This window comes from Parabacteroides sp. CH2-D42-20, assembly GCF_003670185.1.
Classification (GTDB): Bacteria; Bacteroidota; Bacteroidia; order Bacteroidales; family Tannerellaceae; genus Parabacteroides; species Parabacteroides distasonis.
Window position 1 is genome coordinate 1 of sequence record NZ_RAYG01000035.1, and the last position, 57195, is coordinate 57195.

Sequence of the window (57195 nt, forward strand, 5' to 3'; positions counted from 1 at the left end):
AGCAGCAATCCAGCAAGATAATACCCCAATAGGGTAAGGATTTCTTGGAAAAGTACCAGGTAGATAGTCGAGAAAAAAGACTCATAATAATCTCAATATATTTTTCTTTAAACAATTAACGATATAGGCCATATCCTTAGCACATAAGGATCAGGGGGGTATCACTCATGTAAGCAAGTAAAATCCACATAAAAACCATAACTTAATTCTCTTTTATAATCGAAGCTAAATATTCTTCATGCAAACAATAGTATTTTTTCATAAATACCACATACAACAACGCCACCACCACTACTACCGCCAACAAATACAACCAATGTGCCGTTACGGTATCAGGTATCACATAGATAAATGCCAAAGAAACCGCCAACTGTAAACACATATATACCAACGACACTTTAACGTGACCAATCTTAAGCTCATTCGCCATCAACTGATAAGCATGTTTACGATGCGCTTGACCTAGATTCTCATGCAGTAGAATGCGATGTATTATCGTCAAACAACCATCCACACCATAAACCAATAAAAAGACCAAGTAAGTCACGTCCGTTGTCTTAATAATCAGACTGCCTATCATAAACAGCAAAATATAGCCTATACTTATAGAACCTACATCTCCGGCGAAGCACTTAGCCTTTCCCTTGGGACGAAAGTTAAAAAGACAGAACACCAAAACACTAAGTGCCGAAACGTAGATCAAAGACGGATCAACAAAACCGGACTTCTCGTTTACCAGCATCAATGGAAGCAATACTGATAGAGAATAACCAGCCGTAATGCCATTTATGCCATCCATGAAATTAATGACATTCGAAGCTCCCACACAAACGATAAGCGCCAACAACAACACCCACCACATATTCAAGCGCAATATATCCAATTGATAAAACATCATCACCATGGCAATGAATTGGGCCACCAAACGCACAGAATCAGGCAAGCTACGTACATCATCTATAAAACTTACGCCCCCAATTAAGGTAACGGCCATAAGAAACCACGGCGCAGAAAATCCAAAAAAGAAAGCCCATGTCCATAAACCCAGTAAAAAGATAACGCCACCACCTCTCAAGACAATAGAGGCATGGGAACTGCGCTCGTTGGGTTTATCAATGATATTAAACTTATCCGCTATATGGAAATAAAAAAGCTCCGCAAAAAATAGCAAAGCGAAAATCAGCACATAAAGCAAGCCGTTCATATCTTATCACTTCTTAAAGCTAAGAATAGTACAAGCCAATCCCTCTTTTGCGGATACGGGCATCTTTTGTAACCCCAAAGCCTCTTTTATTTTAGCATTACTTACCACATAATTCTCTGTCAGCTTCTGCATACGAAACGGATTGAGTGGAAGATGTAGCCATCCACCTATCTCTGCCATCACGTTCATTACCCCTTTAGGGATATACAAAATTCTCGCCTTCTTACCCAACGCCTCACAAATCACCTCGATTAATTCATTGGTAGACAACGGATCGTCATCAGCCATATGATAGATGCCGCTCTCTACCTTTTGAGTCAAGAAACCCTCTATCACTGTACAGAGGTTCTGTGCGCTAGTGAATGAACGACGATTCTCAAATGCCCCAAGCGGCCAAGGAATCCCCTTACTCACTACATTATATAACAGATTCAAATTCCCCTTATTTCCCGGGCCATGAATCATACAAGGACGCATGATATATACCTGTTTGCCGGGATAGATAGAACTATCTCCAAACGCATGATACAAATTGCCTAACGCTTCAGGCGCAAACCTCTCGATGATATAGTTCTCAGCCTTGATTTTACTTTCACCGTACGGTCCTATGGGAACAGGTACACATTCTTCGGTTAGTATATCTCCTTGTACAGAATCAGCCGCACTTTTTACCGTAGAAAAAAAGATAAATTTCTTGATAGAAGGCCGAGCCAAAAACCAATCAAAAATTCGTTGGGTCAATCCCGTATTAATCTTAAAATAAGTATCTGCGGCACTCCTATTTTTAGTATCATGCGCTTTCCCCGCCAAATGGATCACTGCGTCAAATTCCGGCATCTCCTTATCTAAGTCATCCCAAGAAAAAGTCTTTATCACACCGTCCTTTTCCGGGGTAACAATATCCAAACCATAGAGGCCATGACGCTCCTTCAAGGTAACAACCAGATTGGAACCCACAAAACCGTGGATCCCTGTTATTAATATATTCATCGTGAATTTATTTACGGCATGTCATTTCAAGTCTTCCAACTTGACCAACGGAGTCTTATCCCATTCTATGATAGAGTCAGCCTGTTTTACACTCATAAAGTCATAATGGCTCAACAAGCGTTGGAATTTACCAAAAGCACCTTTAATACCCACATAACTTTTAAATCGTCTCATAACAGGCAAGGATCGGATAATCGGTTGCCCCGTGTCAAAATCACGAGGATGGAAATAAGTCATCATATAGGTACAATCCTTAGCCCAATAATCAATCAGCCAATAAGGAAATAAACGGAAAAATCCTCCTCCCGAGAAAACGATATATTTTCCACATATTGCTTGTATATTAATAGGGAACTCCTTGATAAACCCACCGAAACCCAAGTCTATCCGTTTCGGAACACCCATTCCATAACTAGGCATTCCACCATAATCATGGGGGGCAGGGAACATAGAACAATCATACTCGAACCCCAACTCTCCCAAACAACGAAGTGCCCACGTATTATTTTTAGTAATCGAGAACCCCGGAGCACGAAAGGCGTTCACTTCTTCCCCTATTAGATCTTCTATCAACGATTTAGCCATAGCAGTATCCCTTTTGAAGTCTTTTTCATTGAAGCGAAAAGATAACTCATGCTGATACGAATGACAACCAATATGATGCCCTTGCTTTTGGATAGAACGAATCACACCAGGATGCCTTTCGGCTATCCAACCTAAACAGAAAAACGTCCCTTTCAAGTTTCGTTTATCCAACTCCTCCAAAATGCGATCCACCCCTTGATATATGCGAACCTCGTGTCTATCCCAGTCAAAATCCTCTGATATAAAATCACAATTATACCAGTCTTCGATGTCGAAAGTCAAGATATTCATCCTTTATCAAACTAAATCATAACTTGACAAATTCACGTCCCAATTCTTTATATCATATAGAGTATCATCAAAATATGATTTGTCAATCAAATTACAAGTAAAATGAAAATGTTTAGGTTCAAATCTATGAGGTATCTTAATCAATGAAACCGGAACAAAATCTAAATCCCCCACATACATGATCAAATCAATATCCTTTGATCGCTCTTGGTATATGGATCGTACCGCAAACTCAAAATTTGAGCGGTTCATAGGATATACATCTAAAAGAAAAGCGGTCTTAACTGGATTAAAATTTTGATGGCGATCTTTATGATCCTCTATTCGATAAACATACTTACAGCCTTTTATATCCCGTATTTCATATTGCCCCTTATTCCATCTATAACGGACTTTATCGAAAGACTCACGATCCTTCTCAAAAACAAAGGAACGAATCTTTTTCCCTTTGGATAAATGAGACATCTTGATCAAAGACCAAGAAAAAAGTCTAAAGAAAGGATCAAGCCATCTCATCCTCGGAATGATCGGACCAATCTTGATCGGAAGGATATAAGTGGTCAAACGGCCTATATCCTTTACCTTAAACCCTTTTATCATCACCGGATAAGACTCGTCATTCGGGAAACCAAACAACAATTTGCACCCTATGCCTCGGAGACAAGGCCAACAAGCCCTTTCCGTCTCATAAAAAGTAAAGAAATCCCGGTATTCCTTCTTTACCATTGAATCAAAACCTAGAGCCGCAATGAATTTCTCACCCTTCTTCTTATAATAAAAAGGCATATATACATAATAAGCGACTAAGAGACCCTTGTCATACATCAAACTATGTACGGAATATCCCAATGGAGCATTAAAACACTCCTCACGAACCGTAAGGATATCTCTTTGCAAGCCAAATACCTCGAAAAAGAGTGTATTTATGGACTCTATCTCCGCATCGGATAACTCTCCGGTTTTTTTCACGACCGAATCCATATCACAGTTTTTGCGTTAATACCCTTTCTATATCCTCGAAACACTTCATCCCGGAGATCTCCTCCGGATCGAACTCGACACCAAACTCGGATTCCAACTCCACGATCAAATTCAAATGGCGCAAGGAATCCCATTTATCACAGTTCTGTTGGGATAACGCTTTTGTCGCACTCTCCAATCCTAGCACGTTCTTTAATACGAACAATATCTTTTCTTCCATAATATCAATATGTTATTTTATAATAGGATGGGATTTTTATCTCCGCACCCATGTTCAAATGGTAGAACTTGCTTCCGTCCTTATCCTGGCTATCCAAGACAAAATCGGTTCGCTCATAGAAGCCTGATACTTGCATATTCTTAGCTGTCGGAATATAAGACGCTTTTACGAGCTTAACACCTCTATTCCTCAGTATATTAAGAATACCGGACAAGAAAGCCTCCTCTATCCCTTTCCCCAGAATCCGGCAACTGAGCAAGAAACTATCGATCTCATACCCCCCATCGATAGGTCTCAACAATACCGCTCCGGTTATCCCATTATCCCCGAAACGATCCTTGACGGAAAGACAATAGATCAACCAGCCCTCGGAGGAAAATCCCATGAGATCCGACTCCGAATACCTTCGGGTCGTCAGATTGAACTGGTTCGTCTTATGGGTCATCTGGGCGATACGGGATACATTGAACGAGCTTATCGGTTCGATCCTCATCTCGATCTCCAGACTCTGTAGATACTGATCGAAATCCACAAATTTCTTTCGCTCCTGTGTACGGCTCGCATTCGCCTTGTACTGCTCGGTCTTCCGCCGATCCTCCTCCGTCACCGAATAGACACGGAAATAACGATCCGACAAGGAGATCAAGAAATCGGGTAGCATATAGGACTGTTTTGGGAACTCGGGAACCTCCACCATCGGAAGCATTTGACGGACCAACTCACGCTCCGTTGGGTTATCATCCACGAAGACGAGACTGTCCAGCCCTATGTTCAGCTCCTCCGAAAGCTCCCTTATGTTATCCGCCTTGTTCTGCCAATTAATTCGCCATGCGGAGAAATGCTCTTTCCGTAACAACACGAAAGGATTCTTCTCCCACACATCCAACACGTCCCGCTCGTTGTTCTTGCTACAGATCGTCAATATGACACCTCTCTTGGCCAGTTCCAACAAGCCTTCCTGAAAATACAGGAAGGCCTTACCCGGATAATCACCTCCTATCTTTATTCCATCTATACCGTCCTCCCCGAGGACTCCCCCCCAAAGCGTATTGTCCAGATCCAATACCAGACACTTCTTCCGGCAGAGGCTTATCTCCCTCAGGCGATCCTCAAACCAGCAAAAAAAGTCGGAAGCCAGCTTAGGGTTAATGCCCATTTGGGAAATAAAATAGAAACGCCAGTCAAATAATTGGCTGGAAGAATAACGGCGAGTGAAATCTGGCAGATCCACATACCGGACATTACTCCTCTCCGAGGCAAGCGAGCGTAGATACTTGTTATAGGTCTCTATGCTCTCCTGTACCTCCCATTCTGAACCGACCCATTGAAACGGACAAAGATCAACCAAGGAGAAGACCAGCACGCTCTTATGTGCCGGTATCTTTTCTATTACCCACCTCAACTTATCGATATAGGATAACACCTCCTCCGCCACACGGCACCTATCAAACCCGAAAGGGACTTGGTAGAACCAGATATAGCGATCCGCTCCCTCTTCCAGCGAGGAAATATCCCCATAGCCGGAGTAACGAGCATCCAGATTCCCGAACAAAGGCTCAAGCGTGTTGTTCCGAAATATATAATATCTCATCTTAATATTCTATCAGCTTTGAGATTCTTAGATTTTCCAAGGAGAGATAAGCCGTTCCCCAGGCCAAGCCCGCCCCAAAACCGGCCATAAGCACATGCCGCCGTCTCGGGAAACTGCCGTCATACATGGTATGGACCATGTTCAAGGGAATGGAGGCGGCACTGGTATTGCCAAAATACCCCAAGCTATACGGCACCCTATCCAACGGGAACCTCAATTTCTTGGCGAAGAAATCCGTCATGAAACGGTTGGCCTGGTGGAAATGGATTATATCCACATCTTCGATCCCCATACCTAATACTTTCAATATCTCCTTTATACCCGAGGGAACAACCCGCAAACCAAAATTGAAGACATCCATTCCACGCATGTGCAACTGCTCACCGCTCAGGATATTCCCCTCCTCATCCACTTTTCGCTCAAATCCCTCCGTGCTACTAGGATTCCGGTATCCCCCGTACGGCACGCGAAGTATATCCGAGCCACCCCCATCAGAATGAAGCACGAAACAGGAGGGGCCATACCCATCTCCTTTTTCTATCAACGTGGCGGTACCGGCATCGCCGAACAACGGTGTCGTCACCTTGTCATGATCCGATACGGTCTTGGACATGGTCTCTCCCACCAGCAAAAGGATACGTCCTATCCCATCCTGCGAGGCCAAGGAATAAGCGATGGATAATCCATACACATATCCGGAACAAGCCATGTTGATATCAAACGCCATCACCGTTTTTGGCAAGCCCAAACGATCCTGCAAGGAAGGCGCAGTGGACGGTTGACGGTAATCCGGAGTCTGGGAGATAAAGATCAGAGCACCGATAGAGTCCCTGTCAATGCCATGCTCCGAGAGCAACCGCTCCGCGGCCTTGCTGCAAAGATCGGAGGAACAGACATCCCGCTCCGCTATTCTCCTCTCACGAATACCAATGGAATGGATGGTCTTTTCCAAATCCGCCTTGGGGATCAAATTATCCAGTTCGGAATTCCGTACAACCTTTTTGGGGACACAAGCTGAGACCGAATGAATCCCCACATCTGTATATTTCAGTATCGCCATAGCCTATAAAACCGTAAATCCTCCATCGACAACAAGGTTGGCCCCTATAGTAAATGTACTTGCATCTGACAATAAATAGATTATTGCCCACGCTATCTCCCGGGGATCCGCATAACGTTTCAAAGGATAAAGCTCCATATCTTTATTCAGTTGTTCTTGAGTAATATCATCATTATGTATCAAAGGTGTTTCAGTCATTCCCGGTAAGACAGCATTAACCCGAATTCCTTTAGAAGCCAACTCTATAGACATGTTTCGCATCATCGCAGAAAGAGCTCCTTTTGTTGCTGAATACATAGAGTTTCCAATATGCGCAGTAATCGGGCCATCTATCGAGGACAAAAAAACAATAGATCCCCCTTTCCGTAATAATTTTTTCTTTAATAATAATTGAGATAATACTACTGGTGCAAAAAAGTTTATGTTGAATATATTCTCCAATCGCTCTTTCTTTAAGAATTGAAATAAAACCGTATCACTGATACCTGCCGCATGTACAATACCGTTTAAAACTGGAACTCGCTCTACCAAGAATCGTATCCCATCATCTTCTCCCAAACCAGCCGCAATCACAACGTGCCCCTCTCCTTCTAGTGAACTTAAAGTCTGTTGTAACCGAGCCTCATCACGTCCCGTAATTATAACTCTAGCTCCTAATTTCGAACATTCAATGGCCGTAGCTTTTCCTATACCAGAAGACGCTCCCGTTACCAATATTGTCTTTCCTTCTAATGAATATGGATTATAACTCATAATTATTTATATTTCGACCAAATCACTTATCATTACATTCTCATCCAACTCGAAATAACCGGTTCCCCAAGACAGGCCAACCCCGAAACCACAAACCGCGATCTTACTCCTCCGTGTTCTCAACGAACAGGCTGTCACCAGCGTCAAAGGTATGGAGGCACTACTCGTATTGCCAAAAAGAGGCATGGAGTAAGGCACCTTCTCCTCCGGTAATTTTAATTTCTTCCGGATCTTATTATTCATGAAATAATTAGCTTGGTGCATCACGAAATAATCCAAGGACTCCCAATCCAATGAGAAGCGCTCCATCAACAGGTTGAAACTCTGAGGAGCCTTCGTTATCCCGAACGAGAAAACGCTCATGCCATCCATCTCCGTGTTCAAACGTGTCCTTCGTAAACCTTCCGGAGTCGTATAAACATCCAATGATTGGTTATCAAAAGGATGTCTATAACCCCCATCACGGATAATGATAGCCTCATACCCACTTCCATCTGTAGAAAAATGAAAACGGACAGGCTCATATCCTTCTTGATACTCTAAAGCCGTGGCGGTTCCGGCATCACCAAACAAGGGATAGGCGCTCTTATCCAACGGTGAGGATTGCAAATGGCAGATCTCCCCGGAAAGAAGCAAGCCCTTCTTTATCTGCCCGGAGGACAGCAGGGAAGTGATCACGCTCAAACCATAAACCCAACCCGAGCAGCCCAAGGATATATCCATGGCGTAACAACTCTCAGGTAATCCCAAACGTTCCTGCAAGATGCAAGCCGTAGCCGGCAAGATATAATCCGCTGTTTGAGACACAAACAACAAACACTCGATCTCTGATTTATCCCAACCTAAATCCTTAATAAGGCGTTCAGCCGCTGAGAGGCAAAGATCAGAGGAACAGACCCCGGGATCAGCGATACGCCTCTCCCTAACGGAGGTGGAGGCGATATATTTCTCCGCCTCACCCTCCTCAAAATAGGGATAATCCTGATTGTACTCCACATGTTTCGGAACTCCGGCTGAGATGCCGGAAATCCGTACATTCTTGAATTCCAGAAAAGCCATCAGAGACGGGATTTAACGATTTCGTAAAGATCATTGATCGTTTGCGAATTACGCACATCGTCACCCTTGATCTTCACGTCATACTCCTCATCTATCATGGCGATCACGGACAAGGCCGTCAACGAGGACCACTCTTCCAACTCCTTGAACTTTGTTTCCGGAGTAAACACGCTTGCGTCAGTGTCATCGAACTGATCGGCGAAATTTTGAATAAAATCTTTTAATTCCATAAACTTTTAATTTATACTTTTTGAAGATAATTCTGATAGAAAAAATACATTCATCGCAAATAAAGTGGGCGTTCCCATCATATAATAAGGTTGAAACAATGATATAATTATCAGATAAACGAATAAAGTTTTTGCCTTATTCGAGATACTAACAAAATGACATACCAAGTATAATAAAAAGAAAACTAAGCTTAAAATTCCATAATCAGCAACACTTTGTAAAACAAAATTATGAGCATAATTTGGCAACAAGGAATAAGAGTCAACATATAATAAAGGCTTTCCATTCCCCCAAAAAAAATGATCCTTAATAAAACTCCAATAATAGTTCCAAATCTCACTACGCCCATCATCACCACTAGAAGCATAACCTCTTAAAGAATATTCATCAAAATACACATACAAAAAAAATGAAACGACAGAAAGCACTAATAACAAGAACAAAAATCGACCATTTAATTTGTACTTAAAAAAACAATATACTAAGATAGAACACACTACTGAGACAAATACACTCCTACTTTCAGACATTACAAGCCCAATCAACAACAACAATCCTAAAATACATTTGACACTCCACTTAAAGTTAGAAAATAAAAGCAACAAAATAGTCATTCCGACATATATAGCATACCAATTTCTATGAAAAGCATATCCAGAAAAAGTTGATATCGAACCTTCTAAATTCGTATAAAACAGCAATTGAGTATCCCTAGATGAAAAGAAAAAATGCACAAGAGGCAGTATACACCACAACAAAAGTATATATGTACATAAATTTAGTAGATTGTCACTCACACAATAATTTGGATACAATGTAAATATCACATAATAAAACAACAATCCTGTCAACACAGTAAAACTAAAACCATCTAAGCCATTTACCAAAGCTGACAATAAAATAGACACAAAAGATAGCAATAAAAAAAAATCAGACACTACAATCTTAATTTTTTTTTGAAAAAACATCACAAGCAATAACAAAAATCCAACTAAAAATTTTGTACAAACAACTTGAAAATGAGAAAAACTCTCAAATGAAGAAAAATAATTCCAAATTAAGCTACCCGGCCACAAAGGCATTAAAGCCATGATAAGAGTAAACAATATAATAATTACAAACAATCGACTAACAAAACGATCCCTCATACCTATTTTCTAAAATGATATATATAATCTTCTTCATATATTACTCTTCTACATTTATGATCTTGCCCAAAATAGGCAGAAGTAGAACCAACACTAATAATTGTTTTAATACTAATTTCATAAATCAAAACACACAATTCAAAAGGGATATCTTTTTCCATTATTAAAGCACCTTTAAAAACTTGTCTATAATCTGTCATTTCTCTCGGGTGAGGCTTTATCACTAATTCTTTAGGAGCTAACTCTCTCACTAAACATTTATACATCGCAACCTTTTCTTCCTCACTCATAAAACCATCTTCAGAAAAACAAGTAGTTAATAGCAACACATCTATTTCTTTAGGAAAAGAATATTTCTTCTGAATAAAAATATTCTTTATATACATCTTTTGATCATCAAGTAGCCTATTCCAGCAATCCTCTATTGAAAAAATTTCAACTTTATCTAACAAACACTCCGGAACAGGTTTTATACCAGTTAAATATATACGCTTTACACTTCTTGACAAGCCAAAAGGATAGTCCATTGCACTCCTAAAAAAATTATAAATAGTTTTACAAAAAAAAATAAGTCTATGATTATTTTTTAGTTTCAATATTTTAATTGGATTTATATAATTTCCTAGTCCATCTTCCAACAAATAGAATTCACTTGACCTATTTACACAGAAACGTCCAAATTTCAAATGATCCTGCCCATAAGCTGGTATATTATTCAATTTTCTAAAAAAATAAATAACAGGTAAACAAATCCAACATCTAATAATATTAAATAGACTAAAAAGATACCCCTTCTTTTTTCTTTTCAACAAAAAACTATCACGAGCAAATATCTCTCTAATATATTTAGGAATATTATATCCAAACAAAAAATATGTTTCATCAATTAAATGAGGATTAATAATTAAGTACAAAAATAACACACGAACTGTTTCTGCATAACAAACCGCTCTATATTTTTTTCTTAAATTAAAATATATCATACAATTAAAATTATTATTCATTATAATACCTTCTGTAATATATATTGAGAGTATCGATATACACATCCAGCTATCAGCATATTCACTACTACAAGTATATATGCTGTATATATCACTCCATATCTCGTCAGCACACACGACAACGCCACATGTAACAGAGATAAAGGAAATGTGATATACATCAATTGCTTCGTTTTTTTATAAAAGAAAAGAATATTTACATACACCAAGTAAAAACAATGAAACATGGCACCTATACACAAGGGAAAAACATACCTAATACTCTCCTCATATTTAGGAAACATAAAAGGAATAAACAAGTATGCACCGATAAAAATGACAAGCGTCAGAGCAGCGTAAAGCACAACCAGTAAACGACAATCCCTTTGCAAATTCTGCCGCTTGGCTACATCAAAATCAGACAGTGTTTTATAGATATATACAGAATTAGATGCATTGAAAGCCATGCCAACTATCTGGATAATATTAGCAAAATTATAGGCAAAACTAAAAAATCCCACCACCGACTGTACAAAAAAAGAATTGATGATATACCTATCAAGACCTTGCCGCAACCAAAAAGAAGTGGTGTGAGGAATTAGAGGGATGCCAAAACGGTATGCATTTACAAAATCCTCCTTTTTGGGGAATATCCTACCAAGGTAATTTTTCTTTATTAAAACGTAGAGAGCCAACAACACAAAACAAGCACATGTAATCACCTGCGCATACATCCGACCTTGCCAATCCCACTTTAAGAATCCCACGAACAGAATCGTTAAAATCAGATTACATAATATCAACAAAACTGAAAATATCCCATACTTCCAAACTTTCTCTTCCAAACGCCAAATGTCAAGCAGCAACGTATTCACAACATTCAACAAGCAAAAAGATATGGCATAAAACTGATAAACTAGTATTAAACCTGACATTTGCTCAAAAGTCGACGTGAAACAACACATCATCGTCAACATCACTATATAAACAAGTAGAGATGTCAACAACACTACATTAAGCAATCTCTGAATTTTTTCTTTAGAAGAAGAGAAGAAATTCACCCCTATAAAACCATTCGTATTCAGACATACAAATATAGAGAGCAAAGAAACCATCGTAGTGAACAGACTTAACTGTCCATAAGAATCAGGCTTTATAAATCTTGCCATCACCAGCATGATAACAAAATTAACACCCGTATTAAAAAAAGAGAATAGCGCAAATAAAACACCATTTCGGAAATTCTTATTAGTAAAAATATCGAACATGATAAGTACTCTAAATTGGATTTTCCCTTTTTAAAAGGCACTTTTTCAACATCCTAAACTTGAGCATGTAAAAAAATCAAACAACACTATTAACTATTAGCCACGGCCAATTTTATATTTGGGGGAGCAAGACTTTGGGCTACCGAAGTGAATCATACCCCCAAGAGAACTACCACTCGCTGATGAAACTCTTTTAATATTGAGATCGATTGTAAACACTTACAAGACTTTTATGTGTTTCACCATCTCTTTAGCCCGTGCCAACTCATCATGTTGCCCAATGTCTATCCAAAAACCAGATATGGGATAACGGGTCACTTTATGATGAGTGGCTATCATCTTGTCCATAAAATCGGTAGCATTAAAGAACTCGTCTTTAGGAATAAGGTCAAGGCAACATTTCTTTATCAGATAGATGCCAGCATTGGCATAATAGCTATAAGTCGGTTTCTCCACTATACCCTTTATATTACGTCCATCTAGACTAAATACACCATAAGGAACCTTCACGATATAAGGCACAGCTGCAACGCTCATATCCGCATCGTGCTGACAGAAATGAAGGTAGAAATCCTCATAATCAATGTTGGTGAAAAGATCGGAATTCATCACCAGCACCGTGTCGTTATAAAAGGTCTCCACAAACTTTATGCTACCAATGGTACCTAGATATTTAGGCTCACGCACCGTCTCTATCTTTATCCCTTTACACACTTCCCGAAAATGCTCCTCAATCTGTTCTCCCAGATAATTGACAGTCACGTTAATGTGTTTGATCCCAAACGAAATCAAGCGATCAACATTATAATCGATAATACACTTATCCCCTATTTTGATAAGTGGTTTTGGGGTTTTCTCCGTAAGCGGACGTAACCGCTCACCCTTACCTCCCGCCATGAGAACCGCATCAACCGGAAGACGTGTGACGAATCGTTCCAAATTGACAATCTCAACAATACGATTGTCCTCATCAAGCAGGGGAACAAGTTTCATTTTCTTTTTTTTCAGCTCTTGAAGATGATGAACATCATCATTGACTCCCTTACGCAAGAAATTGAAATCACGATGCATGACCTTCTTTATCGGATTATCTACAGAAAAACCTGCAATCAAAGCCCTTCTGGAATCGCCATCTGTTAATGTGCCAACCATACGATTATCCGTATCTACAACAAAAAGTACCAAAGGGTCAGACTTAATGCTATTTATCCGGCGTAATGCATCGATTAGTGAAAGGTCTTGAGTTATTATGTGATTATAGTCCATCATCTACTTATTTATTTTGCTTGATAATCAAATTCGGCGAATTCCATCTTTACTTCCAATTCTTTACCTTGTCATACACTTCCTTGAATCCTTTTTTTCCCTCGAACAAGTACCTTGCGATAACCTGCATGAGGCAATAATCCTCCTCGGAATCTATATCAAGAATGCCCGTATCCATCATAACCACCGCATCACAATTAAAGTTAAAGAATGTAGACTGTTCCTTCTCTTTCAATGCCTGGGGAGAATAAGCGTAGATGGAGGCATTCATGTCATAAAACACAGGAGCCTCCTGCCGCGTAGTAAAGCTGGATGGAATCGCTTTGCAGAAGGCCCCATCTTTCTCCTTTACCATGTTGAAATAGGGATTCCTGCGTGCATGAGTCACAGAATAGACAACATCAACTTCCGAACGTACCATTTTCCTGTCAATAGCGTTTTTGATATCTTGCACGGTACGAAGAGGAGAGGTGATATCTAAATCCACCACCATATCGTATGTCACGTTGAATTGCTTCTCCGCACGCAACAAGCCATCAAGGATTACAGCAACTTTTGGAACCTTATCCCCCGCTAGATCCATATCACGTCTGAAGACTGTCACATTCAAATCCTTTACCTTGCTTACAAGTTGTATAAGATCTTCACTGTCCGTATTTAGCACAACATCTATACGATCATCATTTTGGGCCACTTGATTGATATACATATCGATCCCTGCCATGGAATACCATACCAAAGGTATATCCAAAAAATCACGCACATTCTTTCCTTTCACTCCTTTGGAGCCTGCACGTCCACAAAGCGTAAACAATATATTCATTATTATATTTACATTTTCGATTTCGCCAGATTCAAGACACTCACCCCATGCTCCACAGTACTGTCATTCGCAGTCCTTCCTTCCACAATATCAAAGAAATGCTTAACCTCAGCCATCTGGTATGTATTACGGTCGTTGTTAAAATAAAGAATTCTCCCTTCTTTCAAAAAAGAGACAGTACCGGCTATGATATCACACCGGATAGTATCATCATACGTAAATATTTCCAACATACGCTGAGGCTTTCGGCCAAAATAATCCAGATGAAGCTCAAAGGTCATCTGATTGTTTCGTGCCACATAAAGGGCTATGTCATTGCTGTCTATCTCCAAATGGGAAATCCGGCCAATGACCGCCTTACACTGGTTAGGCATACCAAAAATCCATGAGAGATAATCCCATTCATGAATCAAGTCGATATCCACTCCTCCTCCTAAATCAGAATGGGCACTATAAGTTTGACGATAGTCCTGACCCGGACGCCAATCCGGAAGATAACTGGAAGACATTGCACGGACGGATATTACTTTACTGAGATCCAGATTGTTTTTCACATACTGCAAAACGGGATTATAACGAAGAGGACAAGCCACATACGAGGTTATTTCATCAAGTTCCCTTACTTGTTTAAGAGGTACTTGTCCTGTCGAGAACACCGGTTTCTCGATGAAAAGAGCCTTTGTGTAATTCCGGAATTTCAAAGCCGTCTCCAAATGCATGGAAGTAGGATTGGTTATGAATACCATGTCATAATCCCTTTGCACCGGTTCATTACAAAGGTACTGATTATGTACTTTCTTTGTAATCTCTTCCGGCAGGGAGCGATCCATCGAACTCCTATAGAGGTCTATCGAACAAGTATCTCCTTGCATAGCAATCAAGTCGCATACATTGTTTACATGGCGTTTGCCTATTGACCCCATACCAACAAAGGCTATACAGTAATACCTCATCAAGCCTCTATTTTGTCAATAATATCCAGAACAGCCTTATCTCTCTTAAAATCCCAAGCGGGCATAAACGTCCTATCTGCAATCTGCCAGAGAAAAGCATTCAACTCTTCACGATAAGGATTCTCCGTTATAAACTCAGCATACCCTTCTACATGTTCCGAAGCATCGGACATCTGAATATTCTCATTCTTTCTCTCGCTAATATTGTATTCATACAATGAGTCAGCGGTGCCATTCCAAGATAGTTGCAATTCCTCACCATAGATATCAATATGCCGGAAAGGCTTACGTGCTACCACATCAACAGCAAAAACCCCTTTTGTACCCGACTCATGTTCAAGCGTAACAAGATAATTATCATTGTATGTGACGCTTAGTTCTGTGTTCTTACTTTTCACAGCATACACATTTTTAATTGGTCCAAAGGCTGTAACTACCCAAGGTAAATCTATTGCCATAATTTCCCGGCAACCATTAGTCTTGGGATTACTTATAAAATAGCTATTATAACTTTCCCACGGATGCCAATCGGGAAGATATTGCCCCACATGATAAATATAATTGAGCGGGCATTTAGCTTTATGTACCTTCTCTATAATAAATTGTGTTTCCTTACGGTAGAGAAAAGTAGAGGAAAGGAACAAAACAAGATTCTTTTCTTTCGCAAAAGCCATATTCTCATCATATCCATCCCGCACAAGATTTATCTCTGTAAACACATGAAGGTTGTGCATTAGGCACTCTCTAATAATGATAGCATGCGAAAGCGGAGAAGTAGATATTACAGCGGCATCCATTTTTTGAGATTCAACGGCTTCTGAAATGCAACTAAAACATTTCACTCCAAATATTCTCCTTACTTCCACACAACGCAATTCTTGACTGTCAATGCCGTATATTTCAACATCCTGCCGTTCGCTAAGCAACCGGATTCTACGTTTACCCATAGAACCAAGCCCAATAACTATAATTTTCATTTCACTTTAAGTTATAAAATGATTTCTGAACAAGTCCTTCGAGAGGATAAGTCTTTAGGACATGAAGTATGTCTGCCGTAGTATCCTTACCTTCATAGGGGTTATGTGTTTCATTAATATTGAATGTCGGTGAAAGGATTTTACGCAGTCCGGAAAGGATTTCCTCTTTCCCTGTTCCGCTATTCACCACGCTATCCGCCGCAAGACGTCCTCTCTGACGATCTCCTATGTTCAAGGTCGGAATACCAAACGAAGGCACTTCGATGATTCCGCTGGAAGAATTGCCCGCTACCCCCTTCACATATTGGAGCGCTGAAAGATAACGCCTCAGACCAAGGGACGGATAAGCGACCGCACGTTCCGAATGCTTCGCCACATATTCATTTATCAGCCTTATGATGACACGACCGTCGGTATCGGAATTCGGGAGAGTGAAAATAACCTTATAATCAAGCAATTCATCAAGAGCCGAAAGAAGATTCCGAATCTGCTCAGCCGCTGTCGCATTTTCAAGTGTTACGGGATGATAGGTCACAAGAAGGGACTTGTCACCGAATGTAAATCCAGCAAGCGTCGCTTCCAATTCCTCCTTGTTCATCAATGGCACTTTCTTGATATTCTCTATTCCAAGTGCTCCCACATTGAACACCCGGTCTGGATGTTCCCCCAATTGAATTACCCGCCTGCGATACTCTTCCGTACTGGTAAAATGAAGATGAGACATCTTCGTGATAGCATGACGTATACAATCGTCGTATGCGCCCTCTGTTATCTCCCCTCCATGAAGATGCGCCACTGGAATCTTATAGAAGAGGGCGGTAGAAACTGCCGGGACAATCTCATAACGATCACCAAGAACCACAATCATGTCAGGTCTTAGATCTTCATACGCATCAGCAAAACCAATGAATCCCAGTCCCACGGACTTAGCGGTGGCATTGGCGGTATCGGAAGAGAGAAGCATCACGACTTTCTTGCTGATAGAAAAGCCATCCGACTCAATCTCTTTATAAGTCAGGCCAAATTCGGGAGACAGGTGCATGTTGGTAGCGATAATCTGGAGCTCTAGTTCCGGGTCATCCTGAATAGCATGTATCAATCCCGATAGCAGACCGTATTCCGCTCTGCTTCCTGTTACCACACAAATTTTCCTCATATTTCTATCAATTCATCCTCGTTATAGTCACGGTGGGCAATCGCACCAACAACCTCATCCCATCGCATGGGACTGACACCTGTACCTGGGCGCTTGACCGTGAGGTTTTCTTCCGAGAGAATCTCGCCTTTTTTAATGGGGTACGCAGCAACAATGCTCTTACGAGCAATGACAATATTTTTACTTTCAGACTCCGTTATCTTCTTTTCCCCATCACCCATAGCTCGCTCTATATTTCGAATAGCCAAAACCATCGCTTTCAACTTATCGGGTTCAAGCGACGCTTTGTGATCCGGCCCGGGTAGATTACGATCCAAGGTGAAATGCTTCTCTATCACCTCTGCGCCAAGAGCGACCGCAGCGATAGGCACTTCAATACCTCTTGTATGGTCGGAATAGCCCACTTTAACACCAAGCTCTTCCTTTATAGTGAGCATCGCACGAAGATTTACATCCTCGAAAGGGGTAGGATATTCGGTGTTGCAGTGAAGTACGATGATCTGTTCTTTCTGCACACCAAACTTTGTAAGTACATTGATAGCCGTCTCTATCTCTCCCGTAGTACTCATACCTGTAGAGAGAATAACAGGCTGATGAAAACCCGCTATCTTCTTCAAGTATGGATAGTTTGTGATCTCACCCGAGGGAATCTTCCAAAGTCCCAGATGAAGGGATGCCAAGAAATCCACACTATCAAAATCGAAAGCGGTAGAGAAGAACCCTACACCCTTCTGCATACAATATTCGATCAATTCAAAATGCTGTTCGGATGAAAATTCCAACTTCTTAAGCATGGCGTATTGAGAATTGTCGTTATCGTCCATATTCCGTTGCTGATATTCAGCTTTCACAGCATATTTTGTTACAAGGTTTTCCGCTTTAAAGGTCTGAAACTTCACATAATCCACACCCGCATCGGCAGCGACATCAATAAGTCCTTTGGCCATATCAATAGAGCCGTTGTGGTTAACTCCAGCTTCGGCAATGATAAGAGTATGATTCATTATTTTATCTTATTTTTCTACAAGGATTTCCCAAATAGACTCCTGGCTCAACAATACTACGGACAACAACACTCCCCATACCAATCGTCACATTTTCCGTTATTTCAATTCCATCACGTATAATAACGCCAGCTCCCACCAATACATTATCACCTATGCAAGTATCGCCACAGACAATGGCTCCAGGACCAACAAAGACATTATTACCTAAGATACAACCATGCTCTATCACTGCTTTAGTATTAATAACACTATTTTGTGCCAATATGGCTCCATTGACAATAGCGCCTTCCATAAGAGCACATCCCCCCGCTATTTTTGAGGAAGAAGTAACCAATGCACTACGAGCAATCATGGTATAAGACTCATATCCTTCATATTGCTGAATAATTCGACTACGAAGAGATAAATTTACATCATTAGTATAAACAACAGCGTGATGGACTCTATATTCTTCTGGGGAGAAATTAGACAAAACAAACTCATCGTTTCCTAAATAAGGTAAAATCAACTTCTTTGACTCTATATTGTCAACATATCCAGCTATCTCTATAGATGTGTCCATTGCTTCCAATACTGATAAAGCATGACCACCTCCACCTATTATGATGAGTTTTTTCATTTCCATTCATATTCTGTTAAACGTAAATAAGCATCACGTGTTTTTACAATCAAAGTGTTGTCGTAACATTGAGCCACTATCGTTCCAGGTTTTGTATCAACAGGAAAAGGGAATGAAGATATAATTTCTGATTTCCATACTAACATCGTTTTATCTTCAAATTTGGTAGTTGCACCTGGATAAGGATGCGAAATGGCACGTATCTTATTATATATCTCAACACTATTACGATCCCATTTTATAATCGAGTCATCAGCACTGCGTAAACGGCGAAAACTACCCACTGATAGATCTTGCTTCACTCCTTTCAAAAAACCTTTTCGCAAAAGAGGAAAATAAGCCCGGATGAGATTTAGACTCGCCGCATCTACCTTATCCAATATATCATTTATATAATCATTTGAAGCTATTGCGATAGACTCTTGCGCCAAAATATCTCCCCCATCGGGATAATCTGAATATTTAAACATAGTGAGAGAAGTTTCTGTATATCCATCCTCTATCTGCCAAGCAAGTACCGAACGACCACGATCGAACGGAAGTTTAGCAGGATGGAAACCGATAACCCCCATTCGAGGGATCGAGAGTATCTCATTAGGTATAAGTTCAGACCAACCTGCTACAATAATTAAATCCGGAGCCAACTCTTTGATAACATCAATATAACCCTTAACGGTATTTTTCTTCATGAATTTTGAGCCATCGCCTAATATGGTGTGACGAGCTCCTTTATATGTATCTGAGTAGGTAATAACCAAAGGTATATTAACATATCTGTTTTTATTTAGATAATCATAAATGATCTTACCATTACTCAATCCTCCTATAAAGATTACCGAAAGTTGATCTTTCATCTTACAATTGTTTTAATAGACATAAAAGCTTCAGCATATTCTGCATTGATCAAAGTTCCACGATATCGGTTAAGAGCCTCTATGGCACTCTGGTTACGAGTCATAGGATAAGGTAGCAGTTCAGATCCAAACATCTTTAATATCTCAACCTTCCTTGTAAACTCCTCAGAGATATCAATAAAATAGTTTGGAACAAATGTGTTTTCATTAAGAATAGGTGCAAAATCTGTTTCAGAGATCACTTCACACATAAGTATCTGCTCAATAAATGGATAGCGGAAATTTTTCGAACAAGCCATGATTGCGCTAAAGACAGCTCGATGGTCTGAATGAGCATCTGAACGATTGGGAATATACAACACTTGAGCTTGAACGGTCAATACTATCTTAGATAAAGCTTCTATCAGTTCATTCAGCATTTCATGTAAATGCAGTTCTTTAAAGCCCAAGGTAATTATGCTGGTAAAACCATACAATGTATTGATATAATCTATCAATTGACTCTGATAGATATTTCCACCTGTAATGAAAACACAGTGAACCTCATCTCCTTGCCCCAAATGTTTCAAAATGCTCCCTCCACATCCTAATGTCTCATCATCGGGATGTACTGAAATAACCAGTACTTTCTTTTTTTCTTTCATATTTATATAATTCTACTGGAAATTCTTTTTCACAATCTTACACTACTCGGTATATTCACCACCCGATCCGCAAACCAGATGGTATTCCTTAATCCGTCATTCTCACATTTCTCAAACATCGGTAAACGACTCATCAATTCCCAAATGGGACGTGTCATAACACCATGGTCATTGGTATATTCCAGAAACTCGTATTGCGCCTCTTTATCTTTCAGGATGACCGCATTTAACCAATAATTGGAATGACTATCCTCCGGCTCCTCAAAGAAATCAACATCACTTATATTCTTGAAGAAATCCACATACTCTTGGGCTACTTTCCGCTTACTGGCCACAAACTCATCCAAATGCTCCAACTGGGCGCAACCCAAAGCCGCATTGATATTCGGCATACGATAGTTATAACCGATATGATCATGGCGGAACTCCCAGCGGTGAGGGACCTTCGCCTGAGTCGTGATGTGCTTAGCCAGCTCACCCAGCTCCTCATCTTGGAACAACATCATCCCTCCACCTCCAGTCGTAATGGTCTTGTTCCCGTTGAAACTAATGGCCCCAACCTTTCCGAATGTACCTGTATGCCTCCCTTTATAAAGGCTTCCGATACTTTCCGCCGCATCTTCCACCAACTCTATATGCCACTCTTGGCAAGCATCCACCAGCTCATCCAGCTTGACTGGATGTCCGAAAGTATGCATGGGGACACACGCTTTCACACGCCTGCCCGTTCGTTTGTTATGACAAACACCATTCCTCACCTCAGCATTCTTCCCTAACCAAACCCGCAACGCTTGCGGAGAAAGCCCCATCGTCTCCCGATCCACGTCAATAAAAACAGGGTGTGCGCCGATATAGCCAAGCGCATTGCAAGTGGCCACGAAGGTCAATGCTTGGGTAAGCACCTCGTCATCCCGCTCAACCCCGACAAGGAGCAACGACATATGAAGGGCATTGGTGCCCGACACACATACGACAGCTTTATTCGCCCCCGTATAACGGGCCATCTCATCCTCGAAACGGTCCACAAATTTGCCTACGCTTGAGACAAACGTCGTGTCAATACATTCTTCCAAGTACTTTTTCTCGTTACCGATAAACTTCGGCACACTCAAGGGAACGAACTCTGAGTTGTCATATAGTTCGTGGATAAACTCCACGACTCTCGCATAATCAACCATATCTTGATTCCTTACATTTTTTGATCCAGATTCTTTCCTTTCTCCTCATGCTCGAAGTTGGGGATGAAGCGTCGGATAGCCTCCACCACCTCCTCTTTCGTGAAAGAGGGACTCGCGAAGATCGCTTCCAACTCCACGAAAAAAGCATCGATCTCCTCCAACGGGCGTTTGCTCACCTCCTCAATCACTCCCAAACTGTTAAAACGTTCCATGTTCAACTTCTCTCCGGATACATAGAATTCCTCATAATCCTTCTCACCAGTAGTGTCACTATTGAAATAAACGACCGGATATATCTTACTGCCCTCTAGCATCTCCGATGCGAATCTCTTGGCCTCCTCATCAGTGGCGCATTCTTTTTTCTCATAACCCAATGTCTCAAGAAAACGGTCGCAGATAGACGAGAATGTCATCATCTTTTCCTCTCCAAGCTTCGGGAAAAATATCTCACCGTTACGCCCTAGTATACAGGCAAGCATACAGATCTGCCCGCTCTCCTCCGGAGAGACGAAATAACGGCGTACGTCACGGGGAGCGGCCAAGGGTTGGCGTTTCATGATCCGATCAACAAAGCCATCCAGTAACGAGCCATTGGAAAAAGCCACATTAGCGAAACGAGCCGTGGTAACCTTAAACTTGGCGGCATAGGCCATGATCATATCCTCCATGATACGCTTGCTTGCCCCCATGATATTGACAGGGTTAGCCGCCTTGTCCGTGGAGACACAGAAGAAGTGTCTTGGCGGGTATTCAGCCAGCAAATCAAGCAATCCCTTTGCTTTTATGACATTATTCTCTATCAATGCCTGTACGGAATACTTGTCCTTCTCGCTGCGGACATGCTTATGAGCGGAGAAATTCGCCACGATATCAAAACCCTCTTCCTCCCGGAAAATACGCTCGAAAATAGGATCGGCAAAGTTCAAAGTATAGGTACGGTATTCCTTGGGGATATACATACCATGAGTAGAACGAAGGTCACGGGTCAGTTCCACGAGACCATTCTCACTTAAATCCACCACGACCAACTTAGAGGGCTTAAAGGGAAGGACTGCCCGGATATAGGAAGAACCTATAGAACCGGCTCCTCCTATCACCAAAAGACTCTTTTCCTCTATCTCTTGCTTGAGTTGTTCTTTATTTGCCTCAATATCCACGGCAAACATACTGCCGGAGCGAGAAGTTATACTCTCGCTCACGAAACGATCTATATTCAACATTGGTAAGTGCTCATCGCCAAGCTATTTCGTTTTTTAAAGTCTCATAGCCCGCTCCAAGTATTTTTTGATTAAAAACTACGGGAAAAGTTTAATTAACTGTTTGTCAAGACGTAAAGAGTAGAAAGTTAGGTAACAGGTAACGAATTAGTAACGGTACGGGGTTCTTTGCGTTTCTCCGCTCTGCTCTGATAACTTGGTACAAATGTACGAATTTGGACTGAAAACAGGAAATAATTAAGGGGATTTTTTGGTTTTGGGACAAAAGAATTATGAATGAGGGGGGATGGCTGGAAGCGGTGCAAAAACAGGGGTTGCGCCATGCATTTTTCGGGTAGTGTAAGTTGTTGATTTTCAGTGTGTATTTTACAGGTGCAAGGTGCACGTATATTTATATATATACGTGCACCTTGCACCTGCCCTATGTATTGGCTTTTAAAGGCGGTTAATTTGAGGTTTTTGGAGCAAGGAGATAGCTATTCGGAAGAAATGTATTATCTTCGTGGAAACCAAAGTAAATAATGAGCTACGCTGATGAAAACGAATAAGGCTGAAATATATAAAAATGCGTTTAGATTATTCTTGCAGGACAATTACGAGAAGGTGACGGTGGTAAAACTGGAGAAGGCTATCGGATTATCGTGCCGGGGCATCTATCACCATACAAAGGATAAGCAGGGGTTATTTAATGCTGTTGTGGATACGTATATATTGGAACCGCACAAGGTAGAAAACAAGTTCGTATATGCGGAAGATATTTCATTGCGGGATTTTCTGCAAGCGTATATCGAAGGAGTGGAAAAGACAATGGACTATCTAAGTAATGAGTTGGGGGTAGATAGAAAGGAATGTGCCAAATATTATTTTCAATTCTTGTTCCAAGCATACAAGTATTATCCGAACTTTACGGAGAAAATGGATGCTGTCTTTGAGAAAGATCGTTTGATGTGGCAAAAGGTGATCGAACGGGCAAAGGCTTCGGGGGAAATCAGAAAGGATGTTGAAACGGAAGAAATCATTGATATGTTCCGTATGACACATCTGGGAATGTCATACGTGCTGGCGTTCACCACGGGGCTTGACACGGTACGGCTGAAACGGCAATTCAAGGCGGTATATAAACTGCTGAAATGATTCATTGATAAACAAGAACTGAATATCTCCAGTATAATCTCTAATATGTGAAGCACCTTTCGAGGTGCTTTTTTTATATCTGTACGAAAATAAAATGAAGTAATTACTGTATTTTCTGAAACTTTGTGCTATATTTGGCAAAAGCGGACAAGAAAAGCTGTTGAAATATCCTTGTCATGAACGATTATCGAAAAAGAATGAATAGGAAGCGAAAAGGGATATGTGATGTGACGGGGTATCTTTGTCGCCATCGGAATATAAAATATATGAAACATGAAAATACTGATTATCGTTATGGGAATATTGAGTTTATTTTCTTCCTGTACTGGTAGAAAGGTGAAGCTGGCAGAGGAAGATAAGTCTGTTCAGAATAGGTATGAGGTGAAGGAAAATAAGTCTTGCCTTGATCATGATACGCTGCCTGCTGATACTGGCTGCTTCGACAAGGGTAATGATACTATTGAAGTGTATAATAAAAAACTTGATGTTGAAGCTTTTGATCGGTATTATAATGATTTTGATGATGGTTTTTCTTTTACAAGATTACCCAATGGTACTCTAAGAGAAAGAGGCAAATACATTTATTATGATACGGCATTTTATTATGTGATAGATTATCCTAAAGACTCTTATTTGTGCTATGAAAATGAATACTACGGGAATGGTAATATCAAATCGGAAAGAACTCGAATAATATTTGGTGATATGTATGTCGGTACTTCCCGTTATTATTCCATAAACGGAAAATTGAAGGAAGAAGTAAACGAGGACGAAGGTTATTCTTTCACTATTGGACAACTAATGCACCTTTTAAAAAAGAAAGGGATAAATATTCCCAAGGGGGCTAAATTGGTAAATGGATATATCGACACGCATTATCAAATACGTAAATATTTAGACCCTGAACAACCCGGATATGAGGTATGGTATTCATTAGACCCACAAAAAGATTCAATATTCGCAATGGCACAAGATTCAGTATTCGTAATCAGTGGAAAAGACGGTTCCATTATAGATGAATTTCGTTATATACTTGAATATAATTAAATACAAAAAGATGATTACACAGGAAATAAAAACAGCTTTTGGCGATATGCCCTATCCCGGTACGGAACGTATCGTGAACGACTTGCAGGGGTATGATTTGGAGCGGAAACAGATAAAGGAAGAGTTCAGCCGTTACGAAAACTGGCAGGATGTTCCCCGTGAATTGCTCCTGCAAGAACGGGATGCGTTGCCTTTGTTCGAGCCGCAGGGATTCAGGTTCTATCTTCCTGCGTATATGCTGTTTGCGGTAGAGGATTACGAAGGTGCGGACACGATACCCGAAAGCATTGTTCACTCGCAGACGTTGCCGGATGCCGGAACGGAGCTTTACGAGTTTGTACGGGAAAGGATGGTGCTGTTTGGTGAGGAACAGAGAAAGGCGATACTGAACTTTCTGGAATATCTGGAACTATCCCATGCGGAAGATTTTACGGAACTATGTACGGGCGGTTGGTGTTCGGTTACTCCACGCAGGGCAATTGAAAGCTGGGGTAAACTTGTTACTGGCGGAAAACAAAATATATGAACTATGAAAGAGATAATGATAACAGTTTTGCTTGCGGGCTTCGGGCTTGCTTGCAAAGCACAAGTTGATTCAATCATGATACAGCCATACGGAGAAATAGAGAGATACGATTTTGTATCTACCAAAAACGGAACGGAAGATGCCATAACTGAACGGGATGGATGGGTGATTGAAAAACGTAAATTCAGTAACGGGCGTGCTTGGTATAATGAATATGCACCAGCATCGGGGTTTTATATGATACAGAAGGATTTTCGTTCCAATGGAATGATTTGGAGAAGAACAAAATATTTAGGCTATGTTCGGTTTGGTATGTATGAAGAGTTCGATGAAGAGGGAAAACTGACCAAATTAATAGATGAAGATAAAAAGTTCGGAAAAATCAAACCGCAGGATATTATTGAGTTGTTGGAAAAAGAGGGATGGTTTAACCGAAAGACTGGAGAAAACAAAGTAACACGTAAAAGTATTCTTCCAACAAATGGAGAATTATATATGTGGGTTATGCCAAATATTGTAATTACATTTATGACTAAAGAGGAATCAAAAACCGGAAAATGCTTTTGGGGAATAACGGTAGAACCACGTAGCGAAGGGCAGAGAACAAACTATATAATTGACGGAGAAACCGGAGAGTTCACAAAGGAAGAAGAGTATATTATGCGTTACGAATAGATATACGGATATAGACAAATAAAATTATATGCGGTGAAATCTGTTAAACATGATACGGTAATGGAAACAACATCAACACTAAGCCAAACGTTGCTGCAAGCGGTGATGGCAGAGCCGGAGATTGCGGAGAAGGTGCAAGCTCTGGTGGAAACAATGGAAGGAATGATACGAAGCAAGCAGGATGCTGGGGAATTTGCCGGGCTGGAACAGCTTGCCGAGGACGGACGGGTAATGCGGTTCGTGGCAGATACGCTGAACAAGCTACCGGAAGCGGTGACGTACAGTGACAAGGGTTTCGAGGCGTATGTGATGCTGGCTGCCTTGTCACGGGAAGATGCGGCACTGCGGTATGTGTTCCGGTTATCGAGTTGGTATATCAACTACGGGTGCAACAAGGAACTGCTATACTTGTGCCGGGTGCTGCATATCTATCCCGAACGGGGGTATCTGAACGGGGTGTATAACCGACTGGCGCAGTATGTGCAGCAAATGAAGCGGAAACGTCCGCACTGTACCAAGAGCGAGGATTTGCCGAAAGGTGCTACGGAACTGGAAATACCTATTGCCTGTGTAAAGGTAAAGGAAATGACGGGTGAAGAGTTGTTGCAGGCAGAGGTGTATCTGGGAATGGTGAAGAATAAAAGGCTCGTGGAGAAGGTTACGAAGCACTGCATGAAGGCAAAGAATACGGGGCATCTGGCTGACCTTTGCGGGTACAGCCTAAGCACTTTCCGGCGGTTGTTCCGTGAAGAGTTCCGTACTACTCCCCATGAATGGCTGAAAGGACTGCGGAAAGACAAGGTGAAGAACCTGCTCACACAAACAGACTTACCGCTGCTGGAAGTGGCAGAGGTATGCGGGTTTGTGTCGCAATCGTACCTGACGGAGTTCTGCCAGATGAATTTCGGGGCAAGTCCGGGTGAAATACGGAAAAATTGATAACTTTTCTTGCAGTTGAGCGATTATCAAAAAAGAATGGACGGGAAACGAAAAAAGTAATATTCGGATTGCCAGTAACTTTGCAGCCGTTTTTAGAAACCTAAAAAGGATTGCATGGATAAATTTTTTGATTCGATGTTACAGGAGATTGACCGCCATACGGGGACGGTCAATTTGGAAGGGGAAAACATTATTCCGGGATGCCGTGAAATGATGAATTACCTGAAAGACAGAATGATTGAACTGAAAAACTTTGCGTTGTCCCGTGAGTTTAAGGACGACGCAGAGGAAATCCGATTTTTCAAGTACCAGAAGCCGCTGATACTCGGACGGCTGCTGTACTTCTACAAGCTATACCAGATCGAGAGCAACCGACCGCCAAGCTATGAACTTGCCACAGGTTATTACCAGTGTGAGATCGAGAAACTGAAAACGGTCTTTGAACGCAGCCTTTCCTTTTTCCAGTATTACCGCAGCGGGGCTACGTACCGGGACAACTTCTACTTCAAACGGGGACAAACGGAGATAAGCCCGGAAACGGATACGTTCATTTTCGAGCCGGAAGCGGAGTTATCCACCGGATATGACCGACTGGTCGCCCGGCTGATTGCGGTGGAACTGCTGTTAGCCTTCCTGACAAGGCGGATGCGTGAGCCTGCGGACGGCGAGCCGCTATCGGGAAAGAAACTGTACTGGACGGACAAGAAAGCGGCGGCGGTGGAACTGATATACGGCATCCATGCGGCGGGAAGCGTGGATAACGGGAAAGCGGACATTATCGACATCGTGACGGCATTTGAACGGACATTTCATATTGACCTCGGCGACGTGTACCACACGTTTATCGCCATGCGTAACCGGAAGAACAGCCGGACGGTGTATCTTGACCAAATGATCGAACAACTGCTCAAACGGATGGACGAAACGGATAGCTAACTTATTGAAAGCCAATGATGGGATTAGCAAGTTCGTAGCAAGCTGCTAAAAGCGACTTTATCGAACCCTAACCAGTGACAAGCGGCTTGCAGCCGCCGGAAGAACCGAAAGAAAAGGCTCTCCGGCGGCTTTTTTCGTGCCGGAAAAAATCTTTGGCAAGGTGGTACGGACGTGAAAAGAAAAACAATCGAATAGGCGGACATTTGCGACCATAAATCTAAAAATCAACAGATTATGGAAGTAATAACAATCGAAAGCAAAGCGTTTGCCGCCCTCGTGGAGAAGATTGACGGGATAGCGGCATACGTGGAAGAGTCCCGGCAAAGGGAACCGGACGGGCAACAGGGACAGGAAGAGAAGAACAGCCGGACGACGGGCAAGTGGATGACGGGCAGCGAGGTGTGCGAATATCTCGAAATCAGTCCCCGCACCTTGCAACGCTACCGCACGAACCGGATTATCTCCTTCTCCATCTGCGGGAAGAAAATCCGCTACCGCCGCACGGACGTGGAACAGTTCCGGGAACGGTGGATGCGGGAAACACCTGACAAGCAGATCGACCGGATGGTCGAAGCACACCCTTTGCATGAACGTAAATACAAGCTGTATGGTAAGAAAAGAGGAAATACTGGCAAGGACGAGTAACGGGCTGGACGTGTTCCGCCACTACCTGCCCGTGAAGTGGCGGGTAGGCAGGAATTTCCTGAACCCGCTGTACGAGGACAGCAAGGCTTCGTGCAACGTGTATTATGACCGCCGTAGCGGGACGTACAGGATGAAAGACTTCGGGAACGGGGACTTTTCGGGCGACTGTTTCTTTATCGTGGCGAAAATCAAGGGGCTGGACTGCAAGAACGCCGCCGACTTCGTGGAGATACTGGAAACGATAGACCGTGAGCTGTGTCTGGGTATCAGCGAGGATGTACCGCCGGAAACGGTACGGGAACGGCAGGCTGCCATGCGGGTTGTCCCGTTGGCGGAAGGAAACGGGATGAACGGTGACGGGACAGCAGAGCCGACCGGGACGGAAGAACGGGCAGCAGAGCCGGAACACAAGCCACGCCCGTACCGGACGGTGCAGCAGCCGTTCACGGAAAAGGAACTGGAGTATTGGGCTGGGTACGGGATAACGGAAGCGGTGCTGAACCGATACGGGGTGCAGTCGTTGAAGGAATACCGGAGCGAAACGAAAGACGGGAAAGCGTTCGGTTTCACGTCCACAACCATAGAACCGATATTTGGGTACGTGGGGAAATGGGGCGTGAAGGTGTACCGCCCGAAATCGGAAGTACGGTTCGTGTACGGCGGTCATACGGGAGATAACTATTGTTTCGGGCTGGAAGAGTTGCCGCCCAAAGGTGACACGCTGTTCCTGACGGGCGGGGAAAAGGACGTGCTGACGCTGGCGGCACACGGGTTCCATGCGATCTGTTTCAATTCGGAAACATCGGTGATACCTGCAAAGATCATCCGGAAGCTGGTGTACCGGTTCAAACATATCGTTCTGCTGTACGATGTGGATAAGACAGGGCTGGAAAGCTCCGAGAAACACCGACAGCAGCTAACGGAGTACGGGGTGAAACGGCTGGTGCTGCCGCTGACGGGTGAAAAGACGGACAAGGACGTGTCGGACTACTTCAAGGCGGGACGGACACGGGACGAGTTCGTGAAGCTATTCCTTAAAATGCTGGATAGCCTGTACGGTGACACGATGGCGGTATTGAAATCCTGCGAGATCGACTACGACCACCCGCCACAGCAGGCGGTCGCCATCGTGACCGCCGGGGACGTGCCTCTGGGTTCGGAAGAGAACATCCTCTGCATCACGGGCGGGGAAGGCACGGGAAAAAGCAACTATACGGCTGCGCTGGTCGCCGGGGCGATTCAGGAAAAGGAAACGGATGCGGACTTGCTGGGCGTTCGGGTAGAGCCGAACCGGAAAGGGCGTGCGGTGCTGCTCTACGATACGGAGCAGAGCGAGCAACAACTGTACAAGAACACGGGGCGGATGCTGCGGCGTGCCGGACGGGAGAAGATGCCGGAGTTCCTGCACGTGTATTGCCTGACGGGAATGTCACGGAGTGAGCGGCTGACCGCCATCATGCAGAGCATGGATAAGTACCATTACCTGCACGGGGGTATTCATCTGGTGGTGATCGACGGGGTGGCGGACTTGATACGCTGCGCCAATGACGAGGGGGAAAGCGTGGCGTTGATTGACGAGATTTACCGACTGGCGGGGATTTACCGCACGTGCATCGCCGCCGTGGTGCATTTTGTCCCGAACGGGTTGAAGTTAAGGGGGCACTTGGGTAGCGAGTTGCAGCGCAAGTCGGCGGCTATCCTCTCGATAGAGAAGGACGAGAACCCGGAAATCTCGGTCGTGAAGGCGTTGAAAGTACGTGACGGCAGCCCGCTGGATATTCCGATCATGCAGTTCCGCTGGGACAAACAGATGGGGATGCCCGTGTACGTGGGCGAAAAGCCCCGTGCGGAGAAGGAGAAGCGCAAGGAGAAGGAACTGGCGGAAATGGCACGGGAAGCGTTCACCCGGCAGGAGAAGTACGGTTATATCGAACTGTGCGAACTGATACAGGAGATGTTGGAAGTGAAAGAACGGACGGCAAAGGGATATATCCGTTATATGCGTGAGAAGGAAATCGTCGAAAAGGAAGGAGATTACTATGTACACGGACAGGGAAGAGTTTGAAGGCTGGATGCAGCGGATCATGCAGCGGTTCGACACGACCGAAAAGCTGCAGGAAAGGGTGCTGAAAAAGAACAGCCAACTGGACGGTGAAGAGGTGCTGGATAATCAGGACTTGTGCCTGCTGCTGAAAGTCGGCATACGGACGTTGCAACGCTACCGGGCTATGGGGCTGCTGCCCTACTTCACGATCAGCGGGAAGGTATTCTACCGGGCGAAAGATGTGCATGAGTTTATCCGCAACCGATTCGATGCAGTGGCGGAGAGAAAGCGTAAATGAAAAGTGAACGGTTGCCCTGCTTTGTCGTTAGATAAGGCGGGGCTATTCTTTTGTAGTTCGGCAGGTTTGCACTATATTTGCAACAGAAAATATGAAAGTTCATTGCCCGGCTTGAACGCAAGCGGGTTTTGATTATATAGATTGTACGTTCGCTAAACGTCTTGAAGTAGGAAACTGGTAATTTTTTGACAAATCAGACGAATGGCGCAATGCACATGCTGTATGTATATACGGCGTGAGCTTGCCTATTCGATTTGTCAGGCATACCAGTGCCTCTACTTCGGAATAGTGTGAGTTCACGCTATTTTTATGGCGGCTGGCGGGCATAACCGATAAAAACAACGTTATGAAACAGATTACTTTGTATGTGTACCAAACCATTGACGGATGCCCTGCCCGTGCCGACAAGCAGGTGGACGATGCTATTCTGAAAGCCGATTGCCTGCTCTTGGATGAAGAAACTTATCTGGATGTATTTATGAATCACCTCGGCTGGCCGCTCACGGAGAAAGAAACTTTTGTAGTGGCGCAAGCCGATTGTAACCTGACGGAAAAAGAAGAGGTGCAGTTTATCACGGGGGATGCCGTGGCGGAACTCTCACGGATGAAAGCTGCGGGTGATGGGGTGATGGTCGCCTATGGCGAAGGAATTGCGGCTGTGCTGCTCAATAGCGGGCTGGCGGATGAGATTGTGGTAGTTACGCTGCCGAAGGTTGCAGGGGGTGACGAAAAGGCTTTGCGGCATATTACGGGGGACGGCGCGATGTGGGTGGTACGGTCTTGCAAGGTGCTGGACGGCGAGAAGGTAAGGACTGTGTACGGAAGGGTGTAATTTGTGCGACAGTGTCGCATAAATGTGAGATAACAAAGAAAGGTGCGACAGTGTCGCACCTTTTCTTGTTGAATTTAGGCATCGCTGTTGCCTAAATTCAAATCGTATCTTCACTATCCTGTAACTCCCGGCTAAGTTTATTCTCCAATTCTTCAATGGAAGGTAATCCGGACTTAATATCTTTGGGTAATGCCCTGCCTAATTCGTAGTCTGAAATACCGATAGGCTTGTGTACGTCACGCAAAGCGTATTCAGCCATAATGCGGTCTTTGTTCTGACAAAGCAGCAAGCCTATTGTCTGGTTATCCCCTTCCCGGCAAAGAATATCGTCCACTGCCGAACAATAAAAATTCAGCTTGCCGATATATTCGGGCTGGAACTCCCCCCGCTTCAACTCTACAACTAAATATCGGTGCATAAAGGCATTGTACATGAGGATGTCGATATAAAAATCCTTTCCCGAAACTTCGATGCGGTACTGCCTGCCCATGAAAGCGAAACCTGCCCCCATTTGGAGAAGGAACTTCTCTATATGTTTAATCAAACCTAATTCCACGTCCCGTTCGTCGTACTCGTCGGTAAAAGTCAGCATATCGAAAATATAGGGATCTTTCAAGGTTTCTTTCACCTGCTTGGCTTGTATTTCGGGAAGGGTGGCATCGAAATTGTTTGCCAGTGCGCCGTGAATATTGTAGTAGTCCTGATTGATGGCTTCGACCAGAAAGTTACGCCCCCAACCGTTTTTAAGGCACTGTATCATATACCAATACCGGGCTTTGAGGTCTTTTACCTTTTGCATCAGAATAACATTGTGTGACCAGCTTAGTTGTTTAACTGGAAGGATTAAATTTGACACTTCTAATTTGGCAACAGGTTGTTGCCAAATTGTAAGTTCTTGATTATATTCTTTATAGAACTGAATCATGCACCTGCAATTACGTGGTGAAAAGCCTTTTACCTTCGGATAATCATTCTTCAAGTCGTTGGATAACTGTTCAAGGGCATTGTTGCCCCAACCGATTTGCTTTTGACTTTCGGATAGCAGTTTGCCAATGTCCCAATACATGGTAAGCATTTCTTCATTGGCTGCGTAGATAGCCTTTTTCTGGGCGAGTGCTACACGTGCCTTGACTTGTTTAAGCAAGGTTGCATAGCTAAAGATATTGTTTTGAATTTCCATTTTATTCTTTTTAATTTGAGATTAAAGGCGTTCGGGTATTGCTGCCCTGAACGTCTGCCATCCGGTCACGGGAAAGGGGAAAACCGTCCTTTCGGAGTGACCGACTGGCAAAGGTGTTATATGGGATTAAGGGTATAATACCCGGAAATCCCGTGATCCGCCGTCGTCTATGAGTTCGTTGCGGTGCAGCCAACGGAGAATTTCAGTGCCGGACTGACTGCCGAAGTTACGGACACAGTACAGACGGGAGAAACGATAGCGGCGAAGGTGGATAAGCAGGTGTTCGACCGTGAACAGGCTTAGTTCACGGCAAGCCCTGACGATGCGCTGCGACAAGCCGAAATCATCCAGCGGGGTATCTAACAGCCTGCGGTGCTTGCCCGGTCTGCCCCGTCCCTTCTCCGGCTGCATATCGTCATAGATGGTATCTACCCGGTTACGCTCGAAGAGGGCGAAAAGGGATGCGCTGTCAATCATCAGAACGGTATCGAAACGGGCAAAAGCGATGTGGTTGCCGTTCATCCAGAGGGTGATACGCTGCACGTCCGTTCCACAGATACGGGCGGCTTCTTCCACGGATAACCAGCCGTTCATCGTCTGCCGCCCTTTCCTTTTGCCTTGTCCGTGCGGGGCGGGAACTCGTACACGGTGCGGAAGTCCTTGTCGAAGGTGACGTGCGCATCGAAGGTTTTGCCGTCCTTGTTCTGAAAGCCTTTGATAAGGGACGTTTTGCCCTTGGTTACAAGGTCGGTAATCTGTTTGTCGGTAAGCTCCTTCCCGCCCTTGTTGCGGAAGATGGTAACACCACAATCGACGTTGCTGCACTTGGCGACTTTCGGATAGAAGAGGATGCGCCCGGACTGGCATTTGGGGCAAGGGATGCGTTCACCGTCCGTAACCGATACCTGCACCTGCAAAAGCTCTTCGGTGATCTGGGCGGTATAGACTTCGATTCCCTTGCGGAACGTGGCTGCGTCCATCTCGCCCGTCTCGATGCGGGCAAGGGCGGTTTCCCATTGTCCTGTCATTTCGACATCGGCAATGCGTTTGCCCTTTACGGTATGGTACACCGCCAGACCTTTCTCGGTCGGGACAAGGTTCTTCTTGTCACGGCGCACGTAGTCACGGGAAAACAGGGTTTCGATAATGGACGCACGGGTGGCGGGCGTGCCGATACCGATGTCTTTCAGGCTGTCCCGCAGTTCGGTTTCCTGCAACTCCCTGCCGCAACTCTCCATTGCTGAAAGCAGGCTGCTCTCGGTGTGCAGGGGACGGGGCTTGGTCTGTTTCTCCACGTTCTCCGCCGATTGCAGGGGGAAGGTTTCGCCGGGCTGCAAGGGCGGAAGGGTGGCGGATTCTTCTTCCTCGTCCTTCTCGCCACGGACGGCACGCCATCCGGCAGACTTGATTATTGTCCCTTTGGTGGTAAAGTCGCTACCCGCTGCGGTGAAACGAACCGTTGTAACGTCCTTTACGCAACGGGCGGAGAAGGATTCGAGCAGGCGGGCGGCAACCATATCGTACACCTTGCGCTCGTCCTCCGGGAGTTCGCCGGGTAGACATTCGGTGATAATCAAGGCATGGTGATCGGTGACTTTCCCGGCGTCCACGCTGCGGCGGTTGAGTGCCGTCCCTTTCAGGGTGGCGACATAGGCAGAGAAAGCGGGGTATTGCTCCAAAAGGGCGATGCGGGACGGGATTTCGTCGAAAACATCGTCGGAGATAAAACGGGAGCCGGTACGGGGGTAGCTAAGTACCTTTTTCTCGTAAAGCGACTGTGCTATGGAAAGGGTTTTGTCGGCTGAAAAGCCGAGCTTGCTGTTGGCTTCCTTCTGCAACGAAGTAAGGTCGTAGAGCAGCGGCGGTTCTTGGTTCACTTCCTTGCGCTGCACATCGGCAACGGTGACCGTGCCCGTGGCGGTAACGGCACTAAGGGCGGTGGTTGCTGCCGGAAGGGTTTCGTACTTGTGTTCGGAGATGGCGGAGAAAGGCGTGCCGTCCTTTTCCGCCGTGACCTTTAGCTGGTAATAGGTCTGCGGGGTGAAATTCCTGTTCTCCAGATAGCGGGAGCAGATCATCATCAAGGTGGGTGTCTGTACCCGTCCGAGCGAGAAAATTCCTTGTCCGGCGGCGATGGAAAGTGCCTGCGTGCTGTTGATGCCGACCAGATAGTCGGCGATGGCACGGGCTTCGGCGGCACGGTAGAGGTTATCGTAATCGCTGCCGGGTTTGAGCTTATCCAGCCCGTCACGGATGGCACGGTCGGTCAGCGAGGAAATCCACAAGCGGACGAAAGGTTTGCGGCAACCGAGGTAGTTGTAAATATAGCGGAAGATTCCTTCGCCTTCACGACCCGCATCGGTTGCCACGATGATCCGGTCGGACTGGGCGAAAACTTCGTCAATGACCTTTAGTTGTTTGAGTACGCCGGGATCGGATTTATACTCTTTGCCCTCCCGTATCTGGCGGGGTATGAACTTGAACTCCTGCGGGATGATGGGAAGGTTTTCACGGCGGAAGCCGGAGAACCCGTAAGCATCGGGCATGGCAAGCTGGACGAGATGGCCGAACGCCCAGGTAACGAGGTAGTCGTTGCCTGAGAGGTAGCCATCGTGACGCTGGCGAACATTCAACACGTTTGCTATGTCCTTCGCAACGGAAGGTTTCTCTGCGATAATTGCTGTAATCATATTTCTTTTGTTTTTAATGGTTTGACAAAAAGTGTCCCGTCACTTGGGGACGGGACACCTCGGATAGTTACTTGTGATAATCTTACCGGATAAGACGGGTATCAGAGGCGGGGAGCTTTGCGCTGCCGGGGTTTGGGCTTGTCCTGTTCCTGCTTCTGTTTCTTATCTTCTTTCTTATCTTCTTTCTTGTCCTCTTTCTGTTCCTGCTTGCGGTCTTGCTGCTCCTTCTGCTCTCCGGTGGGACGGGTTTGTGCGGACTGCAAGGCTTCTTTCAGGCTCTTGGTGGCTTCGTTGGTCTTGCCCTCGGAATTGACGGCTACCTGCACCTCGTTCTCGACGGCGGGTTTGACACGTCCCTCTTCGAGTGCGGTCTTGTAATCCTTGGGGAACATGAAGGCGGGGTATTTCTGTCCGGGCTGCCATGTGATGTACCCCTGATAGGGTTTGCCGTTCTTGTCTTTCAAACCGGAAACTTTGACCGTCCCGCCGCCCGCAAGTTCCGTTTGCGACTTTTCGGTGAGTTCCTGCTTGCGGAAGGTCTTGGGGACTTCCTGATTGGCGGTCTGTTTCTGTAACTCTTTGTGTGCGTCCATCGCCAGTTTAGCCCGGTCGTTGAACAACAATTCGAGTTGCATCTTGGCGGCGTTGAACTGGATGGGGGCTTCGTAGGTTTTGGGCTTCTGCCCCTCTTTGGCTTTGGTCTGGAATTTACATACCACGGCTTCGCCCTTTTTCAGCCGTGCCACCTCGTCGGGAGTGAAGGTATGCCCGTTCTTTTCCGCCGGGATGCGCACCTTGTCAGCCGGGAAGGATGCCAGTTCGTTCGTTTTCTGGTTACGGCTGACGAGGGACGGGACTTTCTCGCCCGCCCGGTTGGTGAGTTCGACAATGCGCCCCATGTTCCCGGCGGTCTTGATAGCATCGCTATCTTCCTTCGTGAAGGTATGCCCGAAGAATTGCTGCTGCAACTTTTGGGGATCGAGAATACCGTGGCTGCAAACGACTACCCTGCCGTCGGGAGCTTCACGCAAGGAAAGCTGGCTATCGTTGGCATGGGAGATCGAATCGAGATTGAAATATACCCGGACGGTCTTGTCGGTCTGGAAGCCCCGTAGCATCTGGTCGAGCATACCGTTCTGCTCGATCTGTTCACGTTTGATGCCGAGATTGGCGAGCGAGTTCCAATCTATCTTTTCCACATCGTACTTGTACTGCTGCTGTTGCTGCGCCTGCCCTTGCTGCGGTGCATCTGTCGGCTGCTGTTGCTGCTGCCCGGCGGCAGGCTGCGCCTGTTGCTCGCCCTGCTGTTGTGCCTGTGCGGGATGTTGTACCTCGTACTGTGCCATGCGTGCCTGTCCTTCGGGCGTGGGGTTCTGCACGGTCTGCTGGAAATCTGCCGCTACCCGTTGCACATCCTCTTCCGGCACACGGAAGAAATGGAAACGGGTAGGATCTTTCAACTGGTTCCAAAGATTGGAAAAGAAGTTGGAGAACATATCTCCGTGGCGATCTACCCGTAGCAGGTCGTTGTTGTCCTCTAACGGGTTCTTGGTTTGTAACTCTCCGTCCTTTACTCCGCTGACGGCTTGGATGGTCTTTTTCTCCTGATCCATGACAAGAAGAATATCCATCAGTTGTTCGCTGTTGTCCGGTCTTTCGTCCATAAACTTAAATTTTTAATGGTGAATACTACTGGTTTCGGTGGAAACCGGACGTAAATATATAGGGGAATGTATTGATAATTAACAAGTTTACGGTGGGGTGTCGCTACTTGTCGTCCGGTTCGCAGGTTTGTCGTGGCGGATGGCGGGAGAACGGGGAAAGTTCGGGGTGCAAAGTGATATAAAGCAAAGGGGGAAGTCTTTTATCAGGCATCAGGGAAATAAAATACAGTAATTACTGTATTTGTCGGGATTTTGTTTTATATTTGGGCAAAAGGACAAATGAAGCCGTTAAATATCCTTTTGCGGACGATTATCGAAAAAGAACGGACGGGAAACGAAAAGGGAATTGAAGGACGGCGGGGTATCTTTGGCGGAGAATGGAAACGGAATTGTTCAACTTGAAATATTGAGGAATGAAAACAGTAATAACCCTATTAATATGTATAGCTATGGCAACTTGTTCCAATACCAAACGAGGGGCTTCTTCCGATGGAAAAGTGGTAAACTCCAATGATCCGGTATTTTGTGCGGATAGCTTGGTTGGAAATGAACTTATTAGTTTGTATCCTTTCATGTTGTACGACAAGCCGGATGGTAATATAACTTATAGCTGTGATTATGAGAATGGATATATCTGCATAGCCGGAGAGATAAAGGATGATTGGATAAGATTGGATTATATCTTAATCAATTTGGACAAGTTGACATTCCCATTTTACGGTTGGACAAAGTGGCGCAACAATGATTCCATCATGTTCAAGGTCATAGGCGAGGGATTTCCCTTTATTTCGCCCTATGACGAAAACGCTATTTATGAGTTTCCTGTATATAGTCAGGAATATCCTCAATATCCGGGCGGTGAGGAAGCTATTGAACAATTTCTGAAAAAAGAAGCGCAAAAACGTTATCCACCAACAGCCCGACAGATGGGGGTACAAGGTCGAGTCATGGTTTCTTTCGTTGTGGAGAAAGACGGTACAATGTCGGACTTTAGAATCCAGAATAGTGTAAACGATGAAATAGATGAAGCTGCTATTGAGTGTATAAAGAACTTGCCGAAGCGTTGGAAACCTGCCAGAACAAAATTGGAGTTTGATACGGCTGAAAGAACGGTACGATGCAAAGTAAAGTTGCCTGTATCTTTTAGAATTGAATGATAGATAAGATGCAGTAAAATTTGATATGTGAAACTAATACTATTTTCAATCATTAAATTCTTTTTATCATGGGATTAGTAGCCTTATTGTTGCCAGTCTGTTTCATTTGCCTTCTGGTTATCATACTTAATTTATTTACGAATACAGCTAATAATAATCTGAAACTTGGTTGGAAACAACGGTTGTGGATAGTTTTGAATTTACTGATGTGGGCTTATGAGTTCTTTTTTATGGTAGTCGTTTGTGAAGGTGTAGAGAATTTGAGAGTTGATTTCGGTGGTGGATTGGGAGATTTATTCTATATCTTCATGCTTGCGGGCGTTGTAATGCTGCATATTGTTTTGCTTGCTATTTGTACCTATAAACATTTGCAGTCTGTTTATTTCATTATTCTCGTTTGTCTGCCTATACTTCCTTTGGCTAAAATGCATTGGGATGCAGCGCGAGGAAACAAAGAAAACGGGTACATGACCAGAGGAAACAATACAGGGTTGTACTATGATGCAGAGGCTTATCGTCAGCTACGGTTGCATAAGCGAGAACTTGAAGAAGCGGCAAAGCCTAAGAAACCTGAATTTGCCACACAGTTTGAGTCGTATCTGTACGATGCCGAACATGGGGATTTATGGGCACAAAATCATATAGGAAGATGTTATGCACTCGGCGATGGTGTTGAACAGAACGATTCTTTGGCTATCAAGTGGTATCGCCTTGCAGCAGAGGGTGGATATGATATGAGCCAAAGCAATTTGGGAGTATGTTATTATAAGGGTTTGTGTGGTCTTGATATTGATTATATAGAAGCAGTTAAATGGCTTCGTAAAGCGGCTGAACAAGGAAATGATGATGCTCAATATTTGATGGGGTGTTGTTATAAAGACGGTAAAGGTGTTGAGCAAAACGATGAAGAGGCTTTTCGGTGGCTTCGGCTTGCTGCACGGCAAGAACATGAGGGGGCACAGAAATTACTTCGAGAAAATAAACAAGTTTGGCAGTTGAGTAACAAATAATCGTATGGATAAGTGGATAGTTTACATATTACTGGCTGTATGTCTGCCAAGTTACGGACAAGCGAATGGAAATAAGCAGGTAAAACAAGGAACAGATTCTTTGCAAAATGATACTATTATGCCCTATTCGGTGGATTCATTAGTACATAATTATATGGAAAGCGGACGTGTAAAGTCCGAGAATGGCGATAAATTGGGGGCAATTGCGGAATATAACAAAGTTATTGAGATTGATTCAAATTACGCTGTTGCCTATTATAAACGGGGAAATCAAAATGCAGATTTGGGAAAAAATGAGGATGCGATTACAGATTACAACAAAGCAATTGAGATTAATCCGGATTATGCCTTTGCGTATTCTAATCGAGGAACTGTAAAAGCGGCATTAGGAGATCATACTGGAGCGATTACAGATTATAATAAGGCGATTGAAATTAAGCCTGATTTTGCTCTTGCTTATTCCAATAGAGGAAAGGCTAAAGCTGATTTAGGAAATAATGCTGAAGCATTAATAGATTGCAATATAGCAATAAAGATTAACTCTCATTTAGCTATTGCGTATATAAATAGAGCAACGCTTAAAGCTGATTTAGGTAATTATATAGAATCGGTTATAGATTATGATAAGGCTATTGAAATTAATCCCAATTATGCCATTGCGTATTCAGGTAGAGGAACTGTAAAATCGGCATTGGGCAACAACGTTGGCGCAATAATGGATTACGACAAAGCTGTTGATATTAATCCTAATTATGCTACTGTGTATTCAAACAGAGGAAAATCTCATACTGCTCTGGGTAACAATGATAAAGCATTAATAGATTATAACAAGGCGGTAGAAGTTGATCCCTATTTGGCTATTGCATATTACAATCGGGGCAATTTAAAAGCAGAGATAGGGGATATGAAAGGTGCACTTGCAGATTATAACAAAACACTTAAAATCAAACCAGATCATATTGGTAGCTATATCAATCTTGGTGTACTAAAATATAAAATGGGAGATTACGAGGGAGAAATCGCTATTTATCGGTTGGCGATAAAGAACTGTTCTCCCGATGCGGATTTGTATAACAATCTGGGGCGTGCGCTGTATGACCTGAAACGGTTTAAGGAAGCTGCGGAAGCATACGGCGAAGGAATAAAGGCTTTTCCGAGTGACGGAAAGTTGTACTATGGTCGTGGGCTGGCACGTAACCAGTCGGGCGATAAGAACGGGGCTTGTGAGGACTGGCATAGAAGTAGTGAATTGGGATGTTTGCAGGCTAATGCGTTGTTGCCATTGTGCGGTGAGAAATAGTTGATAAATATAAATTTGCAAGATTATAGAAACGGATATTCCGCCAGCAATCTGTCTGGCCGGAATATCCGTTTTTCATTTTATCACACGTTCTTAATCAGGTGCGAGAGTTCGGGATCAGCCTTGATGCGTTCGATTTCGTCGGCGACAATCTGCTTGACCTCGTTCTTGATACGGTAGTAGTTCGCATCAATCTGTTGCTGCATGGTATCATTACCGTCCTTGTCGGTGAAGTCGATAATCTGCGGTATCTTCACATAACGGGCGGTTTCCCGCTTGACCTGCTCGTTATCCACGACAATCTCGGCGTGGAAAATCTTCTGCTCGATGCGCTCGTCGAAGTTATCGGCGACTGCACCGACAAACATACCCTGCGTCAGGTTGCTGATTTTGGAAGCCGGGATAAGGCTATCCATCTGGGTATTGATGGAAACGGAAGTCTCGTTGCGGTTGATAGTCATGTTCTGCCGTTTCTGCAAGACCTTGCCGAAGCGTTCACTTAACGTTTTGGCGGTTTCGGCAACTACCTGACCTGCAAAGACATTGCCGACTGTATTGCAGATAACGGCGCTTTCCTTGTCACCGTAATCACGCTTCAACTGCGAAAAGTCCTGAAAGCCGAGCATGACGGCTACCTTGTTGCTTCGGGCGGTGGCAATCAGGTTATCCAGTCCACGCATGTAGATGGTGGGTAACTCGTCAATGATAACGGCGGATTTGAGCCGTTTCTTTTTGTTTATCAGCTTGACAATACGGGAGTTATACAGTCCCAACGCTGCGCCGTATATGCCCTGCCTGTCGGGGTTGTTACCTACTACAAGCACTTTCGGTTCTTCGGGGTTGTTGATGTCGAGTGTGAAATCATCTGCTGTCATTACCCAATAGAGAGCCGGGGAAATCATGCGGGAAAGCGGGATTTTGGCACTGGCTATCTGCCCCTGCAACTGCTCCACCGCCGAACTTTCCCAAGCATCCATGAACGGGGAAAGATAGTTCTCCAGTTCGGGGTAGCTTGTCAGGATAGGGAAAATATCAGCGTACTTCCGGTTCAGAAATTCTATCGCATGGGGGAAGGTGCAATACTTGCCGTTCTTGTAGATTTTCAAATACCATATAATACTGGCTAACAGAATGATAGGTGATTCAACAAAGAAGTCGCCCTGCTTGCTGATCCAAGTCCGATTGAGGTTGAGCATAATCGTGTACGCACTTTCGTAAGCATCGGATATGTCTGTCATAAAGTCCGGATGAATGGGATTGCATCTGTGGCTACCCGCCGGATCATCGAAATTTATCACGTAGAATTTCGGTTTGACCTTGTAACCGTCCAGATTGTTAATCAGATGGTTGTAAGCAATCTCGGAGAGGTCGGGATATTTGAAATCATATAAAAAGACGGAAAATCCTTTTTCGATAACCTGCTTAATATACTGATTGATAATCGCATAGGACTTTCCGCTGCCCGGAGTTCCTAATACCATTGTCGCACGAAAAACGTTTACAAGGTTAATCCATCCGTCATACGTCTTTCCCCTGAACCAGAAACGGGTGCGGAGATTGACGGAATACTCGTTTTCTTTGAGTTCGGTTTCCTGCATGAAGGATTCGTTTTCTACGTTGAACACGTCTTCAAGCAGGTTGGTTTTGAGCAGGCGGGACATCCATAGTCCTGCCATGAGCAGAAAGATATATCCGGCTGTGAGGGTGGCGATGTAGAACACCGTGTTTGCCGACAAGGGCAAAGGGAGTGCCAAGAGCCACCAGTTGAAAAAGAACAATAACAAGCCCGTCACGCCGCAAAGGATTATCTTGCGCCAAGTGATTTTCTGCTCCTTCACGCCCTTAGTCCCCAAACAGGAAAGGGCGAGGAACAATACGGCAAAGAGCTTCGTCCAAAAGATACTGGAAAACAGCCCGGCGGTGCGCTGGAAACCGAGCAGGATTCTATCGACTACGCCGATATTGATGCCCCACTCCTGAATAGATTGGAAACAGAACCAATAAATATTGATTACTACAAATAAAATGCTGATAGCACGCATGAACTCCATTACTTTGGCAAGTCCACGCAAATCGTCTTCGTTTTGCATATTGATATACTTTTAAAATTGTAAATACTGCGGAAGGTTACTGCTGCCTGCCGTACCTGCGCCTTTTCTTCTTTTTCCGCTGCGGTGGTGCGGGCTGGTCGCCGGATGCGCCGCCCTGCACGGGTGCGAACAGGCTGAAAGCGTCCGCCACGTTTTGGGCGGTGCTGTCCTTGTGGTCGGGCTGATACTCGGTATCATGCCCGTTCCATTCGGATGCGCCTGTATGCCCTTGCTGCTGTGCGGGACGTTCCACTTCGGCGGATTGCTGCTGCGGGTGAATACCGTCCTGTCCGGCGAAAAGGTCGTTGAACACATTGGCGGAAAACTCCTTACCCAGACGGGAACCGTTGAAAACGGTCTTGTCGGCATGGTTGATGAAGGTCGCCCCATAGATGCGCCCCGCATCGTTGGTGCGGAATACCACGCCGATACCCTGCCGCATGAGTTCACGCTCGAAAAGTGTCCGGTCACGCCCTGCGGTCTGCATGGCGGATGCTATGCGGGCGGCGGTATCGGTGGCAATGTCCTTGTGGCTCTTCATCCATGCGGCGGAAGAGAGCATACGCTTTTCCAGTGCGGCAATGCCCGCTTCTTTACCAAAGACGGAAGACTTGAACGGTTTGCCGACCTTGTTGCCGTCCTTGTCCGTCGCCGAATAGGACAAGCCGTGATACTCCCGTCCGCCATATTCCCCTTTGACTTCATCCACCGTTATGCCGTAAAGCGAAAGTACCGCACGGTATTCGCCGAGCGACTGGAAACGCCACTCACGGGCTATCGGTCGGATCACTCCCGCCAACTGCCCTTTGAGGTTGCCGCCCTCGTAATCGACGGGCGACAAGGGCAACCCTTCCTTCCACTCCTTTTGGGTAGCCGGGGTAAGGTCGAACTGTTGTTCCAGTTCCCGGCAGACCTTCATCGAACGCTCGTGTTCGTAGCTGTCGGAAATCGCCCGCCCGGTTTCGTCCACACGAACGGAAACGATATGCAGGTGTTCCCGCCCGATGTCGTTGTGGCGGTAAACGATATAAGGCTGGTCGCCGAAGCCCATGCGCTGCATATACTGCTCCGCCAATTTTATGAACTGTTCCTCGGTCACGCAATCTTTCGGATCGGGATTGAGCGAGATGTGCAGGATGGGTTTCTCGGTCTTGCGGTTGGCGGTCAGGTAATCCCCGAACGAACGGGAAATATGCTCTATCGTGTAGGGATTATCACCCGGCGGTTCGATAATCCGGTTGCCGAAAAGCACGTCGGCATGAAGTTCGTCCACCTTGATCTGGTTGTAGGCAAGCACCCCGTACAGGCTGCCGCCGTGTGAAATCTTGGCTATCATCTGACGGGGTATCTGGTTTGAAACTCTTCCGCCAGTGCGGAAATTTGTTTGCTAAGTTCCACCAGTTCGAGGGTGTGCTGTTCCAATTTGTAGAGGAAAGCGAGTGCCTTCTTCTCCGAGAAATTGGATTTGAGCGCACGCACGCATTGGTTGTAGTTCACGCCGATGCTGCGGAACTGGGAATGAAAAGAGGTCAGGCGCATGTAGAAATCCTGCGTGCCCTTATCCAGTTTGACGACCTTTATCTCCCTGCCGAAGAGTGCGGAAACGATAAATTCGGCACGGGTTGCCTTGCCGGATTCATCGAAAAGGGCAAGGAAACGGGCGTTGTCCCCGTCACTTAGACGGAACACGTAGCGGTGGCGCATCTTGCCGGTTTTGGGCTTTCGCCCGTGGTTGTTGGAATACTTCTTCTGACTATCCATAGTCCTATCAAATTTTAAGTGAAACATGGGTTGAAAACTGCCGTATGCTTACGGCTCTCCCCCGCAAAGGAAAATCCAACTCCGGCGGATTTTGCACCAGCGGGGCAAGGTGGTGGTGAGGCACGGAAAGCGAAGCGAGTGCCGCAGCACACAACTTGCTAATTTCGGTTGAAATTAAAATCCGTCCTACCGGACAGATTGGGGATGCCCTTGTCTGTTGCCGACTGCCGGGGCAGTCCTTCGGGCGGTTACTGTTCTTGTTCATTCTCACGGAATTTTGGTTCATGGCTGCAAAGTAACAGCCCTTTTCCCGTCCGGTCATTATGCCTGTACGCGACAAACCTACGGGTGGAAAGACAAGGTGCGACACACTGATAATCAGACGGATAATCTACCGATATTTTGATATTCCTTTGCGCCGTGGAAGCGGTAAAACGGCTGTTCAACCGGACGGATAAACGGACGCTCAAACGAGTGGATGATTGACTGAATGTACAGCCGGACGGATGATGATTTTGCCGGATGAACGGATGGACGAACGGCTAAACGGTTAGCCGGATGAATGACTAAACAGCTAAACGGTTAAACGGCTAAACAGCCGGATAAACGGTCGGATGATTGGACGGATGAATGAACGGACAAACGGATGATGAACTAACCGGATGAACAAATGGCTGGCTGTACGGCTGACCGATTGAATGATTGGCTGAATGAATAATTGAATGAATGAACAGATAACCGATTGCTTAGGCAACCGAATGAATAACTAATTGATTGACGATATGGATAAACAGACTTTGAACGTGGCTTTCGCCACACAAAAGGGCGGTAGCGGTAAAACGGCTATCACGGTGCTGGTGGCGAGTTACCTGCACTACAACTGCGGGTGTCCGCTGGCGGTGATCGACTGTGACTTTCCGCAACACAGCCTTTACGAAATGCGGGAACGGGACAGCCGGGCGGTACTGGAAAACGAGTACCTGAAACGGATGGCATACGAGCAGATGCGTGAACCGGGACGTGCCGCCTATCCGGTACAGAAGTGCCGGGTGGAACGTGCGCCGGACATGGCGGCGGAACTGGCGGGCAATGGAAACTATGACCTGCTGTTCTTCGACCTGCCCGGTACGGTGAACTCGTCGGGCATATTGCGCACCATTGCGCAAATGGATTACATCTTCGCTCCGGTGAGTGCCGACCAAACGGTACTGGAAAGCACGCTCGCCTTTCTGGACGTGTTGCAGCGGATGATGTTAGGAAAGGAAACAAGCCGACTGAAAGGGCTTTACCTCTTCTGGAATCTGGTGGATAAACGGGAAAAAAGCGAACTGTACGGACGGTATGAAAAAGTAATCACCGGAATGGGACTGCCGATGCTTACCACACAGATACCGGACACGAAACGCTTCCGCAAGGAACTGGATGCGGAAAACCGGACGGTGTTCCGCTCCACGCTGTTCGCTCCCGACAAGCGGATGGTTGCGGGCAGCGGAATCCCCGAACTGGCACATGAAATAATATCCATCCTCAAACTATCAGGCTATGAAGAAACAGCAAGCAGATAAGCCCATCGACGAAGAACTGCTTATGCGGATGATGGCGGGCGAAACGGAAAAGCCGCAAGGTAACGGTGATGCACCGGAAACAGAAGAAACAGGACAAGAGGCGGAAGAACCGGAACAGGAAACAGAGAAAGGGGAAACTGCCGTGCCAATGGAAAACAGGGTTGCCCCAAAGGTGGCTGACGGGAAAGTGCCGGACGGGAAGCGGCGCAAGGCAAAGCAGGCGGCGGACTACGACACGACCTTCCTCAAAGGGATGGATATACCCGCCCGTTACGGGAAGCCCGTGTATGTGCGGCGTGAATACCACGAGCGGATCGCCAAAATCTCCATGATGCTGACGGGCGGCAAGGTGTCGCTATCCGCCTACATAGACAATGTGCTGGCACAACACTTCGAGCAGTACCGGGAAGAAATCGAAGCGGCATACGCCGGAAAGATGGAAAAACTCTTCTAAAGCGGAAAGGAGAAAGGAACATGATACTGAAACTGATATTCTCCGTCCTGCTGCTGTACTACCTCTACGTGCTGTGGAAATATTACCGCACCGACATAGCCGAACTGCTGGGAAAAACCGATGCCGGAGAAAGGACGGACGAACCGGACGAAGAAGCGGAAAAGCCGGGCGAACCGTACACGGTTATCGGGAAAAGTACCTACCGGGAAAGACAAACCTACGAGCCGGAAGACAAGCGGGGACACACTGAAAATCAAGCGGATAAAACGGATAATTTCGCACCCGGAACGCCGGAGAGTACCCCGGAAACGGCTGCGGGTAACGGCACGGAACAGGCGGAAGAAACCGTTGCGGACGAGGATGCGGACTACTCGGACATCGAGGTAGAACCGGAAGAGGACGAGCCGGAAGAAGAGGGATATGTACCCACGCCGGAAGAGTTGGAAGAAGAAGAGGAACTGGGGGCGTACTATCCCGACAACAACCCCGACTTTGCCACCGGGTACACCTTCGAGGACTTGAAGATGGTACACAAAGTTATCACTACGGACGAAGCGGACGAGGAAGAGAAAAGGCAAGCCCGTGAGGTGCTGCCCGCCGTGATGGGATCGGACGTGTGGGACGAGATGCTGGATGAATTTGAAGGGGCACGGCAGCGTGTCGCCCGACTGATGAATAATAGTAATGTTTAATTTAATCTTAAAAGACAATGACAAAAAAGAGATTCTTTTTGATGGTAGCCTGCGTAATGGCTGCCGCTGGTGCGATGGCACAAGGTAACGGACAAGCGGGTATCACGGAAGCCACGCAAATGGTGACTTCGTATTTTGATCCGGGAACGAAATTGATTTACGCCATCGGTGCGGTGGTGGGGTTGATTGGTGGGGTAAAGGTGTACGGGAAGTTCAGCAGCGGTGATCCCGACACGTCAAAGACAGCGGCAAGCTGGTTCGGAGCCTGTATTTTCCTGATTGTCGCCGCTACTATCCTGCGCTCTTTCTTCCTGTAAAAGAAGCGGGTTATGAACTTTGAAATTAACAAGGGGATTGGCAGGAATGTAGAGTTCAAGGGCTTAGAAAGCCAATACCTTTTTGTGTTCGCCGCCGGGTTGCTTGCCGTGTTCGTGGTGTTCGTTATCCTGTACATGGCGGGCGTGAACCAGTGGGTGTGCATCGGCTTCGGCGTGACTGCGGCTACGCTGCTGGTATGGCTGACGTTCCGGCTCAATGCCAAGTACGGCACGCACGGGCTGATGAAAGCCGCCGCCCGCAAACGGCATCCGAGGTATGTATTGAACCGACTGAAAATTCCCCGATTATTTACCAAAAACAAGAAAGAATGAGAAATGTAATGAAAGCGGCAACGCTGGAAAGCAAGTTTCCGCTATTGGCAGTAGAGAACGGTTGCATCGTGTCAAAAGATGCGGACGTGACGGTAGCCTTCAAGGTGGAGTTGCCGGAACTGTTCACCGTTACCAGTAACGAGTACGAGGCGATACATTCGGCATGGCACAAGGCGGTGAAGGTATTGCCGGACTTCTCCATCGTGCATAAACAGGACTTCTTCATCGAAGAGAAGTACCAGCCGGAGATAGACAAGGACGAACTTAGTTTTCTAAGCCGGAGCTTTGAACGGCACTTTAATGAACGCCCGTTCCTGAACCACTTCTGTTACCTGTTCCTCACCAAGACCACTAAGATGCGCAGCCGTCAGGAGAGCACGTTCAGCACGCTGTGCAAAGGCAAGATTATCCCGAAGGAGATTGAGGACAAGGAAGCGGTAACGAAGTTCCTCGAAGCGGTCGGGCAGTTCGAGCGGATCATGAATGACAGCGGGTTTATCACGCTCCGCCGCCTGACATCGGACGAGATTGTCGGGACGGAAACGACGGCGGGCATCGTGGAGAAATATTTCTCCCTTTCGCAAAACGATACCACTGTTCTAAAGGATATTTCGCTGAACCCCGAAGAGATGCGGATAGGTGACGACTTCCTTTGCCTGCACACCCTTTCGGACGTAGAGGATCTGCCGGGAAACGTGGGAACGGACAGCCGCTATGAACGGTTATCGACTGACCGTTCGGATTGCAGGCTTTCGTTCGCCGCCCCAGTGGGCGTGCTGCTGACGTGTAACCACGTGTATAACCAGTACATCTTTATCGACGACCATGCGGAGAACCTGAAACGGTTCGAGCAGACGGCAAGGAATATGCAGTCGCTATCCCGTTACTCCCGCTCGAACCAGATCAATCGGGAATGGATAGAGGAATACCTGAATGAAGCGCACAGCAAGGGGCTGGTTTCGGTACGCTGCCACTGTAACGTGATGGCATGGTCGGACGACCGGGAAGAACTGAAACACATCAAGAATGACGTGGGTAGCCAGCTTGCCCTTATGGAGTGCAAGCCACGGCATAACACAACGGACGTGCCTACGCTTTTCTGGGCGGGCATACCGGGGAACGAGGGGGATTTTCCTTTCGAGGAAAGTTTCTACACGTTCATCCCGCAAGCCCTGTGCTTCTTCACCGGGGAAACGAATTACAAGAGTTCGCTCTCGCCCTTCGGTATCAAGATGGTGGATCGGGTGACGGGCAGACCGCTGCATCTGGACATATCGGATTTGCCGATGAAAAAGGGAGTGATTACCAATCGCAACAAGTTCGTACTTGGGCCGAGTGGTAGCGGGAAATCGTTCTTTATGAACCACTTAGTCAGGCAGTATTACGAACAGAACAGCCATATCGTACTGGTCGATACGGGTAACTCGTATCAAGGTCTGTGTGAAATGATACACCGGAAAACAAAGGGGGCGGACGGGATTTATTACACGTATTCGGAAGAGAAGCCGATCAGTTTCAATCCTTTTTATACAGAAGATTACAAGTTCAACGTGGAGAAAAAGGACAGCATAAAAACGCTGTTGCTCACCCTCTGGAAGAGTGAGGACGACAAGATCACGAAAACGGAAAGCGGCGAGTTGGGAAGTGCGGTATCGGCGTATATCAAGAAGATACAGCAAGACCGCAGCATCGTGCCGTGCTTCGATACCTTCTACGAGTATATGCTGAATGATTACCGTGCGGAACTGGAGAAAAGGGACATCAAGGTAAGCCGGGAAGATTTCAATATCGACAACTTCCTGACTACGCTACGGCAGTATTACAAGGGCGGACGGTTCGACTTCTTGCTGAACTCCCGTGAGAATATCGACCTGCTGCACAAACGGTTCATAGTATTTGAAATTGACAGTATAAAGGATAATGCCGAACTTTTCCCGGTGGTGGTAATCATCATCATGGAAGCGTTCATCAACAAGATGCGGCGGTTGAAAGGGATTCGCAAGCTCCTGATTGTGGAAGAAGCGTGGAAGGCTCTTACCACGGAGAATATGGCTAACTATTTAAAATACATGTACAAAACGGTCAGGAAGTATTTCGGCGAGGCGATAGTCGTCACGCAGGAAGTGGACGATATAATCTCGTCCCCTGTGGTGAAGGAAAGTATCATCAATAACTCGGACTGCAAAATCCTTTTAGACCAGAAAAAGTACATGAACAAGTTTGACGGCATACAGTCGATGCTCGGATTGACGGAGAAGGAGAAAGCGCAGATACTATCCATCAACCTTGCCAACCATCCCGGACGAAAATACAAAGAGGTCTGGATTGGACTGAACGGGGTGCAGTCGGCGGTATATGCAACGGAAGTTTCGCCCGCCGAATACCTGACGTACACCACCGAAGAGAGCGAGAAAACGGAAGTGTTCAACCTTGCGGAAGAGCTGGGCGGCGACTTGGAGCTTGCCATCAGGCGGCTGGCTAATCGGCTGAACGGCTGAACAGCCGGACGGTTGGCTAAACGATTAAACGTTTGGCTGGCTGAATGACTAAACGGCTAAACGTACAAACGGCTGTATGATTGGCTGTATGAATGAATAATCAATTAAAAAAAACGAAATCAGTATGAAACGATTGAATTTAATCCTGCTGCTGTCGGCAGTGACGGTGGCATTGGCGTTCGTCATTTCCTGCAAGGAGACGAACACCGGACGGTTGGAAAAGATGCGGGGCGACTGGGTAAGCACAGGCAATAAGCCGCCCTTTACCCTTTCGGAAGAGAACGGGCAATACCGGGTAACGGTGATAAAGAAAAGCCATGCGGGAAGTACCCGGACGGAAACGTATCTGATACGGGAAACGGACGGCTACCTCTTTATCGAAACGGGACTGGCGGTAATGCTGACCTACGACAAGGAGAAAGACCGCATACACCTGTCGCCCGGCGGGGAATATAAACGGAGTAACCATCAATTAAACAAGTAAGAACATGAAACAGATAAAAGCAATGGTCATGGGGTTGGCGTGCCTGCTGGCAGCGGGTACGGCTAACGCACAATGGGTTGTGAGCGATCCGGGGAACTTGGCGCAAGGGATTATCAATACCGTCAAACAGATTGCGCAGACCTCTACAACGGCGAAGAATACACTGGACGGTTTTAAAGAAACCGCCAAAGTTTTTGAACAGGGAAAGCGGTACTATGATGCGCTAAAGGACGTACACGATGTGATAAAGGGCGGCGTGAAGGTAAAGAAGAGCATCGAGATGGTGGCGGATATTTCGGAAATCTATGTGCGGAACTACCAGAAGATGTTAGGCGATCCGAACTATACGCCGGATGAATTGAGTACTATCTCCTTCGGGTACGCAAAGTTGCTAAGCGAGAGTGCGGACGTATTGCAGGACTTGAAAAACGTGGTGAATATCACCGGAATGTCGCTATCGGATGCGGAGCGGCTGGCAATCATCGACCAGAGCTATAAACGGTTGCTGGAATACCGTAATCTGGTGCAGTACTACACGAACAAGAATATCTCGGTGAGTTACCTGCGGGCGAAAAAGAAGAACGATACCGACCGGGTGATGGCGTTGTACGGCTCGGTGGACGAACGCTATTGGTGAGAACAGATTCCTATACATATATATAATAAGGTAAGACGATGTTATTATCAATAGACTTTGAAAACCTGCATCAGATATTGCACACGCTATATCAGGAAATGATGCCGCTATGCTCGAACCTGACGGGCGTAGCCAAAGGGATAGCCGGGTTGGGTGCGCTGTTCTATGTTGCCGCCAAAGTGTGGCAAGCCCTTGCCCGTGCCGAACCTATCGACGTGTACCCGCTGCTCCGCCCGTTCGCCATCGGGCTGTGCATCATGTTCTTCCCGACCTTCGTACTGGGCACGATCAACACGGTGCTTTCTCCCGTGGTGAAAGGCTGCCACGGGATGCTGGAAGCGCAGACCTTCGACATGAACAAGTACCGGGAACAGAAGGACAGGCTGGAATATGAGGCGAACAAGCGGAATCCGGAAACGGCGTACCTCGTGGATAAGGAAGAGTTCGACAAGAAACTGGATGAACTCGGATGGTCGGCGGGCGACCTGATTACAATGGGCGGGATGTACATAGACCGGGCGGAGTACCGGATGAAACAGAACATACGCAGGTGGTTTCAGGAACTCTTGGAACTGCTGTTCCAGTCCGCCGGGCTGGTGATAGACACGATACGGACGTTCTTTCTGATCGTCCTCTCCATCTTAGGGCCTATCGCCTTTGCGATAAGCGTCTATGATGGATTCCAAAGTACCCTGACGCAGTGGATCACCCGGTATATCTCCGTCTATATGTGGCTGCCCGTGAGCGACCTGTTCAGTTCGGTACTGGCAAGGATTCAGGTGTTGATGCTCACCAAGGACATAGAGGCAATGAGTGATCCCACCTTTATACCGGATAGCAGCAATACGGTGTATATGGTATTCCTTATCATCGGGATATTCGGGTACTTCACGATACCGACCGTTGCGAACTGGATCATCATGGCGGGCGGCGTAAGCGGTGCGAACCGTGCGATGAACACGACTGCCGCCAAAGCGGGGAATGTAGCCGCTGCCGGGGCGGGTGCTGCCGTGGGTAATGTTGCCGGAAAACTTATCAAGTAACTAAAAAATCAAGAAAGGAAATGGAATTTAAAAGTTTGAAGAATATCGAAACGAGTTTCAGGCAGATACGTTTGTTTGCGCTGGTGTTCATCTGCCTGTGTGCGGTGGTGACGGGCTTTGCGCTCTGGAAGTCGTACAGCTTTGCCGAAGCGCAACGGCAGAAGATTTATGTACTGGATAACGGGAAATCGCTGATGCTGGCACTCTCGCAGGACGTGCAGCAGAACCGCCCGGTGGAAGCACGGGAACACGTGCGCAGGTTTCACGAGCTGTTTTTCACGCTCTCGCCGGACAAGTCGGCTATCGAGGGCAATATCAAACGCTCGCTGATGCTGGCGGACAAGAGCGCATTTAACTACTACAAAGACCTCTCGGAAAAGGGGTATTATAACCGGGTGATTTCGGGGAACATCAACCAGATGGTACAGATTGACAGCGTGCGGTGCGACTTTGACAAGTACCCGTACAATGTGCGGACGTTCGCCCGCCAGATTATCCTCCGGGAAAGCTCGGTGACGGAAAGAAGCCTTGTCACCCGCTGCCGGTTGTTGGATGCCGTAAGGAGTGACAACAACCCGCAGGGGTTCATCATCGAAGGCTTCGAGATTACCGAGAACAAGGACTTGCAAACCATCAAACGCTAACGGCATGGTCGGAAAATTTATGGCGAAGGTCATTGCTGAAATACAGGACTGGGCGGACGTAAAGCTCCGCCGCCTGTGCGGGCGTATCACGCCGGATCAGCGGGTGGTGGTTATCCTTGTGATGTTCGTGGTGTTCGGCGGGTTGTCGGTGTACATGACAGTGGCAGCCATCTACAACATCGGCAAAAGTGACGGTCGGGAACTGGGGATAGAGCATATCGACCCCATCCGGCTAAAGAATGACAGCATAATCAATCCTTTTAACAACCAGTAAATCATGGAAGAACAGAATCAGGAAAAAGAAACGGTAACGCAGCACGTAACGATGACGGATGCCGCAGCCCCGGACACGGGGAAAGAGGACAAAGAAAGGAAAGGTGGCGGAAAGGACAAGAAAGCCGCCAGAGAACTGACACCGAAACAGATGCAGCAGCGGAAAAAGTTGTTGGTGTACCCGTTGATGGGGTTGCTGTTTTTGGGTAGTATGTGGCTGATCTTCGCACCTTCGGACAAGAAGGACGAAGGCGGGGAAACGGTCGGGGCGTTCAACGCCGATATTCCACTGCCGGAGAATGACGGGATTATCGGTGACAAGCGGAAAGCCTACGAGCAGGCGCAGGTAGAAAAGAAACAGGCGGACAAGGTGCGCTCGTTGCAGGACTTCGCTTTTGCGGCTGGTAACGGGACGGACGAGGTGGAAATGGAACTGCCGGACAGCGAGCCGGAACGGGAGCCGTTCAGGGACTATTCGGGTTCTACACGGGGAAAGGGTGTGAACTCTTCGGCGGTTGCCTACCGGGACATCAACCGACAACTCGGCACGTTCTATGAAACGCCGAAGGTGGACGAGGAAAAGGAAGAACTGAAAAAGCAGGTGGAAGAACTGACCGCCCGGCTGGATGCGCAGCAGGGACAGGCGGGCGGCATAGACGAGCAAGTCGCCCTGATGGAAAAGAGCTACGAACTTGCCGCCAAGTACATGGGACAGAACGGGCAGGCAGGACAAAGCGGCGCAATCGTGCAAGTACCCGTTACCGGACAGAATACCGGACAAGGGACGGGAAAGCCCGCCGTTGCGGTACAGGCGGCACGGCAGCAAACGGTGTCGGGGCTGCAACAGCCGATGAGCGATGCGGAGTTCATGCGGGCGTACAGCCAGCCGAGAAACTACGGGTTCAATACGGCGGTCGGCAGCGGGTACGCTATGGGGAAGAATACCATACGGGCGTGCATCCACCAAGACCAGACCATTATGGACGGGCAGACGGTGAAGCTCCGGCTGCTTGAACCGCTGCAAGCGGGAAACCTTGTGATTCCGCAGAATACCCTTGTTTCGGGTACGGGAAAGGTACAGGGGGAACGGCTGGATATTGTGGTGTCGTCCATCGAATACCGGGGGAACTTGTTGCCCGTGGAACTGGCGGTGTATGACAGTGACGGGCAGAAAGGCTTGTCCGTTCCTTCGTCACTGGAACAGGAAGCGGCAAAGGAAGCCCTTGCGAATATCGGCGGCGGACTGGGGACAAGCATTTCGTTCGCGCAGAGTGCCGGACAGCAGATCGCTATGGATTTGACAAGGGGGGTAATGCAGGGCGGCAGCCAGTATCTTGCCAAGAAGTTCCGGACGGTGAAGGTGCATCTGAAAGCGGGGTATGAATTGATGCTTTACGCCAAAGAGTAGTACTTTTTCTTTTGTCTTGATACAAAAGAAAAAGATACCAAAAAGAAAAAATCAAGACTGCATTTTCTACGCTACTCTCTTCCTGCGTTTCGCTAAAGAAAAAGAACTCGCTACGCTCAAACAGCTTTTTCTTTTTGACGCTACACTACGGTCGTTCGCTTCACGCTGCGAAAATGAGGTCGGGATGCCATGCGGATTGGATGCTATGCAGGCTTGGTATGTGAAAATAACAATGATTAAAAAGAAAAGACAATGAAAAAGATTTTGGGATTGGTTGCCCTCGTTATGGGCGCAGTAATGTGCGTGAACGCACAAGTGAATGACACGGTACGGACGGTTGCCGGAAACGACCTGTATCAAGGGATTACGCAAAAGTTACCCTATCGGCAGATGGTTACGCCGTTCGGGGTACAGGTGACTTTTGCGAAAACGGTGCATATTATTTTCCCGTCGGCGGTGAAGTACGTGGACTTGGGTAGCAACTGGATTATTGCCGGAAAAGCGGATGGGGCGGAGAACGTGATCCGGGTGAAGGCTACAACCGAAGGGTTTCCGGGGGAAACGAATTTTTCCGTTATCTGTGAGGACGGAAGTTTCTATTCATTTAATGCGAAGTATGCGCATGAGCCGGAAATGCTGAACATCGAAATGAAAGACTTTTTAGAGAATGAGGACACAACGGACTTTTCGCATACCCGCATGAATATCTATTTCCGTGAACTGGGCAGCGAAAGCCCGCTGCTGGTGAAGCTGATTATGCAGAGCATCTATAAGGCGGACAAGCGGGAAATCAAGCATCTGGGTTGCAAACGCTTCGGGGTGCAGTTCCTTTTGAAATCCATCCACTCGCACAACGGGCTGTTCTATTTCCATACGGAAACGAGGAACAGGTCGAACGTGGCTTTCAACACGGACTTTATCAAGTTCAAGATTGTGGATAAGAAAGTGCCGAAGCGCACCGCCATTCAGGAACGGGTAATAGATCCGGTACGCAGCTATAACGAGGTGCTGGTAACGAACGGGAAAAGCAATGTGCGCACGGTGTACGTCGTTCCGCAGTTCACTATACCGGACGACAAGATTCTGGTTATCGAACTGTTCGAGAAGAACGGCGGCAGGCATCAGACGATACGGGTGGAGAACGCCGACCTTGTGGCGGCGAAAGTGATTAACGAACTGAAAATCAAATAAAGGGTATGAAAAGGGTATTGTTGATTATCATGCTCTTCGGGGTGTGCCTGCATTTTAACCAGGCACACGCCCAGAGATGCCTGCCCGGAATGAGGGGAATACAGTTCACGGGCGGACTTTCGGACGATCTGCGCTGGAAAAACGGTAACGGTTTCGGCTATCATGCCGGGATAGCGGTAAGCACTTACACGAAGAACGCCCATCATTGGGTGGTCGGTGCGGAGTATCTGGAAAAGCGGTATGACTACCGGGGTAGCCTTTATCCGGTCAGTCAGTTCACGGGGGAAGGCGGGTATTACCTGAACTTCCTTTCGGACAGGAAGAAGACATTTTTTGCGGCACTGGGGTTGTCCGCCCTTGCCGGGTATGAAACGGTGAACTGGGGCGAACAGATGATGCCGGACGGTTCACGGCTGACGGACGGGGATAATTTTATTTACGGGGGTGCGCTGACGCTGGAATTGTCCGCATACCTGACGGACAGGATTGTCTTGCTGGTAAACGGACGGCAAAGGATGCTGTTCGGGGGTGATTGCGGAAAATTCCACTCGCAGGTCGGAGTGGGCGTCAAATGTTATATATAACATTTAATTCCAAATGTTGTATAGTCACTTATGTGTTATACTATTGTTATATCGCTATAATTCAGATTATTTCCAAGATTTAGTAC

At 46.0% G+C, this 57195-nt stretch carries 59 protein-coding genes; 27 read left to right on the forward strand and 32 right to left on the reverse strand.

Annotated elements, in window-relative coordinates; all coding sequences use genetic code 11:
- Positions 1-202: 202 nt before the first annotated feature.
- The 24 genes from D7V92_RS18460 to D7V92_RS18575 all read right to left on the reverse strand — a co-directional run bounded on the left by D7V92_RS18460 (position 203) and on the right by D7V92_RS18575 (position 23061).
- Complete coding sequence (locus D7V92_RS18460; RefSeq protein ID WP_121773476.1) at positions 203-1204, reverse strand: glycosyltransferase family 4 protein; 1002 nt, start codon at positions 1202-1204, stop codon at positions 203-205.
- A gap of 6 nt (positions 1205-1210) precedes the next feature.
- The gene (locus tag D7V92_RS18465) at positions 1211-2194 is read right to left on the reverse strand and encodes an NAD-dependent epimerase/dehydratase family protein (RefSeq protein ID WP_121773477.1); all 984 of its coding nucleotides are present in this window, start codon (positions 2192-2194) and stop codon (positions 1211-1213) included.
- Positions 2195-2215: 21 nt separating this feature from the next.
- Positions 2216-3070 (reverse strand): polysaccharide deacetylase family protein, encoded by an 855-nt coding sequence (locus D7V92_RS18470; RefSeq protein ID WP_036630381.1) that lies wholly within the window; start codon positions 3068-3070, stop codon positions 2216-2218.
- Positions 3071-3076: 6 nt separating this feature from the next.
- Positions 3077-4039 carry a GNAT family N-acetyltransferase gene (locus D7V92_RS18475; RefSeq protein WP_232284165.1) on the reverse strand — a complete coding sequence of 321 codons (963 nt, stop codon included), beginning with the start codon at positions 4037-4039 and terminating at the stop codon, positions 3077-3079.
- Positions 4040-4052: 13 nt separating this feature from the next.
- Positions 4053-4271, reverse strand: a complete 219-nt coding sequence (locus tag D7V92_RS18480; RefSeq protein WP_009018662.1) for an acyl carrier protein — start codon at positions 4269-4271, stop codon at positions 4053-4055.
- Between the two features lie 4 nt (positions 4272-4275).
- Positions 4276-5862 (reverse strand): HAD family hydrolase, encoded by a 1587-nt coding sequence (locus tag D7V92_RS18485; protein ID WP_121773478.1) that lies wholly within the window; start codon positions 5860-5862, stop codon positions 4276-4278.
- A 1-nt stretch (position 5863) separates the two neighbouring features.
- Positions 5864-6922: a 3-oxoacyl-ACP synthase III family protein gene (locus D7V92_RS18490; protein WP_233572877.1), complete on the reverse strand. Its 1059-nt coding sequence runs from the start codon at positions 6920-6922 to the stop codon at positions 5864-5866.
- A gap of 3 nt (positions 6923-6925) precedes the next feature.
- Complete coding sequence (locus D7V92_RS18495; protein ID WP_121773479.1) at positions 6926-7675, reverse strand: SDR family NAD(P)-dependent oxidoreductase; 750 nt, start codon at positions 7673-7675, stop codon at positions 6926-6928.
- Positions 7676-7681: 6 nt separating this feature from the next.
- On the reverse strand, positions 7682-8734 hold the full coding sequence (locus D7V92_RS18500) for a 3-oxoacyl-ACP synthase III family protein (protein WP_192922604.1): 1053 nt from the start codon (positions 8732-8734) through the stop codon (positions 7682-7684).
- Positions 8734-8964, reverse strand: a complete 231-nt coding sequence (locus tag D7V92_RS18505; protein ID WP_121773481.1) for an acyl carrier protein — start codon at positions 8962-8964, stop codon at positions 8734-8736. The genes D7V92_RS18500 and D7V92_RS18505 overlap by 1 nt, the downstream gene beginning before the upstream one ends.
- Positions 8965-8970: 6 nt before the next feature.
- On the reverse strand, positions 8971-10113 hold the full coding sequence (locus D7V92_RS18510; RefSeq protein WP_121773482.1) for an O-antigen ligase family protein: 1143 nt from the start codon (positions 10111-10113) through the stop codon (positions 8971-8973).
- Between the two features lie 2 nt (positions 10114-10115).
- Positions 10116-11096 carry a glycosyltransferase family 52 gene (locus tag D7V92_RS18515; RefSeq protein WP_158598893.1) on the reverse strand — a complete coding sequence of 327 codons (981 nt, stop codon included), beginning with the start codon at positions 11094-11096 and terminating at the stop codon, positions 10116-10118.
- 20 nt (positions 11097-11116) lie between these two features.
- Positions 11117-12364, reverse strand: coding sequence for a lipopolysaccharide biosynthesis protein (locus tag D7V92_RS18520; protein WP_121773484.1), 1248 nt, complete (start codon positions 12362-12364; stop codon positions 11117-11119).
- A gap of 219 nt (positions 12365-12583) precedes the next feature.
- Positions 12584-13630, reverse strand: coding sequence for a nucleotidyltransferase family protein (locus D7V92_RS18525; RefSeq protein WP_121773526.1), 1047 nt, complete (start codon positions 13628-13630; stop codon positions 12584-12586).
- A gap of 49 nt (positions 13631-13679) precedes the next feature.
- Positions 13680-14453 carry a cytidylyltransferase domain-containing protein gene (locus D7V92_RS18530; protein WP_121773485.1) on the reverse strand — a complete coding sequence of 258 codons (774 nt, stop codon included), beginning with the start codon at positions 14451-14453 and terminating at the stop codon, positions 13680-13682.
- A gap of 8 nt (positions 14454-14461) precedes the next feature.
- Positions 14462-15406 (reverse strand): Gfo/Idh/MocA family protein, encoded by a 945-nt coding sequence (locus tag D7V92_RS18535; RefSeq protein ID WP_121773486.1) that lies wholly within the window; start codon positions 15404-15406, stop codon positions 14462-14464.
- The gene (locus D7V92_RS18540; protein WP_121773487.1) at positions 15406-16383 is read right to left on the reverse strand and encodes a Gfo/Idh/MocA family protein; all 978 of its coding nucleotides are present in this window, start codon (positions 16381-16383) and stop codon (positions 15406-15408) included. The genes D7V92_RS18535 and D7V92_RS18540 overlap by 1 nt, the downstream gene beginning before the upstream one ends.
- Position 16384: 1 nt before the next feature.
- Positions 16385-17539: a UDP-N-acetylglucosamine 2-epimerase gene (gene neuC, locus D7V92_RS18545; protein WP_121773488.1), complete on the reverse strand. Its 1155-nt coding sequence runs from the start codon at positions 17537-17539 to the stop codon at positions 16385-16387.
- A complete protein-coding gene (neuB, locus tag D7V92_RS18550; protein ID WP_121773489.1) occupies positions 17536-18543 on the reverse strand; it encodes an N-acetylneuraminate synthase in 1008 nt (335 codons plus the stop codon). Before neuB ends, neuC begins: the two co-directional genes overlap by 4 nt.
- Positions 18544-18547: 4 nt before the next feature.
- Positions 18548-19171, reverse strand: a complete 624-nt coding sequence (locus D7V92_RS18555) for a transferase (RefSeq protein ID WP_121773490.1) — start codon at positions 19169-19171, stop codon at positions 18548-18550.
- On the reverse strand, positions 19162-20019 hold the full coding sequence (locus tag D7V92_RS18560; RefSeq protein WP_121773491.1) for a methionyl-tRNA formyltransferase: 858 nt from the start codon (positions 20017-20019) through the stop codon (positions 19162-19164). The genes D7V92_RS18555 and D7V92_RS18560 overlap by 10 nt, the downstream gene beginning before the upstream one ends.
- Positions 20016-20663, reverse strand: a complete 648-nt coding sequence (locus D7V92_RS18565; RefSeq protein ID WP_121773492.1) for a PIG-L deacetylase family protein — start codon at positions 20661-20663, stop codon at positions 20016-20018. The genes D7V92_RS18560 and D7V92_RS18565 overlap by 4 nt, the downstream gene beginning before the upstream one ends.
- Before the next feature lie 29 nt (positions 20664-20692).
- Positions 20693-21841, reverse strand: a complete 1149-nt coding sequence (locus D7V92_RS18570) for a LegC family aminotransferase (protein ID WP_121773493.1) — start codon at positions 21839-21841, stop codon at positions 20693-20695.
- An 11-nt stretch (positions 21842-21852) separates the two neighbouring features.
- On the reverse strand, positions 21853-23061 hold the full coding sequence (locus tag D7V92_RS18575; RefSeq protein WP_121773494.1) for a UDP-N-acetylglucosamine 4,6-dehydratase: 1209 nt from the start codon (positions 23059-23061) through the stop codon (positions 21853-21855).
- Positions 23062-23592: 531 nt separating this feature from the next.
- On the opposite strand from D7V92_RS18575, the gene D7V92_RS18580 reads away from it, so the two are divergent.
- The 10 genes from D7V92_RS18580 (at position 23593) to D7V92_RS18630 (ending at position 32134) form a co-directional block, all read left to right on the forward strand.
- Positions 23593-24192: a TetR/AcrR family transcriptional regulator gene (locus tag D7V92_RS18580; protein WP_121773495.1), complete on the forward strand. Its 600-nt coding sequence runs from the start codon at positions 23593-23595 to the stop codon at positions 24190-24192.
- A gap of 273 nt (positions 24193-24465) precedes the next feature.
- Positions 24466-25239: a hypothetical protein gene (locus D7V92_RS18585; protein ID WP_121773496.1), complete on the forward strand. Its 774-nt coding sequence runs from the start codon at positions 24466-24468 to the stop codon at positions 25237-25239.
- 10 nt (positions 25240-25249) lie between these two features.
- Positions 25250-25765 (forward strand): DUF6714 family protein, encoded by a 516-nt coding sequence (locus D7V92_RS18590; protein ID WP_147441530.1) that lies wholly within the window; start codon positions 25250-25252, stop codon positions 25763-25765.
- Between the two features lie 3 nt (positions 25766-25768).
- Complete coding sequence (locus D7V92_RS18595) at positions 25769-26440, forward strand: hypothetical protein (protein ID WP_233572878.1); 672 nt, start codon at positions 25769-25771, stop codon at positions 26438-26440.
- A 60-nt stretch (positions 26441-26500) separates the two neighbouring features.
- On the forward strand, positions 26501-27379 hold the full coding sequence (locus D7V92_RS18600) for a helix-turn-helix transcriptional regulator (RefSeq protein ID WP_121773498.1): 879 nt from the start codon (positions 26501-26503) through the stop codon (positions 27377-27379).
- 114 nt (positions 27380-27493) lie between these two features.
- Positions 27494-28315, forward strand: coding sequence for an RteC domain-containing protein (locus tag D7V92_RS18605; protein ID WP_121773499.1), 822 nt, complete (start codon positions 27494-27496; stop codon positions 28313-28315).
- A gap of 234 nt (positions 28316-28549) precedes the next feature.
- Positions 28550-28960, forward strand: a complete 411-nt coding sequence (locus tag D7V92_RS18610) for a helix-turn-helix domain-containing protein (RefSeq protein ID WP_121773500.1) — start codon at positions 28550-28552, stop codon at positions 28958-28960.
- The gene (locus tag D7V92_RS18615; protein ID WP_121773501.1) at positions 28923-31025 is read left to right on the forward strand and encodes a bifunctional DNA primase/helicase; all 2103 of its coding nucleotides are present in this window, start codon (positions 28923-28925) and stop codon (positions 31023-31025) included. Before D7V92_RS18610 ends, D7V92_RS18615 begins: the two co-directional genes overlap by 38 nt.
- Positions 31000-31302, forward strand: coding sequence for a helix-turn-helix domain-containing protein (locus D7V92_RS18620; protein WP_121773502.1), 303 nt, complete (start codon positions 31000-31002; stop codon positions 31300-31302). The genes D7V92_RS18615 and D7V92_RS18620 overlap by 26 nt, the downstream gene beginning before the upstream one ends.
- Before the next feature lie 346 nt (positions 31303-31648).
- Positions 31649-32134, forward strand: a complete 486-nt coding sequence (locus D7V92_RS18630) for a dihydrofolate reductase family protein (RefSeq protein WP_121773504.1) — start codon at positions 31649-31651, stop codon at positions 32132-32134.
- A 97-nt stretch (positions 32135-32231) separates the two neighbouring features.
- On the opposite strand, the gene D7V92_RS18635 is transcribed toward D7V92_RS18630, so the two are convergent.
- From D7V92_RS18635 to D7V92_RS18650, 4 genes are all read right to left on the reverse strand, one after another.
- Positions 32232-33314, reverse strand: a complete 1083-nt coding sequence (locus tag D7V92_RS18635) for a YhcG family protein (RefSeq protein ID WP_121773505.1) — start codon at positions 33312-33314, stop codon at positions 32232-32234.
- A 126-nt stretch (positions 33315-33440) separates the two neighbouring features.
- Complete coding sequence (locus tag D7V92_RS18640; RefSeq protein WP_121773506.1) at positions 33441-33908, reverse strand: helix-turn-helix domain-containing protein; 468 nt, start codon at positions 33906-33908, stop codon at positions 33441-33443.
- Positions 33905-36004, reverse strand: a complete 2100-nt coding sequence (gene topB, locus D7V92_RS18645) for a type IA DNA topoisomerase (RefSeq protein WP_121773507.1) — start codon at positions 36002-36004, stop codon at positions 33905-33907. The genes D7V92_RS18640 and topB overlap by 4 nt, the downstream gene beginning before the upstream one ends.
- 101 nt (positions 36005-36105) lie before the next feature.
- Positions 36106-37668 carry a DUF4099 domain-containing protein gene (locus D7V92_RS18650; protein ID WP_121773508.1) on the reverse strand — a complete coding sequence of 521 codons (1563 nt, stop codon included), beginning with the start codon at positions 37666-37668 and terminating at the stop codon, positions 36106-36108.
- Between the two features lie 413 nt (positions 37669-38081).
- On the opposite strand from D7V92_RS18650, the gene D7V92_RS18655 reads away from it, so the two are divergent.
- The 3 genes from D7V92_RS18655 (at position 38082) to D7V92_RS18665 (ending at position 41135) form a co-directional block, all read left to right on the forward strand.
- Positions 38082-38825, forward strand: coding sequence for an energy transducer TonB (locus D7V92_RS18655; RefSeq protein ID WP_121773509.1), 744 nt, complete (start codon positions 38082-38084; stop codon positions 38823-38825).
- A 68-nt stretch (positions 38826-38893) separates the two neighbouring features.
- Positions 38894-39835, forward strand: a complete 942-nt coding sequence (locus D7V92_RS18660; protein ID WP_121773510.1) for a tetratricopeptide repeat protein — start codon at positions 38894-38896, stop codon at positions 39833-39835.
- Positions 39836-39839: 4 nt separating this feature from the next.
- A complete protein-coding gene (locus D7V92_RS18665) occupies positions 39840-41135 on the forward strand; it encodes a tetratricopeptide repeat protein (RefSeq protein ID WP_121773511.1) in 1296 nt (431 codons plus the stop codon).
- A gap of 83 nt (positions 41136-41218) precedes the next feature.
- Here the strand turns inward: D7V92_RS18665 and mobC are convergent, their stop codons facing one another.
- From mobC to D7V92_RS22105, 4 genes are all read right to left on the reverse strand, one after another.
- Entirely contained in the window at positions 41219-43225 is a 2007-nt protein-coding gene (gene mobC / locus D7V92_RS18670) for a conjugal transfer protein MobC (protein WP_121773512.1), read from the reverse strand.
- A gap of 37 nt (positions 43226-43262) precedes the next feature.
- On the reverse strand, positions 43263-44561 hold the full coding sequence (mobB, locus tag D7V92_RS18675; protein ID WP_121773513.1) for a conjugal transfer protein MobB: 1299 nt from the start codon (positions 44559-44561) through the stop codon (positions 43263-43265).
- On the reverse strand, positions 44558-44986 hold the full coding sequence (mobA, locus tag D7V92_RS18680; protein WP_199718923.1) for a conjugal transfer protein MobA: 429 nt from the start codon (positions 44984-44986) through the stop codon (positions 44558-44560). The genes mobB and mobA overlap by 4 nt, the downstream gene beginning before the upstream one ends.
- 248 nt (positions 44987-45234) lie before the next feature.
- A complete protein-coding gene (locus D7V92_RS22105; protein ID WP_158598894.1) occupies positions 45235-45456 on the reverse strand; it encodes a hypothetical protein in 222 nt (73 codons plus the stop codon).
- A gap of 312 nt (positions 45457-45768) precedes the next feature.
- Between D7V92_RS22105 and D7V92_RS18690 the strand changes: the two genes are divergently transcribed.
- The 14 genes from D7V92_RS18690 to D7V92_RS18760 all read left to right on the forward strand — a co-directional run bounded on the left by D7V92_RS18690 (position 45769) and on the right by D7V92_RS18760 (position 57109).
- On the forward strand, positions 45769-46551 hold the full coding sequence (locus D7V92_RS18690; RefSeq protein ID WP_121773515.1) for a ParA family protein: 783 nt from the start codon (positions 45769-45771) through the stop codon (positions 46549-46551).
- Positions 46529-47005 (forward strand): DUF3408 domain-containing protein, encoded by a 477-nt coding sequence (locus D7V92_RS18695; RefSeq protein ID WP_121773516.1) that lies wholly within the window; start codon positions 46529-46531, stop codon positions 47003-47005. Before D7V92_RS18690 ends, D7V92_RS18695 begins: the two co-directional genes overlap by 23 nt.
- A gap of 20 nt (positions 47006-47025) precedes the next feature.
- Positions 47026-47697: a hypothetical protein gene (locus tag D7V92_RS18700; protein ID WP_121773517.1), complete on the forward strand. Its 672-nt coding sequence runs from the start codon at positions 47026-47028 to the stop codon at positions 47695-47697.
- Between the two features lie 17 nt (positions 47698-47714).
- Positions 47715-48014 carry a DUF4134 domain-containing protein gene (locus tag D7V92_RS18705; protein WP_121773518.1) on the forward strand — a complete coding sequence of 100 codons (300 nt, stop codon included), beginning with the start codon at positions 47715-47717 and terminating at the stop codon, positions 48012-48014.
- Positions 48015-48026: 12 nt separating this feature from the next.
- Positions 48027-48347 carry a DUF4133 domain-containing protein gene (locus tag D7V92_RS18710; protein ID WP_009131531.1) on the forward strand — a complete coding sequence of 107 codons (321 nt, stop codon included), beginning with the start codon at positions 48027-48029 and terminating at the stop codon, positions 48345-48347.
- Entirely contained in the window at positions 48344-50845 is a 2502-nt protein-coding gene (locus D7V92_RS18715; RefSeq protein ID WP_121773519.1) for a TraG family conjugative transposon ATPase, read from the forward strand. Before D7V92_RS18710 ends, D7V92_RS18715 begins: the two co-directional genes overlap by 4 nt.
- 124 nt (positions 50846-50969) lie before the next feature.
- Complete coding sequence (locus tag D7V92_RS18720; protein ID WP_057098557.1) at positions 50970-51329, forward strand: DUF3876 domain-containing protein; 360 nt, start codon at positions 50970-50972, stop codon at positions 51327-51329.
- 4 nt (positions 51330-51333) lie between these two features.
- A complete protein-coding gene (locus D7V92_RS18725; RefSeq protein WP_121773520.1) occupies positions 51334-51966 on the forward strand; it encodes a DUF4141 domain-containing protein in 633 nt (210 codons plus the stop codon).
- Between the two features lie 38 nt (positions 51967-52004).
- On the forward strand, positions 52005-53009 hold the full coding sequence (traJ, locus tag D7V92_RS18730) for a conjugative transposon protein TraJ (RefSeq protein WP_121773521.1): 1005 nt from the start codon (positions 52005-52007) through the stop codon (positions 53007-53009).
- Between the two features lie 20 nt (positions 53010-53029).
- Entirely contained in the window at positions 53030-53653 is a 624-nt protein-coding gene (gene traK, locus D7V92_RS18735; protein ID WP_009131536.1) for a conjugative transposon protein TraK, read from the forward strand.
- A 4-nt stretch (positions 53654-53657) separates the two neighbouring features.
- Complete coding sequence (locus D7V92_RS18740; RefSeq protein ID WP_057098560.1) at positions 53658-53927, forward strand: TraL conjugative transposon family protein; 270 nt, start codon at positions 53658-53660, stop codon at positions 53925-53927.
- A gap of 3 nt (positions 53928-53930) precedes the next feature.
- Entirely contained in the window at positions 53931-55334 is a 1404-nt protein-coding gene (gene traM, locus D7V92_RS18745; RefSeq protein ID WP_199718924.1) for a conjugative transposon protein TraM, read from the forward strand.
- Positions 55335-55586: 252 nt separating this feature from the next.
- Positions 55587-56525 carry a conjugative transposon protein TraN gene (traN, locus tag D7V92_RS18755; protein ID WP_121773523.1) on the forward strand — a complete coding sequence of 313 codons (939 nt, stop codon included), beginning with the start codon at positions 55587-55589 and terminating at the stop codon, positions 56523-56525.
- A 5-nt stretch (positions 56526-56530) separates the two neighbouring features.
- Complete coding sequence (locus tag D7V92_RS18760; protein WP_121773524.1) at positions 56531-57109, forward strand: conjugal transfer protein TraO; 579 nt, start codon at positions 56531-56533, stop codon at positions 57107-57109.
- Positions 57110-57195: the final 86 nt, after the last annotated feature.

Coding starts and splice junctions, on each gene's coding strand:
- D7V92_RS18460 (WP_121773476.1), bottom strand. CDS start 1,204: ATGAACGGCTTGCTTTATGTGCTGATTTTCGCTTTGCTATTTTTTGCG.
- D7V92_RS18465 (WP_121773477.1), bottom strand. CDS start 2,194: ATGAATATATTAATAACAGGGATCCACGGTTTTGTGGGTTCCAATCTG.
- D7V92_RS18470 (WP_036630381.1), bottom strand. CDS start 3,070: ATGAATATCTTGACTTTCGACATCGAAGACTGGTATAATTGTGATTTT.
- D7V92_RS18480 (WP_009018662.1), bottom strand. CDS start 4,271: ATGGAAGAAAAGATATTGTTCGTATTAAAGAACGTGCTAGGATTGGAG.
- D7V92_RS18485 (WP_121773478.1), bottom strand. CDS start 5,862: ATGAGATATTATATATTTCGGAACAACACGCTTGAGCCTTTGTTCGGG.
- D7V92_RS18490 (WP_233572877.1), bottom strand. CDS start 6,922: ATGGCGATACTGAAATATACAGATGTGGGGATTCATTCGGTCTCAGCT.
- D7V92_RS18495 (WP_121773479.1), bottom strand. CDS start 7,675: ATGAGTTATAATCCATATTCATTAGAAGGAAAGACAATATTGGTAACG.
- D7V92_RS18500 (WP_192922604.1), bottom strand. CDS start 8,734: ATGGCTTTTCTGGAATTCAAGAATGTACGGATTTCCGGCATCTCAGCC.
- D7V92_RS18505 (WP_121773481.1), bottom strand. CDS start 8,964: ATGGAATTAAAAGATTTTATTCAAAATTTCGCCGATCAGTTCGATGAC.
- D7V92_RS18510 (WP_121773482.1), bottom strand. CDS start 10,113: ATGAGGGATCGTTTTGTTAGTCGATTGTTTGTAATTATTATATTGTTT.
- D7V92_RS18515 (WP_158598893.1), bottom strand. CDS start 11,096: ATGATATATTTTAATTTAAGAAAAAAATATAGAGCGGTTTGTTATGCA.
- D7V92_RS18520 (WP_121773484.1), bottom strand. CDS start 12,364: ATGTTCGATATTTTTACTAATAAGAATTTCCGAAATGGTGTTTTATTT.
- D7V92_RS18525 (WP_121773526.1), bottom strand. CDS start 13,630: ATGGACTATAATCACATAATAACTCAAGACCTTTCACTAATCGATGCA.
- D7V92_RS18530 (WP_121773485.1), bottom strand. CDS start 14,453: ATGAATATATTGTTTACGCTTTGTGGACGTGCAGGCTCCAAAGGAGTG.
- D7V92_RS18535 (WP_121773486.1), bottom strand. CDS start 15,406: ATGAGGTATTACTGTATAGCCTTTGTTGGTATGGGGTCAATAGGCAAA.
- D7V92_RS18540 (WP_121773487.1), bottom strand. CDS start 16,383: ATGAAAATTATAGTTATTGGGCTTGGTTCTATGGGTAAACGTAGAATC.
- neuC (WP_121773488.1), bottom strand. CDS start 17,539: ATGAGGAAAATTTGTGTGGTAACAGGAAGCAGAGCGGAATACGGTCTG.
- neuB (WP_121773489.1), bottom strand. CDS start 18,543: ATGAATCATACTCTTATCATTGCCGAAGCTGGAGTTAACCACAACGGC.
- D7V92_RS18555 (WP_121773490.1), bottom strand. CDS start 19,171: ATGGAAATGAAAAAACTCATCATAATAGGTGGAGGTGGTCATGCTTTA.
- D7V92_RS18560 (WP_121773491.1), bottom strand. CDS start 20,019: ATGAAAGATCAACTTTCGGTAATCTTTATAGGAGGATTGAGTAATGGT.
- D7V92_RS18565 (WP_121773492.1), bottom strand. CDS start 20,663: ATGAAAGAAAAAAAGAAAGTACTGGTTATTTCAGTACATCCCGATGAT.
- D7V92_RS18570 (WP_121773493.1), bottom strand. CDS start 21,841: ATGGTTGATTATGCGAGAGTCGTGGAGTTTATCCACGAACTATATGAC.
- D7V92_RS18575 (WP_121773494.1), bottom strand. CDS start 23,061: ATGTTGAATATAGATCGTTTCGTGAGCGAGAGTATAACTTCTCGCTCC.
- D7V92_RS18580 (WP_121773495.1), top strand. CDS start 23,593: ATGAAAACGAATAAGGCTGAAATATATAAAAATGCGTTTAGATTATTC.
- D7V92_RS18585 (WP_121773496.1), top strand. CDS start 24,466: ATGAAAATACTGATTATCGTTATGGGAATATTGAGTTTATTTTCTTCC.
- D7V92_RS18590 (WP_147441530.1), top strand. CDS start 25,250: ATGATTACACAGGAAATAAAAACAGCTTTTGGCGATATGCCCTATCCC.
- D7V92_RS18595 (WP_233572878.1), top strand. CDS start 25,769: ATGAAAGAGATAATGATAACAGTTTTGCTTGCGGGCTTCGGGCTTGCT.
- D7V92_RS18600 (WP_121773498.1), top strand. CDS start 26,501: ATGGAAACAACATCAACACTAAGCCAAACGTTGCTGCAAGCGGTGATG.
- D7V92_RS18605 (WP_121773499.1), top strand. CDS start 27,494: ATGGATAAATTTTTTGATTCGATGTTACAGGAGATTGACCGCCATACG.
- D7V92_RS18610 (WP_121773500.1), top strand. CDS start 28,550: ATGGAAGTAATAACAATCGAAAGCAAAGCGTTTGCCGCCCTCGTGGAG.
- D7V92_RS18615 (WP_121773501.1), top strand. CDS start 28,923: ATGGTAAGAAAAGAGGAAATACTGGCAAGGACGAGTAACGGGCTGGAC.
- D7V92_RS18620 (WP_121773502.1), top strand. CDS start 31,000: ATGTACACGGACAGGGAAGAGTTTGAAGGCTGGATGCAGCGGATCATG.
- D7V92_RS18630 (WP_121773504.1), top strand. CDS start 31,649: ATGAAACAGATTACTTTGTATGTGTACCAAACCATTGACGGATGCCCT.
- D7V92_RS18635 (WP_121773505.1), bottom strand. CDS start 33,314: ATGGAAATTCAAAACAATATCTTTAGCTATGCAACCTTGCTTAAACAA.
- D7V92_RS18640 (WP_121773506.1), bottom strand. CDS start 33,908: ATGAACGGCTGGTTATCCGTGGAAGAAGCCGCCCGTATCTGTGGAACG.
- topB (WP_121773507.1), bottom strand. CDS start 36,004: ATGATTACAGCAATTATCGCAGAGAAACCTTCCGTTGCGAAGGACATA.
- D7V92_RS18650 (WP_121773508.1), bottom strand. CDS start 37,668: ATGGACGAAAGACCGGACAACAGCGAACAACTGATGGATATTCTTCTT.
- D7V92_RS18655 (WP_121773509.1), top strand. CDS start 38,082: ATGAAAACAGTAATAACCCTATTAATATGTATAGCTATGGCAACTTGT.
- D7V92_RS18660 (WP_121773510.1), top strand. CDS start 38,894: ATGGGATTAGTAGCCTTATTGTTGCCAGTCTGTTTCATTTGCCTTCTG.
- D7V92_RS18665 (WP_121773511.1), top strand. CDS start 39,840: ATGGATAAGTGGATAGTTTACATATTACTGGCTGTATGTCTGCCAAGT.
- mobC (WP_121773512.1), bottom strand. CDS start 43,225: ATGCAAAACGAAGACGATTTGCGTGGACTTGCCAAAGTAATGGAGTTC.
- mobB (WP_121773513.1), bottom strand. CDS start 44,561: ATGATAGCCAAGATTTCACACGGCGGCAGCCTGTACGGGGTGCTTGCC.
- mobA (WP_199718923.1), bottom strand. CDS start 44,986: ATGGATAGTCAGAAGAAGTATTCCAACAACCACGGGCGAAAGCCCAAA.
- D7V92_RS18690 (WP_121773515.1), top strand. CDS start 45,769: ATGGATAAACAGACTTTGAACGTGGCTTTCGCCACACAAAAGGGCGGT.
- D7V92_RS18695 (WP_121773516.1), top strand. CDS start 46,529: ATGAAGAAACAGCAAGCAGATAAGCCCATCGACGAAGAACTGCTTATG.
- D7V92_RS18700 (WP_121773517.1), top strand. CDS start 47,026: ATGATACTGAAACTGATATTCTCCGTCCTGCTGCTGTACTACCTCTAC.
- D7V92_RS18705 (WP_121773518.1), top strand. CDS start 47,715: ATGACAAAAAAGAGATTCTTTTTGATGGTAGCCTGCGTAATGGCTGCC.
- D7V92_RS18710 (WP_009131531.1), top strand. CDS start 48,027: ATGAACTTTGAAATTAACAAGGGGATTGGCAGGAATGTAGAGTTCAAG.
- D7V92_RS18715 (WP_121773519.1), top strand. CDS start 48,344: ATGAGAAATGTAATGAAAGCGGCAACGCTGGAAAGCAAGTTTCCGCTA.
- D7V92_RS18720 (WP_057098557.1), top strand. CDS start 50,970: ATGAAACGATTGAATTTAATCCTGCTGCTGTCGGCAGTGACGGTGGCA.
- D7V92_RS18725 (WP_121773520.1), top strand. CDS start 51,334: ATGAAACAGATAAAAGCAATGGTCATGGGGTTGGCGTGCCTGCTGGCA.
- traJ (WP_121773521.1), top strand. CDS start 52,005: ATGTTATTATCAATAGACTTTGAAAACCTGCATCAGATATTGCACACG.
- traK (WP_009131536.1), top strand. CDS start 53,030: ATGGAATTTAAAAGTTTGAAGAATATCGAAACGAGTTTCAGGCAGATA.
- D7V92_RS18740 (WP_057098560.1), top strand. CDS start 53,658: ATGGTCGGAAAATTTATGGCGAAGGTCATTGCTGAAATACAGGACTGG.
- traM (WP_199718924.1), top strand. CDS start 53,931: ATGGAAGAACAGAATCAGGAAAAAGAAACGGTAACGCAGCACGTAACG.
- traN (WP_121773523.1), top strand. CDS start 55,587: ATGAAAAAGATTTTGGGATTGGTTGCCCTCGTTATGGGCGCAGTAATG.
- D7V92_RS18760 (WP_121773524.1), top strand. CDS start 56,531: ATGAAAAGGGTATTGTTGATTATCATGCTCTTCGGGGTGTGCCTGCAT.